Origin of the sequence: Pseudonocardia xishanensis, assembly GCF_039541715.1 — a bacterium.
In the GTDB taxonomy this organism is placed as follows: Bacteria; Actinomycetota; Actinomycetes; order Mycobacteriales; family Pseudonocardiaceae; genus Pseudonocardia; species Pseudonocardia xishanensis.
Genome location: NZ_BAABGT010000012.1, coordinates 1 through 56,152, shown reverse-complemented (window position 1 = coordinate 56,152; position 56,152 = coordinate 1). Strand labels below are relative to the sequence as shown.

Sequence of the window (56,152 nt, the reverse complement as noted above, 5' to 3'; positions counted from 1 at the left end):
GGTGCCCCACGGACTCGTAGGCGATCACGCGGTGTCCACCCCCACGGCCTCCCACAGCGCGGCGACACCCACGCCGCCACCCGCGGACAACGCGGTGAGGCCGAGCCCGCCCCGGCGCTCGCGCACGAGCCGGGTGAACAACCGCACCACCAGCACCGCGCCGGACGCACCCCAGGGGTGGCCGAGGGCGATCGCCCCGCCGTCCGGGCTCGCGGTCCGTTCGTCGAGGCCCGCGGCGTCCAGGCAGGCGAGGGTCTGGCCCGCGAAGGCCTCGGTGAACTCGGTGACGGCGGGCACGCCGTACTTCAGCACCTCCCGCATCGCCGGGACCGCACCGAGGCCCAGCCGCGACGGGTCCACCCCGGAGGTCGCGCTCGCGACGAGCCGGAGCCCCGGCACCCCGAGCCGCCGCCGGGTCTCCTCGTCGACGACCATCACCGCCGCGGCCCCGTCGCTCACCGCGCAGGAGTTGGCCGCCGTCGCGGTGCCGTCGGGGGTGAAGGCGGGCGGGAACCGGGCCAGCCGAGCGGAGGTGAAGCCCGCGCGGGGCCGCTGGTCGCGGGTCACGGCGTCGCCCCGGTCTGTGGCGGCACGGTCTGTGGCGGCACGGTCTGTGGCGGCACGGTCCGAGCTCGGGGTGGTGGCGAGCGGGACGATCTCGTCCGCGAAGCGGCCCGCGCGCTGGGCCGCCACGGCGCGCTCGTGGCTGCGCAGGGCGAAGCGGTCCTGCCGATCGCGGGAGATCCCGGCCTCGGCGGCCACGAGGTCGGCCGCCGGGCCCATGTCCGGGTCACCGAGGTCCGCCGGGGCGAAGGGGGCACGGCTGTACGGGGTGGGCGGGTCGGTGCGCCAGGCGCGGTGCGGGGCGGTCGACGCGCTCTCGGTCCCGCCGGCCAGGTACGCCGAGCCCGCGCCGGCACGGACCAGGCTGCAGGCCACCACGATCGCCGCGAGCCCGGAGGCGCACTGCCGGTCCACCGTGAGCCCGGGCACGCCGAACCCGAGCCCGGCCCGCAGCGCGGCGACCCGGGCGGTGTTGCCCCCGGGCCCGAACACGTTCCCGAGGATCACGTCCGCCACCTCGAGCCCGGGTCCGGGCTCTCCCGCCGGTCCCCTTCGCTCCGCCCGCGCCGGCGTGGGCGCGCTCGGCGGTGCAGGACGACCCGCGGCACCCGCGTCGGCGAGCAGGGCTCGCAGCACCGGTGCCGCCAGCTCGTCCGCGGTGAGGGCGCGCAGCACCCCGCCCGCGTTCCCGATCGGGGTCCGCCGGGCGGCGATCACCACCGCCTCGCTCATCGCAGCGGCTCCGCGTCCAGGCCGCCTGCGGCGAGCCCCGCGGTCAGCGCCGCGCGGGCGGGTTTGCCTGCCGGCGTGCGCGGGATCTCGTCGGCCCGCAACCAGATCCGCGGCCGCTTCCGCGGCTCCAGGCCGTCCGCTGCCGCGGCGCGGAGCGCGGCGAGGCTGGGCTCGCCCTCCACCACGGCGGTGACCACGGCGCCGAGGCGCGGGTGCGGGGTGCCCGCCACGACGACGTCGAGCACGCCGGGCACCTGCCGCAGCACCGCCTCGACCTCCTCGGCGGCCACCAGCAGGCCGCCGGTGAGCACCGTGGCCGATCCGCGGCCGTGCACGGTGAGCGCACCGTCCACGATGTCCACGCGGTCCCCCACGCTCGTCCACTCCGGAGCCGGGTCCAGCACGCCGGCGCGGAGCCTGCCGTCGACCGCGAGCGGCGAGCGTACCCACAGCTCCCCCGCCCGCACCTCGAGGTCCACCCCCGGCACGGGACGCAGGGCACCGTCCCGGCGGACCGCGATCAGCGAGTGCTCGGCGGAGCCGTAGTACTCGACCAGTCCGGGGCGCCGCAGCGCCTGCGGCACATGGGCTCCGCCGCAGACGATCGTGTCCACGTCGGACCCGAGCAGGTCGGGCAGCATCGCGGGCACCACGTGGACCGTCGCGATCCCCCGCAGCGCGTCGGGGGTCAACCGGGGCGCGAGCCGCAGCTCGGCACCGCACCAGAGCGCGTGCAGGGCCCCGAACAGGAACAGCGACGAGCTGAGCGGGCCCGCGACCAGCACGGGACCGGGCACCCGCCCGAGGGCCTCGAAGCTGCGCAGCCAGGAGCGCCGGGAGCGCTGCAGCACCTTGGGCGCCCCGGAGCTGCCCGAGGTCGTGGCGAGATAGAACGGCGCCTCCGCGTCGGCGCCCGCCGCGCCGTCCGCGCCGGAGCTCACCACCGTGCCCACAACGGAACCCGCGTCGGAGCCCGCGACCGCACCCACCACAGGGCCGACGACCGGTCCCGAGACCGTGGCCAGGGGTCGGGCGTCGCCCAGCACCGCCGCCCGCTCCCGCGCGCTCCAGCGCGGCTCCACCACCAGCGCCGCGGCGCCGCGCAGGTCGGCGCCGAGGAACCAGGCGAGCACGTCCCCGCCGTCGATCGCGACCCGGTCACCCGGGCCGATCCCGCGGCGCTCCAGCTCGGCGGCCGCTCCCCGGACCCGCGCGGCGAGCTCCGCGGGCAGGGTGGCACCGCCGAGGACGGGGGTCACGTCCGCCCCACGAACCGTCCGGGCAGGGCGCGGTGCACCAGCGCGGCGACGAGCGCCGCGATCACCACCTTCGCCAGGTCCCCGGGCACGAACACCAGCGAGCCGGTGAAGGCGGTCGACCAGGAGCCGGTCTGCACCGCCAGCCACGGGATCCCGACGAGGTAGTCCGCGACGAGCCCCGCGAACGCGGCGAGCACCAGCAGCGGCAGGCGGGGCTTCGCGGCCCGCTGCACGATCAGCCCGCTGACCAGCGCGGACAGGATCCAGCCGAACAGGAAGCCACCGCTGGGCCCCACGAACGGCGCCAGCCCACCCCGCCCGCCGGACAGCAGCGGCAGCCCGATCGCGACGAGCGCGAGGAACAGGACGACCGCGAACACCGCCCGCCGCGCGCCCACCAGCACACCGGCGAGGAACGGCCCCATGTTCTGCACGACGATCGGCACCCCGCTCGCCCCGACGTAGACCCCGGGGAACAGGCCGAGGACCGCGATGAACGCGGCGAGCACGACCGTCGTCGCGAGATCGGCGGCGGGAGCTGCGCTGCGAGTTGCCACCGGAGGAGGTTAGCCGGCGGTGCGGCCTTCCGGGCTGTCGCGCCCGCCACTTCCCCCGCCACTCCGGCGCCAGACGACATGATCCACGTCCGGGGTGCCGAGCGGTCGGATTCCGACCGCTCCCCTCCCGAACCGCGGACCACCGCCCGGGGAGGGTCAGGGCATCCGGCGCAGGGCCAGGATCAGCCGGCCCGCCGCGCCCGCCGCCCGGTCCTGGCGGCGGTGCATGCGCTCGTACGCCGCGGCGAAGGAGGCCTTGCCGTGGTGCCGCCAGACCCAGCGGGCCACCAGCCAGGCCAGCCAGCGGGTCCAGCGGACCAGCACGTTCGACAACCAGTTGCCGAGGCGGTCCGGCGGGCTGCCGTCCTCGTCGACCTCGGCCAGGAACGCGTTGAAGTCGTTCCGCAGGCCGTTCATCTCGTCGGCGAAGATGTCGTTGACCCGGTTGTAGTCGCGGTGCCGGGCCCGGTTCGGCGGGAACCGCTTCCACGTCTCCAGCAGCGCGTACGTCAGGTCGAAGTTGACGTGGGCGTTCACCCCCGCAGCCGCGAAGTTGACGTGGTGGATCCGGTCCCGCCTGCGCCGGAACAGCACGTCCCAGGCGCGCGGGGCGCCGCTCCCGTCCGCGTCGGCCTTGATCGCCGCGAGGTAGCGGCGGGCGAACTCGAGGTCGAGCAGGGTGAGGAACTCGGGATCCTCGAACTCCCGGGCGGGCTTGCGCCCCTCCACGGTGTCCAGCACGTTCTGCGTGATGATCGTGTACAGCCGCGAGAACGCCGAGATGCCGTCCACCGCGGGCCGTTCGACGTCCTCGGCCGAGGCGTCCCTGATCGCGGTCAGCGCGGCGACGACGTCCTTGATCGTCTCCACCTCGCCGCAGAACTCCCCCAGGTCCCGCCTGCCCGTCGCCCCGAGTGTCATCCCGGCTCCCCTCCGTCACCTACCCGAGCACGGAGGGGGTCGCCGGAATACCCGTCAGTGATACGCGGCACGCTCCACCGTCGCCTGCAGCGCCGCGATCAGCTCCTTCGCGGTGTCGAGCGACAGCTCCACCGCCAGCCGCGCGCCCGGGCCGCGGTCCGGGGCGAGGAAGTCGATGTTCACGGTGTGCTCGTCCGGGGCGTGGACGGGGTGGTCGTAGTAGACGGTCGCGGTGCGCAGCGGGAACCAGCCCGTGGAGACGGAGCCCGCGGCGTCGACCATCGGCCCCGGCCCCTTCCCGCTGCTGCGCGTGACCTCGATCTTCTCCGTCGAGTAGGTGCACATGGCTACAGGTGCTCCCCGAAGAACGCCTCGACGCGCCCCCAGCCGTCCTTGGCCGCCTCCGGCCGGTACGAGGGCCGGTCGACGGAGAAGAACGCGTGCCCCGCGCCGTCGTAGCGGTGGAACTCGTAGACCTTCCCGTTCTCCTGCAACAACTTCTCCAGCTCGTCGACCTGCGCGGGCGACGGGTAGGAGTCGTCGTTGCCGAACAGGCCGAGGACGGGCGCGGCCACCTCGGGCACCCGGTCGGTCAGCGGGCTCACCTGCAGCGGGAAGCCCTCCGGCGGCGTCCCGACGACGAAGGCGCCGTAGCAGTCCACCGCGGCCTGCACGTCCACCTCGACGCTGCTCAGGAAGGCCTGCCGCCCACCCGAGCAGTAGCCGATCGTGCCCACCCGGCCGTTCGACGTCGGCAGGGCGCGCAGCCAGTCCGCCGCGCCGCGGGCGTCCCCGACGAACCGCTCGTCCGGCACGCCGCCGAGGGCGCGGGCGGTGGCCGCGGCGTCGTCCGGGGCGGCCCCGGGCGCCTCGCGGCTGTAGAGGTTGACGCAGATCGCGTTGTAGCCCAGGACGCCGAACCGGCGCACGACCTCCTTGGACTCCCGGTCGTACCCGGGCATGTGGTGGATCACGATCACCCCGCCCCGCGGCCCGGGGGCCATCGGGCGGGCGGTGTAGGCCTCGATCAGGTCGCCGCCGTGACCGTGGATGTTCACGGTCTCGGCGAGCACGGCGTCGTACGCCATGGTTCCTCCTCGCGTTCGGTGCAGGCCCCTGCTTACTCTTCCCGACCATGACGACCGGCACCGAGACCCTCTGGCACCCGTTCGCGGCGATGGAGGCGGTCAAGCACTCCCAGACCGTGGTCACCCGCGCCGAGGACGTCTGGATCTGGGACTCGACGGGCACGCGCTACCTCGACGCCACCGCGAGCCTCTGGTACGCCAACGCGGGCCACGGCCGTCGGGAGATCGTGGACGCGGTCACCGCTCAGCTGCGGAAGCTGGACGCCTACCACCTGTTCACCGACTTCGCGAACGAGCCCGCGCTCGCCCTGGCGGACGCGCTGGCCGCCCGCGCCCCGATGGCCGCCGCCAAGGTCTTCCTCACCAGCGGCGGCGGCGACTCGATCGACACCGCGGCCAAGATCGCCCGCGCGCACTTCGCCCTCACCGGGCAGCCGGACCGCACGGTGCTGCTGCACCGCGAGCACAGCTACCACGGCACGCACGGCCTGGGGACGTCGCTGGCGGGCATCCCGGGCAACCGGGTGGCGGCGCCGTTCGTGCCGGACGTGGTGCAGACGGCGTGGAACGACGCCGAGCTACTGGAGGAGACGATCCGCGAGGTCGGCCCGGAGCGGGTCGCAGGCTTCTTCTGCGAGCCCGTCATCGGCGCCGGGGGTGTGCTCCCGCCGCCGCCCGGGTACATCGAGGCGGCCGCCGAGGTGTGCGCCCGGCACGGCGTGCTCTTCGTCGTCGACGCCGTGATCTGCGGGTTCGGCAGGCTGGGCGACTGGTTCGGCACGGAGCGCTTCGGGATCACGCCCGACCTGATCACGTTCGCGAAGGGCGTCACGTCCGGCGTGCAGCCCCTCGGCGGGGTCGTGGCGAGCGGGGCGGTCGCGGCGCCCTTCTGGGACACCCCGGGCATGGTGTTCCGACACGGCCAGACCTACTCGGGCCACCCGGCGGCGTGTGCGGCCGGGCTCGCGACCCTCGAGCTGTACGAGCGGGACGGCCTCTTCGCCCGCGCCGACGCCCTCGAAGGCCCCCTGCTGGAGCGGCTCCGGGGGCTGGCCGACCACCCGTTGGTCGTCGAGGCGCGCGGGGGCACCGGGTTCCTCGGCGCGCTGGAGCTGGTGCCGGACCGCCCCGGCCTCACCGGCCAGGTCGCGAACGCCGTCCGCGAGCACGGCGTGATCATCCGCCCGATGGTCTCCGCCCTCGGCTTCTCCCCACCCCTCACCGCGACCGAGGACCACCTCGACCAGCTCGCCGAGGCCGTCCGCAAGGGCCTGGACGACCTGTCGAGATGACCCTCGGTGCGGATCGGACCATGATCGAACAGCACTGAGGGTCATCTCGGCGTTCCGTTTCGTCGGTGCCGGATGCGAACATATGTTCGTGTCCCGGATCTCGTCGCGAGCCGAGGCGAGCATCCTGCATGCCGACCTCGACTCCTTCTACGCGTCGGTCGAGCAGCGGGACGCGCCCCGGCTGCGCGGCAGGCCGGTCATCGTCGGCGGCGGCGTGGTGCTCGCGGCCAGCTACGAGGCGAAGGCCTACGGCGTGCGCACGGCGATGGGCGGGCGGCAGGCGAGAGCCCTGTGCCCGCGCGCGATCGTGGTCCCGCCGCGGTTCGCGGCGTACAGCCAGGCCAGCAAGGACGTGTTCGCGGTCTTCCGGGACACCACGCCGGTCGTCGAAGGACTCTCGATCGACGAGGCGTTCCTGGACGTCGGTGGGCTGTGGCGGATCGCGGGCTCGCCCACCGCGGTGGCGCAGCGGCTGCGCGAGCGGGTCGCGGCGGACGTGGGGCTGCCCATCACCGTGGGCGTGGCCTGCACGAAGTTCCTGGCCAAGGTGGCGTCGGCCGTCGCCAAGCCGGACGGGTTGCTCGAGGTCCCGCCCGGCGGCGAGCTCGCGTTCCTGCACCCGCTGCCCGTCGAGCGGCTGTGGGGGGTCGGGAAGGTCACCGCGGCGAAGCTGCACGCGCTGGGGATCCGCACGGTCGGCGAGGTCGCGGACCTGGGCGAGCCCACCCTCGTCTCGCTGCTGGGCCGGGCGAGCGGCAGGCACCTGCACGCGTTGGCGCACAACCACGACCCCCGGGTGGTCGACACCGGGCGCCGACGACGCTCGATCGGCTCCCAGCGCGCGCTGGGGCGGCGCAGGCGCAGCCCGGAGGAGATGGACGCGATCCTCGCCGGGATCGTCGACCGTCTGGGCAAGCGGCTGCGCGGCGCGGACCGGGCGTGCCGGACCGTGGTGCTGCGGCTGCGGTTCGGCGACTACACCCGCGCCACCCGCTCGCACACGCTCGCGCGTGCCACCGACCACACGCCGACGCTGCTCGCGGCCGCGCGCAGGCTGCTGGCGGCGGACCTGTCGATGGTGCTGGACCGGGGCCTGACGCTGCTCGGGATCTCGCTCACGAACCTGGACGAGGGGGACGCGATGCAGCTCGCGCTCCCGTTCGACCGCACGGACGGGCCCGAGCTGGACCGCACGCTGGACGCGCTGCGCACCCGCTTCGGCTCGGAGTCGGTGACCCGCGCGGCCCGGCTCGGCCGTGACCAGGGGCTGGAGGTGCCGATCCTGCCGGACGGCTGAGCGGACCCGGACAAGGATCTGCCGGTATCGGCGAGGGGGCTCCCCAGTCCCCGCCGATACCGGCACCCGGTTCAACGAGCGGGACGGCGAGGGGTCACCCGTCGAGTTCGTGACGGCGGGGTGAACTCCTCAGGTCGCGTTCGTCCGACCGGACCACGTCGGCTCGACCTCGGCCCAGCCCCGGGCCCAGGCCTCGGCGTTCCGGCCGGCGGCGACCCGGCGCACGACCCGCCACACCACGAGCAACAGGGCCGCGCCGAGCAGGGCGATCCCGATCCCCACCACCGCGCCGACCAGCGGAGCCGAGCGCGGTGACACCGGGGCCCGCACGGCCGCTCCGGCGCGGTCGACCCACAGCGGGACCACGGACCCGGGCGCCGCCGAGACCGGCGTGGTCACCTCGCCCGTGCGGGGCGTGCCGTCCGGAGCGGTCCAGTCCGCCAGCACACGCCTGCCCCCGGGCCCGGACGGGGCGGCGGGCACCGTCGGCCCGACGACCCGGGTGATGGTGGCGGTCACCCGCACGCGGTCCACCGACTGTGCGCTCGCCCGCGCGGTCACCGACCCGTGCGCCATGACGCCGAGGAGTGCCGCCACGACCAGCACGACGACGCCGAGCGCGCAGAGCAGGACGGCCACCGCGTCCTCGACGCGGTCCGTGCGACGACGCGGGAACGGGGATGCGGCGGCCACGACCGAGGACTCGCCCGGGACCGGCTCGGGGTTACCCCCTTCTTTGAGGCGCCTGCATCACCTAGCGTGGGGCCTCAGCCGAGCACGCGGAGGTGCACAGTGGCGTGGGACTTCTCCACCGAACCCGAGTTCGAGAAGAAGCTGGCCTGGATGCGGGAGTTCGTCCGTGACGAGATCCTCCCGCTCGAGACCCTGGACCTGAGCCGCGAGCAGTACGCGCGGATCACCGCTCCGCTCAAGGAGAAGGTCAAGGAACAGGGCCTGTGGGCCGCGCACCTGCCGCCGGAGCTCGGCGGCGGCGGGTTCGGCCAGGTCAAGCTGGGCCTGATGCACGAGATCCTGGGCCAGTGCCGGTTCGCCCCGGGCATCTTCGGCAACCAGGCGCCGGACTCCGGCAACGCCGAGCTGCTGGCCATCGGCGGCTCGCCGGAGCAGAAGGAGCAGTGGATGTTCCCGCTGCTGCGCGGGGAGCTGAAGTCCTGCTTCTCCATGACCGAGCCCGGCGCGGGCGCGGACCCGACGCTGCTCACCACGAGCGCGGTGCTCGACGGGGACGAGTACGTGATCAACGGGCACAAGTGGTTCTCGTCGAACGCGTCGGCCGCGGACTTCCTGATCGTCATGGCGGTCACCGACCCGGACGTCTCGCCGTACCAGGGCTCGTCGATGATCATCGTGCCGGTGGACACCCCCGGGGTGAACGTCCTGCGGGACATCCCGGTCATGGACCACTCCACGGTGACCCCGCAGCTCGAGGGCGGGCACGCCGAGGTCCTGTACGAGAACGTCCGCGTCCCGAAGGCGAACCTGGTCGGCAACCCCGGGGACGGCTTCGCGCTGGCCCAGCAGCGACTGGGCCCGGGTCGCATCCACCACGCGATGCGCTGGCTGGGGCAGTCGAAGCGGGCCTTCGACATGCTCTGCGAGCGCGCGGTGTCCCGGCACACGCACGGGTCGGTGCTCGCGGACAAGCAGATGATCCAGGACTGGGTCGCGCTCTCCGCCGCGGAGATGCAGGCCGCCCGGCTGCTCACCCTGCAGGCCGCATGGACGATGGACCAGGTCGGCGCATCCAACGCCCGGCTGGAGATCGGGATGATCAAGTACTGGGGCGCGAAGGTGCTCCACGACGTGATCGACCGGGCCATCCAGATCCACGGCTCGCTGGGCTTCTCCGGCGACCTGCCGCTGGAGCAGATGTACCGCTCCGCCCGCGCCGCCCGGATCTACGACGGCCCGGACGAGGTCCACAAGGCGACTGTCGCCAAGCGCATCCTGCGGGGCTACGAGCCGCGCGAGGTGCCGACCGAGCACGTCCCGACCCGTGAGGCCGCGGCCCGGCGGAAGTTCGCGCAGTACCTGGAGCTCGCCACCGCCAACGACTGACGGTGTGCGGTGAGTGGTGCCGTCGCACCGCTCACCGCACACGAGGTCGGAGGAGCGCCAGGACCTCCTCCGTGGTGCCCGTCTCGCCGAGGCGCGGGAAGATCCGCTCCACGGCGTGGCGGTGCATCTCGTCGTCGCGATCGGCCATCGCGTCGGTCACCGTCGTGACGTGGTAGCCGTGCTCGTGCGCGGCGCGGGCGGTGGACTCCACCCCCGCGCTCGTCGCGATGCCGGTCAGCACGATCTGGGTGACGCCCCGCCTGCGCAGCTGGACGTCCAGGTCGGTGCCGTGGAAGGCACCCCAGTTCCGCTTGGTCACCACGATGTCCCCGGGGTCACCGGCGAGCTGGGGGACGATGTCGTCCCACCCTGCGGGCGGGGTGCCCGTGCGGCTCGGCCGCTCGGTGCGGCCGGGGGCGGCGTCGGTCCCGTCCGGGCGCAGGCTGACCCGCACCAGCACGACGGGCCGGAACGCGGCACGGAAGGCCTCGGCCAGCCGGACGGTGCGGGCCACGACCTCCGACGGGGCGTGCGGACGGGTGGGAATGCCGACGATGCCGTTCTGCAGGTCGATCGCGACGAGCGCGGCGGTCCGGTCGAGGGCGGTCAGTGCCATGGTCAGTCCTTTCCGGCGACCGACCGCAGCGAGCGGTCGGCGAGGGTGACGGCGAGGAAGACCACCGCCACGACGAGCAGGAACAGGGCGAGGTGGTGCAGCCCCGGGGTGTCCGCGCGGTCGGCGAGGAACACGCCGTTGCCCACGGACGCGACGATGGCCCCGAGGTAGCCGAAGGTCCGCAGCAGACCCGCCGACGCGCCGATCCGCCCGGGGTCGGCCTGGTGGTAGAGCGCGTTCTGGTTGGCCAGGCTGACGACCCCCTGCGGGATCCCGATCACGATCGCCAGCCCCACGACCATCCAGAGCGGGGTCCCGGCACCGAACGCGAGCAGCGCGGCACAGGCCACGACCTGCGCCAGCGCCCCGACGACCAGCTTCCCCCGCACCGCGGCCCGGCGACCGGTGAGCGCCGACACCGCGACCGCCGTCACCGACATCGGCAGCAGCATCAGCCCCGCCACCGACGCCGACAGCCCCCGTCCCTCCTCCAGCCATTGCGTGTAGCCGTAGAGGAACGCGTAGGAGACGACGTAGGTGAGCAGCGTGCGGCCGTAGGTCGCCGGCAGCGGCCGGTTCCCGCCGAACACCCGCAGGTCGAGGAACGGATCGGCGGCGGTCAGCTCGCGGCGCGCGAAACCGGCCCCCGCCGCGACGGCCACCGGCAGCAGCCACCACCTGGCGGGCTCCATCAGGAACAGCAGCAGCGCCACCAGCGTCACCGCGAACAGCGCGATGCCCGCGTGGTCCAAGCTCGGCACCGGCCCCGTCCGCGGAGTGCGCGGCAGCCGCCGGGCCCCGAGACCGAAGGCGACGGCGGCGAGCGGCACGTTCACCGCGAACACCCCCCGCCAGCCGCCCAGGCCGATCAGCAGCCCGCCGAGGGTGGGACCGACGACCGAGATGGTCTGGGTCGCGACCGACAGCAGGGTGAGGATGCCTGCCGGGCTGTTCGCCCCCGTCCGGGTCGCCTCGGCGCGGATCAGGTACATCGCCGCCGGGTAGCCCGCGCACGTCCCGAACCCCAGCAGCACGCGGGCGAGCACCAGCACCCAGAGCTGCGGGGACAGCGCGCCGAGCACCCCCGCGGCCCCGACGAGCGCGGTGCCGGTCAGGAACAGCCGCCGCGGCCCGAAGGTGTCCACCAGCCGCCCGACGACGGGCTGCCCGATCGCCGTGGCCAGGTACAGCCCGGACACCAGCCAGGCCGTCTCCGCGGGCGGCGCGCCGAAGGCGATCCCGATGGGCACCAGTGCCACCGCGACCATCGACGAGTTGATCGGGTTGAGCACCGCGCCGAGGATCATCGGCGGGACGAGCCTGCGGTCGAAGGCGGTGTCCGGGGAGGCCGCCGTCACCGTTCCACCAGGCGTTCCAGTAGTGCGGCGGCCTCGATCAGGGTCTGCCGCTCGGCCTCGGTGAAGTCCTCGTGCAGCTGCCGGGCCATCCACTCGCGCCGCGCCTCCCGGTCCCCCGCCGCGCGTTCGCGACCCGCCGCGGACAGCGTGATCAGCTGTCGGCGGCCGTCCTCCGGGTCGGGGCGGCGCTCGATCAGTCCCTGCGCCTCCAGTGCGGCGAGGATCGTGGCCATCGACTGGGGCCGGATGCCCTCCGCCGCCGCGAGGACGCTCGCCGACGAGTCGCCGTCCTTCGCGAGGCGGGTGAACACCGCGGTCTGCGACGGGCTGAGCCCGCCCCCGGTGTCCACCTTCCGCAGCCGCCGCCGCAGCCTGCCGACCACGGTCCGGATCTCCTGCGACGCGCGCAGGGCCGAGGGGGCGATGTCGTCCATGCCCCGATTATAGCCAGTCTCAACTGAACAGTATCGACTGATGAGTCACGTGCAGTGGGGCGGGCGGGCCACGACGGGTGCCGGGTCACACCCAGGCGTCGACCTCCGCGCGCCAGCGGGCCCGGTCCGCCTCGGGCACGAAGCAGGCGTCGAAGGAGTTGCGGGCGAGCAGGGCCAGCCGGTCCCGGTCGAGCCCGAGCGCGGTGTAGTTGGCGTCGACGTACCCGCCGAAGTACGCCGGGTCGTCGCTGTTCACGGTCACGACCAGGCCCTCGTCGAGCATCAGCGGCAACGGATGGTCGGCGATGGCGTCCACCGCCCGCAGGAACACGTTCGACAGCGGGCAGACGGTGAGCGGGATCCGCTCCTCCCGCAGCCGGGCGACGAGCGCGGGGTCCTCCAGCGCGCGGATCCCGTGGTCCACGCGCTCGACGTGCAGCAGATCGAGGGCCTCGACCACGTAGTCCGGCCCGCCCTCCTCCCCCGCGTGCGCGACCCGGTGCAGCCCCTCGGCGGCCGCCATCGCGTAGACCTCGGTGAACAGCGACGGCGGGTAGCCCACCTCCGTCGAGTCCAGGCCGACGCCGATGAAGTGCTCGCGGAACGGCAGCGCGGCGCGCAGGAGCTCCTCCGCCGCCTCCGGGCCCAGGTCGCGCAGGAAGCACAGGATCATCGCCGCGGACACCCCGTGGGTCTCCTCAGCGGCCTCGAAGGCACTGCTCAGGCCCCGGATGACGGCCTCGATCGGCACACCGTGGTTCACGTGGGTCTGCGGGTCGAAGAACACCTCGGCCCGCCGGATGCCCGTCCGGCGCGCGTGGTCGAGGTAGCCGGTCGCCAGCTCATGGAAGTCCTCCTCGGTGCGCAGCACGGCGAGGTTGGCGTAGTGCACGTCGAGGAAGGACTGCAGGTCGGTGAAGTGCTCGTACCGCTCGCGCAGCACCGCGGGGTCCCGCGAGGGCAGCGGCAGGCCGTGCCGGTCGGCGAGCCGGACGAGGAGCTCGGCCTCGATCGTGCCCTCGATGTGCAGGTGCAGCTCGGCGGTGGGCGGGGTGGGAGCGGTCATGGGGCGAGCCTGCCGTCAGAAGCGTCGGTTGGCGAGGACCGGGATCGCGGCGCGAGCCTTGTCCACCGACTCGAGGTCGAGGTCGTGGACGAGCAGGTCGGGCTTCTCGTCCAGCTGGGCCTCCACCACGCCGAAGGGGCTCGCGACGAGGCTGGCGCCGATCCCCGTCGGCGCCGTGCTCCGCTTACCCACCCCGTCGGCTCCGCCTCCTGCCGTCCCCCAGCGCTTACTCACCCCGTCGGCTCCGCCTCCTGCCGTCCCCCAGCGCTTACCCACCCCGTCGGCTCCGCCTCCTGCCGTCCCCCAGCGCTTACCCACCCCGTCGGCTCCGCCTCCTGCCGTCCCCCAGCGCTTACCCACCCCGTCGGCTCCGCCTCCCGCCGTCCCCCGGGCGCGCCCGACGGTCTCCGGGTCACCCTGGTCGCACGCCGCCACGATGCAGGTCGAGTCCAGGGCCCGCGCACGCACCAGCAGGTCCCACTGCTCGCGCTTGCCCGGCCCCGCGCCCCAGGACGCGGGCATGAGCACGACCCGCGCCTCGGCGTCCCCGAGCTTCTGGAACAGGCCGGGGAAACGGACGTCGTAGCAGGTGGCGAGCCCGACGACGACGTCGTCCACGGTGATCGTCACGGGGACGGTGCCCGGGGCGACGGTCGCGGACTCGGCGAACCCGAACGCGTCGAACAGGTGCACCTTGTCGTAGTGGGCCTCGACCCCGCCGCCGGTGGCGAGCAGGGTGTTGCGAACCCGCCCGTCCGGGTCGGGGGTGAACATGCCGGCGACCACGGTGACGCCTGCCTCCGCGGCGATCTCCCGCACCCGATTCGCCCACGGCCCGTCGAGCGGCTCGGCGGGGAGCCGCACCCCGAAGCAGCACATCGTGGCCTCGGGGAACACCACGACGCGTGCTCCTGCGGCGGCCGCGCGCGCCGTCTCGGCGGCGACGGTCTCCAGGTTCTCCGCGGGCGACGGTGTCGAGACGATCTGGGCCAGGGCGATCCGCACCGGGCTCCTCCTCACGAGTGGGGGTACGAGTGTTGTATATCTGTCGTATGCCGCTTTCGGGCCGGGACAAGGCCCTGCACCACCTGCGCGAGACCGTGCTCGCCGATCCGGAGATCGGCGGCACCTTCCTCAACGAGGTCGAGCTCGCCTCGCAGATCGGGGTCTCCCGCACCCCGGTCCGCGAGGCGCTGCTGCTCCTCGTGGCGGACGGGCTGATCGAGATGATCCCCGGCCGCGGCGCCTACGTGCCACCGCTGACCGGGCGCCAGATCCGCGAGCTGATGGAGCTGCGCGGGGTGCTCGAGCGGCACTGTGCCTCCCGCGCGCTGGCCGAGGGCACGCTCCCCTTCTCCACCCTGCGCAGGCTGCTCGCCGAGCAGGACGAGCTGGCCGAGGAGGGCGCCGACGCCACCGCGTTCATCGACCGGGACATGGTCTTCCACCAGGCCCTGGTCGACGCGGGCGGCAACGCGATGCTCTCCCGCACCTACGCAGGCCTCCGGGTCCGCCAGCGCAGGCTCGGCGTGGCCGCCGTGACCGGCAGCGCGCGCAGGCAGCGGGCCGTCTGCGCCGAGCACGAGCGGATCGTGACCGCACTGGCCGAGGGGGACGAGGCCGCGGCACTGGCCGCGATCGACGACCACCTCGCCCTCACGCTGCGGGTACTGCTCGAGGCTTGAGGTACGCCTCGTCCTCGGCGTGGTCGGGGTTGCGCCCGATCGCCAGGCCGACCAGTGTGAGCGCGCACGCGACCAGTACGTACACCGCGACCGCGACCCAGCCGAAGCCGCCGTTGAGCGCGGTGAAGGCCAGCGGCGCCACGGCCCCGCCGAACACGCCTGCGATCGTGTAGGCCAGCGAGCTGCCGGTGTAGCGCAGCCGGGGCGAGAACTGCTCGGTGACGAACGCCGCCTGCGGCCCGTACATGAACGAGTGGCACAGCAGCCCCACCACCACGCCGAACACCAGCAGGGCGAGCGACCCGCCGCCGATCATCGCGAAGAACACGAACGGCCAGATCCCGGCCGCGACCGCCGCGACCGCGTACACGAGCCGCCGGTTGACCCGGTCGGTCAGCGCTCCGGCCAGCGGGATGCAGAACAGCTGCAGGGCCGCCCCGACGAGCGTCGCGGTGAGCACCTGGCCGCGGCTGTAGCCGTGGGTGGTGCCGTAGGAGAGGACGAAGACGGTGAACAGCGCGTACAGCACGTCCGGCCCGATCCGGCTCAGCACGGCCGACAGGAGCCCGCGCCACTCGTCCCGGAAGACCTCGGTCACCGGCGCGGAAGGCCGGTCGCCGGACTCCTGGATGGCCTTGAAGACGGGGGTGTCCTCCAGCTTGAGCCGGATCCACAGCCCGAACCCGACGAGCACCGCGGACAGCAGGAACGCCACCCGCCAGCCCCAGGACAGGAAGGCCTCCTCCGTCAGCGCCGCGGTGAGCACGGCCAGCACGCCGTTGGACATCAGGTTGCCCGCGGGCGGGCCCACCTGGGCCGCCGAGGACCAGAACCCGCGCTTGCGGGGGTTGCCGAACTCGCTGGACAGCAGCACCGCGCCGCCCCACTCGCCGCCGACGCCGACGCCCTGGGCGAACCGCAGCAGCACCAGGATGATCGGGGCGGCCACGCCGATGGACGCGTAGCTGGGCAGCACGCCGATCAGGAACGTGGCCACCCCGATCAGCAGCAGCGTGATGACCAGGACCTCCTTGCGGCCGATCCGGTCGCCGAGCCTGCCGAACACGATCCCGCCCAGCGGCCGCGAGACGTACCCGACGGCGTAGGTCGAGAAGGCCAGCAGGGTCCCGGTCAGCGGGTCCGAGCCGGGGAAGAACAGCTGCGGGAAGACGAGGGCGGCGGCCGCCGAGTAGACGGCGAAGTCGTACCACTCCAGCGAGGTGCCGGACAGGCTGGCGGCGAACGCCTTGACCAGCGACTTCCGGTCGACGGGGGGTGAGGTCGTCATGAGAGGGACTCCTGGGCAGGGCGGTTAGTGCTCTCTGGACGAACTACATACTTGCTGTATACACTCGGCATGCGCAACCCCGGCTCGACGAGTTCATCAGGAGGAAACGTGCTCACGTTCGCTCTGCCCGACGGCGAGACCCGCACCGTCGCCGTCCACCGCGTGTTCAACGCGGGGTACGCCGGCCGCGCGCAGGAGGAGGTGGCCGCGCACGTGGCGGAGCTGGCCGAGCTCGGCGTTCCCGCGCCGGAGGTCACCCCCGCCCTGTACCCGGTTTCGCCCTATCTGGCACAACAGGCCGACACGGTGCCCGCGCAGCACGGCCACACCTCGGGCGAGGCGGAGTGGGCGCTGGTGATCGGCGAGGACGTGACCGATCCCCTGCTGACCGTCGCCTGCGACCACACCGACCGGGACCTCGAGGTACACGGTGTGGCCTGGAGCAAGAACGCGAGCCCGGACGTGCTGGGCACCCGCGCCTGGCGGTTGCGCGAGATCGCCGACCTGGACGCGATCGCGCTGCGCGCCTGGGTCCGCCACGGCGACACCGAGCAGCTCGTCCAGGACGCGAAGCTCGGCGCCCTGCTCGCCCCCGACTACTGGCTGGACGTGCTGCGCGAACGCGGCTGGCTGACCCCCGGCACGGTGCTGCTCTCCGGCACCGTCGCCATGCTGCCGGGCGTGGACCAGTTCGCGGACGGCTGGCGCGTGGAGCTCACCGACCCCGCCACCGGGGGCACCCTGGAGCTGGCCTACGCGGTCGACCGGCTCCCCGACCCCATCGGCTGATGCGCTCCGAGCACGAGTTCTTCGCGGTCGCCGACCTCGCCTGGACGCCGGCGGGCGAGGGCGTCGAGGAACGGGTGCTGAGCCGGGGCGAGGGCGCGGTCCTCACCCGGGTCACCCGCTGGCGCCCCGGCCTCGACACCAGCCTCGCCGGGGTGATCCGGCACGACTTCCACGAGGAGGTCTACCTGCTGGAGGGCTCCCTCATCGACCTCACCCTGGGCCGCACCTTCGGCCCGGGCCACTACGCCTCCCGCAGGCCGGGCATGCCCCATGGGCCCTACCGCACGGACGAGGGCTGCACGATGCTCGAGGTCCGCACCTGAGTCGCACCCGTCCTCACCGGCCGGGGGCGGCGCCGAGCATGCGGGCGGCGAGGTCCGCGTAGAGGTCCGCGAGGGCCTCGGGGGTCCAGCGGCCGCCCGGGGTGTACCAGCGCGCCACGTCGATGCCCAGGGAGAGGACCGCGGCGGCCGCACCCCGCACGTCGGGCACGGTGAGGGCGCCCGCCGCGACGCCGCGCTCCACCAGGTCCCGGACCACCCGCTCGGTCTCCCGACGCAGCGCGCCCACCTCGGCGCGGTGCTCGGGTGTCAGGGCGCCCTGCTCGTACTGCACCACCCGCGCGATCGTGCGGTGCTCGGCGTGCCAGATCGTGAAGGCTCTGACCAGCACGTCCAGCGACTCCGCGGCCGCCTCGCGGACGAGTGCGAGGGCCAGGGCGTGCCCGCGCCGGGACAGCGCGAACAGCACCTCCTCCTTGGACGCGAAGTGCACGTACAGCGCCGCGGTGCTCAGCCCGGAGCCCTGGGCGATGTGCTTGAGCGACGTCCCGTGGAAGCCGCGTTCGGCGAAGGACTCCAGCGCGGCGCCCACGATCGCGCGCGGCGTCGCCGCAGGCCACTCCGCCCAGAGGTCGAGCCCCGCGAGGATCGCCTTGACCCGGTCGTCCATGACCCGCATCATAGTTACTGATCGATCAGTAACCAAGGAGTCCTCGATGCCGCCCTCCGAGCGCGACCTGATCCTCTCCCGCCGGGACCTGGAGTTCCTGCTCCACGACTGGCTCCGCGTGGAGGAGCTGACCAGCCGGGAGCGGTTCGCCGAACACTCCCGCGAGACGTTCGACGCCGTGCTGGAGCTGGCCGCGGACATCGCGACCGAGCGGTTCGCCCCGCACAACAAGCGCAACGACGCCGAGGAACCGCGGTTCGTCAGCACCGGCGGGGTCGGCCGCGCGGTGCTGCACGACGAGGTCGCCCCCGCCCTGCGGGCCGCGGCGGACGCGGGTCTGCTGGCCGCGACGATGGACGAGTCGGTGGGCGGGCTGCAGCTGCCGCACGTCGTCGGGACAGCGGTGCAGGCCTGGTTCCACGCCGCGAACGTGGGCACCTGGGCCTACTCGATGCTGACCGTCGCGAACGCGAACCTGCTGCTCGCGCACGGCACACCGGAGCAGGTCGCGCGGTGGGTGCCGGACATGCTGGCCGGGCGCGTGCACGGGACGATGTGTCTGTCCGAGCCGCAGGCGGGCTCGTCGCTGGCGGACATCACCACCCGCGCGGAACCGCAGCCGGACGGCTCGTACCGGCTCACCGGGACGAAGATGTGGATCTCCGGCGGGGACCACGAGCTGGGCGAGAACATCGTCCATCTGGTGCTGGCGAAGGTGCCCGGCGGCCCGGCCGGGGTGAAGGGGATCTCGCTGTTCCTGGTGCCCAAGATCCTCGACGGCGAGCGCAACGGCGTGGTGCTCGCCGGGCTCAACCACAAGATGGGCTACCGCGGCACGGTGAACACGGTGCTGAGCTTCGAGGGCGCCCGCGGCGAGCTGGTCGGCGCCGAGGGCCGGGGCCTGGCCGCGATGTTCCACATGATGAACGAGGCGCGGGTCGGCGTCGGGGCGGGCGCCGCGGCCCTGGCCTACACCGGCTATCTCAAGGCGCTGGACTACGCCAGGACCCGCCCGCAGGGCCGTCCCGCCGGGGCGAAGGACCCGTCCACGCCGATGGTGCCGATCATCCGTCACGCGGACGTCCGACGGATGCTGCTGGCGCAGAAGGCGTACGCCGAGGGAGCGCTCGCCCTGGTGCTGTACTGCGGCAGGCTGGTCGACGAGGAGGAGCACGCGCTGCTGGACGTGCTCACCCCCATCGCGAAGAGCTGGCCCTCCCAGTGGGGTCTCGAGGCGAACGCGCTGGCGATCCAGGTCCACGGCGGGTACGGCTACACCCGCGAGTACGACGTCGAGCAGCACTACCGGGACAACCGGCTCAACCCGATCCACGAGGGCACGCACGGCATCCAGGGGCAGGACCTGTTGGGGCGCAAGGTGCGCACTCCCGGGTTCGCGGCCCTGCGGACCCGGATCGAGGAGACCGTGGCCCGGGCGGGCGAGCGCCCCGAGGCGAAGCAGCTCCAGCAGTCCCTCGACCGGCTGGTCGAGGTCACCGAGACCCTGCACGCGCACCCGGACGCCGAGGAGCGGCTGGCCAACGCGAGCGTGTACCTGGAGGCCGCGGGGCACATCGTGGTCGCGTGGCTGTGGCTCGACCAGGTGCTCGCCCTGGCGGGCCGGGAGGACGACCTGGCGCACGGCAAGCGCGCCGCCGCCCGCTACTTCTTCCGTGTCGAGCTGCCGAAGGTGGACCCCCAGCTCGACCTGCTCGCCTCGCTGGACACGACCTCCCTGGACACCGACCCGGCCTGGTTCTGACGGGCGGGTCAGCGGACGAAGGCCGAGTGGCCGGTGATCGCGCGGCCGACGACGAGGGTGTTGATCTCCCGAGTGCCCTCGAACGAGTAGAGGGCCTCGGCGTCGGCGAAGAACTTCGCGACGCCGTAGTCCAGCACCACCCCGTTCCCGCCGACGACCTGCCGCGCCAACGCCACGGTGTCCCGCATCGCGGTGGTCGTGTACTCCTTGGCCAGGGCGGCGTGCTCGTCCCGGGCCTCCCCCGCGTCCTGCAGCTGCGCGAGCCGCACGGCCATCCCGAGCGAGGCGGTGATGTTGCCGAGCATCCGCACCAGCAGGTCCTGGACCAGCTGGAACCCGGCGATCGGGCGGCCGAACTGCTCGCGCTCCTTGGCGTAGGCCAGCGCGTTCTCGTAGGCCGCCATCATCGTCCCGGTGGCGCCCCAGGCCACGCCGCCGCGGGTGCGCCGCAGCACCTCGTTGGTGTTCGTGAAGGATGTGGCGCGCTGCAGGCGGTCGTCCTCGGCGACGCGGCAGTCGGTCAGCACGATGTCCGCGTTCTGCACGGTCCGCAGCGCGATCTTGTTCTCGATCCTCGTGGTGGCCATGCCGGGGTTGTCCTGCTGCACGACGAAACCCTTGACAGCGTCGTCGGCCTCGTCCCGGGCCCAGATCACGACGAGATCGGCGAAGGTGCCGTTGCCGATCCAGCGCTTCTCGCCGTTCAGCACCCAGGTGTCGCCCTCGCGACGGGCGGTGGTCTCCAGCCCCTGCGCGACGTCCGACCCCCCGTGCGGCTCGGTGAGCCCGAACGCGCCGATCCTCTCCATCCGGGCCATCGCGGGCAGCCAGCGCTCGCGTTGCTCGTCCGAGCCGCAGAGGTCGATGCTGCCCATCGCGAGGCCGTTGTGGATGCCGAAGAAGCTGTTCAGCGAGGGATCGGTGTGCGCGAGCTCCAGGGAGACGAACCCGGTGAGCAGCCGTCGGGCGGCCGGGCCGTGCAGGTCGGCGTAGGGCAGCGCGGCGATGTCCAGCTCGGCGAACCGCGGGACGATCTCGTGCGGGAACTCGGCGCGGGTCCAGGCGTCCAGGGCGATCGGGGCGAGCTCGGCGCGGCAGAACTCGCGGACGCCCGCGAGGACCTTCTGCTCCTCGTCGGTGAGCAGGGAGCCGTAGCCGTAGAAGTCGCCCTCGAGAAGGTCCATGCGCCGACGATCGCACGGGATCGTGGGTTTCGCTTCCCGCTCCGGCACCGACGCCTACGATCGGCCGGGTGAGTGCTCCCCCCGCCACCGCCGCCCTGGACGTCCTGCACCGCGTGTTCGGGTACTCGGCCTTCCGCGGGCCGCAGGCGGAGGTCGTCGAGCACGTCGTCGCGGGCGGGGACGCGCTGGTCCTCATGCCGACCGGTGGCGGGAAGTCCCTGTGCTACCAGGTGCCCGCCCTGGTGCGGCCCGGCACGGGTGTGGTGATCTCCCCGCTCATCGCGCTCATGCAGGACCAGGTGGACGCGCTGCACGCCCTGGGCGTCCGGGCGGGCTTCCTCAACTCCACCCAGAACCCGGACGAGCGCCGCGACACCGAGCGGGCCCTGCTCGCAGGCGAGCTGGACCTGCTCTACCTCGCGCCGGAACGCCTGCGGCTGGGCTCCACGGTGAACCTGCTGGAACGGGCCGAGATCGCGCTGTTCGCGATCGACGAGGCGCACTGTGTGGCGCAGTGGGGCCACGACTTCCGGCCGGACTACCTGATGCTCTCGGAGCTGCACCAGCGCTGGCCCGCGGTGCCCCGGATCGCGCTGACCGCCACCGCGACCGAGCACACCCGCACCGAGATCGCCGAGCGGCTGGACCTCACCGGGGCCAAACACGTCGTCGCGAGCTTCGACCGGCCCAACATCCAGTACCGGATCGTGCCGAAGGCCGAGCCGCGCAGGCAACTGCTGGAGCTGCTGCGCGCCGAGCACGCGGGCGAGTCGGGGATCGTCTACTGCCTGTCCCGCAAGTCCGTGGAGCAGACCGCGGAGTTCCTCGCGGCACAGGGCATCCCGGCGCTGCCCTACCACGCGGGCCTGGACGCGGCGGTGCGTCGGAACCACCAGTCCCGGTTCCTCCGCGAGGAGGGGCTGGTCATGTGCGCGACCATCGCGTTCGGGATGGGGATCGACAAGCCGGACGTCCGGTTCGTCGCACACCTGGACCTGCCCAAGTCGGTCGAGGGGTACTACCAGGAGACCGGCCGCGCGGGCCGCGACGGGCTGCCGTCGACGGCGTGGCTGACCTACGGGCTCGCGGACGTCGTGCAGCAGCGCAAGATGATCGACGACTCCGAGGGCGACCAGGCGCACAAGCGGCGCCTCGGGCAGCACCTGGACGCGATGCTGGCGCTGTGCGAGACCGTCGAGTGCCGTCGGGTGCAGCTGCTCGCCTACTTCGGGCAGTCCGGTGAGCCGTGCGGCAACTGCGACACCTGCCTCACGCCCGCCGAGACCTGGGACGGCACGGTCCCCGCGCAGAAGATGCTCTCGACGGTCTGGCGGCTCAAGAAGGAGCGCAACCAGGAGTTCGGCGCCCAGCAGTCCGTCGACATCCTGACGGGCAAGCGCACGCCGAAGGTCGAGCAGAACCGGCACGACCAGCTGTCCACCTTCGGGATCGGCGCCGACCTGTCCGACGTGGAGTGGCGCGGCGTGGTCCGCCAGCTGCTGGCCCGCGGGATCCTGCAGGTGGGCGGCGCGTACAACACGCTGCAGCTCACCGACTGCAGCGGCGAGGTGCTGCGCGGCGACCGGAAGATCATGCTGCGCAAGGACCCCGAGCGGACCCGCGCGCGCAGGTCCTCCCGCTCCGCGGCTCCCCCGGTCGACCTCCCCGCGGACGCCGCGCCGATCTTCGAGCGCCTGCGCGCGTGGCGCGGCGCCACCGCGAAGGAGCAGGGCGTCCCCGCCTACGTGATCTTCCACGACGCCACGCTCCGCGCCATCGCCACCCTCGCCCCCACCTCCCTGCCCGCGCTGGGCACTGTGAACGGGGTGGGCGAGAACAAGCTGGCCAAGTACGGCCCGGGCGTCCTGGCCGCGGTCGCAGGCTCGGATCCCGCCCCGTCCGACCCCGGCGCCTCCCGAGGCTCGGACACCCGGGACCGGGCGACGGGGGCAGGCGGGGTCGCGGGCGGCGGCGCCGACCACGGAAGGGGCCCGGTGGACGACGAGTGGCCCCTCGAGGAACCCCCGGAGCCGGACTACCCGGACGAGGATCCCTGGGGCTGACTCGCCCCGAGTCCGCTATCCGCCGATCCACCCCTCGGGAGCAGAACGGTCGCCCACCGACCGCACCGCGGCCGAGGCGTGGATCATGAGCGCTCGACCGACCTCGGCCAGCGCCTCGGCGAACGCCGGTTCGGCGCCGGCCGCCACGCCGCCCGCCACCACCACTCCGGCGATCCCCGGGACCCCCAGCAGCTCACGACCGTGCCGGATCGCCACGTCGACCCCGGCGGCGAGCGGGTCGGACGAGGCCAGGATCGTCTCGGTGTAGCCCTCGGGGAGCACCGCGGCCGCGAAGGACCGCAGCAGCGCCGCACCCTCGTGATCGACGATCATGGGGACGCCCGGCAGCACCGGTATCGGGCAGTCCGCGGCGAACGCGGCCACCTGAGCCGCCCCGCCGCAGTACTGCAGCATCGCGAACGAGGCCCCGGCTTCCGCCTTCTCCCCCACCCGCTCCGCGCGCAGGTCGACCGGCGGGGCCGTGGGCGACTCCGCCACCGAGGCGAGCAGCCCGTACTCCGCCGCGAGTGCGACGAGCCGGGTCGAGTCGAGGTCGAACACCGGCAGCGCGTCGGGTCGACCGCCACTCAGCGGGTGGTCACCGGTCACGCAGTGCACCGCCGCGACCCCCGCGTGTGCCAGCGCCGCGAGCTCGGCCTCCAGCGCGACCCGGTTGCGGTCCCGGCAGTTCACCCCGGCCCAGACCCGCAGCCCCTCGTCCTGGATCAGCCGGGCCCGGTAGGCGGGCGGGAACTGGAGGCGCGAGGTCGCCGCGTCCCCGGCGAGCACCGCGTCGACGTGGCCGCGCAGCGGCGCAGCGCACTCCGCGATCGACCGGGCGTCGAGCGGCGCGGCGGGCAGCATCGAGACGACCAGCGGCCGCTCCGCCACCACGTCGAGCAGTTCCGCCGCGGCCGTGCCCGCACGCGGGCGGGCAGGGCAGAGGTCCCCGCAGGCTCCACCCGGAACCGCGCTCCGGCGTGGGGCGGCAGCCGCGGGATGACTCCCACCGGCCCCGGTCGCCCCTGGCCCCCCACTCGTCCACCGCGGCAGCGGGAGGCCCAGGAACGTGCAGCGGAAGTCGCCGACCTCGCACGATCCGTCCGCCCCGACCCCGCCGCAGGGCCCGAACTCCATCGACTTCGGGCAGGTCACGTGTGGAATCGGTGCGCCTCGTCGATCACGCGGACGAGCCGGCCGACCGCGGCGTCGAACATCGCCTCGCCGTGCTCGGCGGTGGCGCCGGTGGGGTCGCCGACGTGGCCGTCCGGGCCGAAGTCCTCGGACAGCCAGCCGAAGGACACCGGCTTGCCGAAGCCGATCAGCGAGAACTCCCGCAGCCCCTCCGGTACCCGGCGGACCGCGAGGTCCATGTGCACCAGGTCCGGGCGCAGGTGCAGCATCAGCGAGGTCTCGCCGTGTCCGCCGTGGATCCCCATGCCGTGCTCGGACTCCAGCGACCCGCTCCCGCCCTGGTCGACGGGCACGGACAGGTGCGCGAAGAACGTCCGCAGCCCGAACTCGCGACGCAGCTGGCGGTTGGCGACCTGCCCCAACGCCGAGTTCCCGCCGTGCCCGTTGACGAACAGCAGCCGCGTCAGGCCCGACGCCGCCAGGGACCGTCCGATGTCCACCAGCGTGTGCATCAGCGTGTCCCACGACAGCCAGAGTGAGCCGGGAAAGGCGTGGTGCTCGTCCGACTTGGTGTAGGCCAGCGCGGGGAGGAGCACACAGGGCGCATCCGACGACGACACCGCGGCCTCCGCCGCCGACGACGCCGTGACCAGGTCCGTCGACACCGGCAGGTGCGGCCCGTGCTGCTCGATCGCCCCCAGCGGCAGGACGGCGACGGTGTCCGCGGGCAGCGCCGCCACCTGCGGCCCGGTCAGGTCCGTGAACCTCACCGCACGACCCCGATGTTGACCCGCGTGTCCACCGGCGGCACGTCGACGAGCTTGCCCGGGTTGAGCAGCCCCTTCGGATCCGTGCGGCGGGCGGTCTCCCGGGCCAGCGCCACGTTCCGGTCCACGTACCACTGGTGCGGCGAGTGCACGCCCACCCCGATCGCCTCCAGCCGCTCCATCCCGGAGAGCAGGTCCTCCTCGCCGGTGTACTCCGCGACGATCATCGCCCCGGGCCCGTGCTGGAACAGCTCCAGGTGCAGGTGCACCGGGCCGGGATAGCAGTCGCGAACCGCCTCCGGCGAGTCCCACAGGGGGGTCCCGCTGCTCTCGACGTGGAACAGCCGGGTCGCGTCCGCGGGCAGCGACTGCTGCAGGAAGTAGACGGGATGGTTGTAGGACATGCCGCTCAGCACGTCCGTCTCCGCATAGTCCGCCGCCACCCGCACGACGAGACCGCCACCGCCCCGGATCCGGTCCACGACCCGGTCCACCGTGGACGCCTCGGCGATCACGCGCAGGCTCCAGCGGGACGGGTCCAGGTCCACCGGGAGCGTCGGGACGAGCGCGGGCTCGTCCCCCGACGCCAACCGTGGCAGCACGGACAGGTCGGTCAACGTCCGGTGTACGCCGACCAGCGACGCGTAGGACCCGAACGAGCCGTAGACGGCCACCCAGTCCCGGGCCGGGTCGGTGCGCACCTCGACCTCGACCAGCACGCCCGTGACGCCGTAGGTGTGCACGTACGGCTTCAGGTCCTCCCCCGACACCGTGAACAGCGAGCCGCTGCCGTCCATCGGCGCGACCGTCGCCGACACCACGAACCCGTCCGACGTCGTGCGGTGCTCGATCGTGCCCGTCCCCGCGGACCCCCCGCCGACGAACCCGCCGACGGTGGATCCCTTGGTGGACGGGAAGATCCAGATGTCGCGGCCCGCCGCCCTGGCCACCTCGTCCACCGTGGTGAGCTTCGCGCCCGCCCCGGCCCGCACCGTCTCGCCGGTGACCTCGATCGCGTCGAGCCCGCGCAGGTCCAGCACGATGCCGCCCGCGAACGGCGTGGCCTGGCCGTAGTTCCCGGTGCCCGCGCCGCGCGGGGTGACCGGGACGTCGTGTCGGTGGGCGACCGCCAGCACGTCGGCCACCTGCTGCGCCGAGGTCGGCCGGACGACCAGGTCCGCCAGGTACCGACCGGGCGGCAGCTTGTCCTGCAGCACCGGCGACATCCGCGACCAGTCCGACGACACCTTCAGCCGCAGGTCCCGGTCGTCGGAGACCTCCGCCCCCGTGGCGCCGAGCTCGGCGAGCAGGCTCACGGCGTGCCCATCTTGATGGCCGGGTCGATGAACTCGTTGGTGTACAACGAGCTCGCCGTCGGCGCCGGGCCGGGCAGCGAGCCCTGCTGCTGCAGGATCGGCACGAAGGTGTCCACGATGGACTGCATGCGGGCCGGGTCGAACTGCCCGAACACGCCCGACGCCGGGTCGTTCGTCACGAAGCCCTGCTCCACCTGGGCCTTCGCCGAGAAGTTCGCCACGCCCTCCGAGTAGCTCCACCCGGTCTGGTAGGAGTTCACCAGCTCGACGATCAGGGCGTTGGTGGTGGCCGGGTTCTTCAGGTAGTCGATCTGCGCCTGCTGCATGATCGGGACGAGCCTGGTCAGGCAGCCGCGCAGCGCGTCGAGCCGGTCGGCGCGCACCGCGAGCGGCTCCGGGTAGATCGAGTAGCCGTAGTCCGCCACCTTCTGGAAGGCGATCGGCTTGTTCCACTGGCTGATCTCGTTCTCGTAGATGTACGGCTCGGCGGTGGCGAAGCCCTGCTGGAGGATCTTCGGGTCCGCGACGAACCGGGCGGGCGTGCCCTCGTACGAGGTGTCCGACTGGGTCGCGGCCATGGCGCCCTTGGCGGTGAGCAGCGCGGGCAGCACGTCGCCCGAGGTCACCACGGGCGAGCCGTCCGCGGCGGCCTGCTGGATCGTGGTGGCGCCCGGGTGGCTGGCCGGGTCCCACATGATGATCTGCGGCGAGACCGTCATCTGCGAGGTCACGGCGACGACGGCCTGGTTGCCGGTCGCGGTGAGCGCGGCGTCGGTGTTGACCGCGCCGAGGGTGATCGAGTCGTCCAGCGCCATCAGGGCGGGGACGGGCTGGAAGCCGTTGTTCGGTCCGCCCGGGCGGACCTCGACGTCCACCCCGGTGTCGACGCCCTGGGCGACCAGCGAGCCCTTCACCGACTTGGCGGCGGCGTCGATCGTGTAGTCGGGCCCGACGACCGAGTACATCGCGCCGTGCTCGGCCTCGGGCTGCCAGTCCTGCTGGAACACCACGGTCGCGGGGCAGCCCGCGCCCGCGAGGTCCAGCGGTCCCCCGGCGGGCGCGGCCGGGGCCGCGGGCGCGGCGGGGCCCGCCGCCTCGGTGCCGCCGCCACAGGCGGCGAGCACGAGGACGGCCGCGGCCCCCGTCGCGAGGAGTCCGGTCCTACGGAACATGCGTCCTCCACAGATCATCGGGTGTGCCCGCCGTACCACCGGCCGACGACGGCCTTGTCCAGTGCGGCGAAGATCGAGAAGACGATCACCCCGAACAGCGCGGTGAGGGCGACCGCCGTCAGCAGCGCCTCCATCTGGAGGCGCAGCGTGTAGGTCCGCAGGAGGCCGCCGATGCCGGGGGCGCCCTGCTGGAAGTAGAAGTCCGCCACGATCACGCCGATCACCGACAGGCCGGACGCGTTGCGCAGGCCGGTGAAGATCGACGGGACGGCGGCCGGGAACTGCAGCTTGGCCAGCCGCTGCCACCGCGAGGCCCTGTTCAGGCTGAACAGGTCGTGCGCCGCCGGGCTCGCGGACTGCAGCCCGAACAGCGTGTTGGAGATCATCGGGAACAGCGCGATGATCACGCACACGACGACCCGGGCCGTGAACGCGTACCCGAGCCAGATGCCGATCAGCGGCACCAGGGCGAGGATCGGGATGGTCTGCAGAATCACCGCGTACGGGTAGAGGATCCGCTCCGCCCACCCGGACTGGGACATCACCGTGGCGTAGCCGATGCCGAGCACGACGGCGATCGCCAGCCCCACCATCGCCACCCCGGCGCTGCGCGCCAGCGCCTCCAGCATCGGCCCCATCAGCGCCGGGTTGGCCAGCGCGCTGCCGAAGGCCTCGTGCGGCGGCGGCAGCAGGAACCGCTGGTCGGCGGGCAGGACCAGGTACGACACGGCGTACCAGACGACCGCGATGCCGGCGAGCGCCGCGACGATCGGGACCGCCCGGGCGAGCGCGGTGCGCCACCAGGGCCGTCGGGTCGGCGGGGCGGGGGTGCCGGGGAGCCCGGTCACCGGTGCCTCGAGGATGGTCACGAGTGCTCCCCCAACGCGTGCGAGACCTGGCCGGTCAGCTCGGCGAACTCCGGCTCGTAGCGCAGCTCGGGTGGCCGCGGGTAGGGGAACGGCACGGCGATCTCGGCGACGATCCGCCCCGGCCGCCCGCTCATCACCAGCACCCGGGTGGACAGGTACACCGCCTCGGACACCGAGTGCGTGATGAACAGCCCCGCGAACCGCTTGAGCTGGAACAGCTTCTGCAGCTCGGTCTGCATCTGCAGCCGGGTGATCTCGTCCAGCGCGCCGAAGGGCTCGTCGAACAGGGCGAGGTCCGGGTCGGCGACGAGCGCGCGGGCCAGCGACACCCGCATCCGCATGCCGCCGGAGAGCTGCCGCGGGTGCTGCGTCTCGAACCCGGTGAGCCCCACCAGGTCCAGGGCCTCCTGGGCGCGCCTGCGCCGCTCGTCCTTCGGGATCCGGCGCAGCTCCCCGACGAGCTCGACGTTCCTCAGGGCGCTGCGCCACTCCAGCAGCGTCGCGTCCTGGAAGACGTAGCTCGTCGCGGCGGCCCGGACGTCGATGCTGCCGCCGGTCACGGACTCCAGGCCCGACGCCAGCCGCAGCAGCGTCGACTTCCCGCAGCCGGACGGCCCGACGACGGTCACGAAGTCCCCGGGCTCCAACGCCAGGCTGACCTCCCGGACCGCGACCGTGCCGGTGGGGAAGCGCTTGGTGACGCCCTCGAGGGCGAGCGTGCTGGTCACCTGATCACCTCATGGATGGGGAGGTCGAGGGTCTGCGCGACGCGCGTGTCCGCGACGATCCGGCCGCCGGAGAGCACGATCCGGGCGTCCACGGCGCTCGCGAGCAGGTCGCCGTGCTCGACGTCCGGCACCAGCACCAGGTCCGCCCGCTCCCCCGGCGCCACCCCGGCGGGCTCGAGCCCGAGCACCGTCCGGGCGCCCGTGGTCACGGCCGCGAGGGCCTCCGCGGCACGCAGGTGGCCTGCGGTCATGAGCAGCGACGTCGTCTCGAAGGGATCGGCGCGGCCCACCGGGTTGAACGGGTCCCGCAGGTTGTCCGCGCCCGCGGCGAGCGGGATGCCGGCGTCGAGGATCGCGCACAGCGGCGCCAGCCCGCGCGGGACGCCCGCGAGCCCCCGCCCCTGCAGGTAGAGGTTGGTGATCGGCAGCGTGACGATCCCGATCCCCGCCTCCGCGGTCAGCTCCAGGATGGGGGCGAGCCGGGCCGGGGCGAGCATGCCGAGGCGCACGCAGTGGCTGGCGGTGACGCGCGGGCCGAGGCCGCGGGCGAGCACCTGCCGCGCCATCTCGACGAGGTCGAACGCGGAGTCCGGCAGGTCGACGTCCGTCTGCTCGTCCGCGTGCAGGTCCACCGGGAGGCCGTGCCGCTCGGCGACGTCCAGCATCCGGCTGATCTCGTGGCGCGGGTCCGGCGCCAGGTGCGGGCAGCCGCCGATCACGTCGACGCCGCGGGCGACGGCCTCGGCGACGATCCCGTCGTCCGCCTCGGAGCCGGCGAGCAGGCAGACCTGAAGGTCGACGGTGCCACGCAGGCGGTCCCGCAGCGCGACGAGCGCGTCCACCCCGCGGAAGCGGTCGCCGTCGAGCGGGACGTCCACGTGGCTGCGGATCGCCGTGATCCCGTGGGCGAGGTACCGGCCGACGGCGGCCAGCGCGCGGGTGCCGATGTCCGTGGCGTCGATCCCCGGCAGCATCGCGCGCCACTGGGTGATCGCGTCGACGAGGTCGTTGCCCGCGCCGGGGTCGATCCGCGGCGCGGTGAGCGCCTTGTCGAGGTGGGCGTGCGGCTCGACAGCGGCGGGCAGCACCCGCCAGCCCGCTGCGTCCAGGTCGAGACCTCGGGCTGTCCACTGTGTACCGTCACGGACGTGACCATCGGCCAGGAGGACGTCTCCCAGCCCGCCGGACGGCAGGCGGACGCCGCGCAGCGCGGACACCGCCGCCCCGGCCGGACGCGGAGCGTCGCCGGGTGCGCCCACCGCCTGGACCGCACTCACCTGACCATCTCCGACCTGCGAAATATTGATGCAGTCACCATCGCGCCGAACGCTAGGCTCTTCGTGTTTCCATCCGATGACCCCCGTTTCCGGACGTGTGAAAGATGACGAGACCTCTCCGCTCCGCCGAGCGTGCCGCCGACGCGCGCCTGGGCAGGGCCATCCGCGCCCGACGCCGCGAGCTGGGTCTGACGCTCGTGCAGGTGGCGGCCGCGTCGGGGCTGTCCCAGCCGTTCCTCTCCCAGCTGGAGCTCGGCCGCACCCGGCCGTCGATGCGGTCGCTGTACCGCATCGCCGAGGCGCTCCGGACCAGCCAGCAGTCCTTGTTGAGCGCGGCCGGGGACGGGGAGGCCGTCGAGGTCGGGGGCGGGGCCGGGCCGGGGGCCCGGCTGCTGCACCACGCGGAGGACGGCGCGGCGATCACGGAGTTCGTCGGGTTGCCGCGGGAGTTCGCGGAGTTCTTCAGCCACGGTCGCGAGGAGGTGCTGTACGTCGTGCGCGGAACGATCGAGGTGGAGCTGCAGGAGGCGGAGGGGAGCAGGCGGGTGCTGCTGGGCGAACGCGGGACCCTGGCCTACCCCGGCAGCACGCCCCACCGGTACCGGCAGGTCGGGTCCGAGACGGCGATCGTCCTGGTGGTGCACTCGGGTGCCTGAGAGGAGCCTGCGGAACGAGGCATCGAGCCCTGAGAGGAGCCTGCGGAACGAGGCATCGGGCCCTGAGAGTCCTGAGCAGCTGCCGCCCGGCGGGGCGATGGAGGTCCTCGCGACCTGGCTGGACGAGGCCGCGGACCAGCCGCTCGGGTCGACGATGACGCTGGCCACGGCCGGTCCCGCGGGCCCGCGGGCGCGCACGGTGGTGGTGACCGGGATCGACTCGGCCGCGGTGCGGTTCCACTCCTCGGCGCCGACCGGCAAGACCGTGGACCTGGCGGCGGACCCGCGGGCCTCGGCCGTGTTCCACTGGCCAGGGCTGGGCAGGCAGGCGGTGCTGACGGGGCTGCTCGCCGAGCTGCCGCGCGCGGTCTCGGCGGAGGCCTACCCGACCCGGCCGCGGCAGCTCCAGCTCGTGGCGTGGGTGTACGAGGACCTGCTGCCGCGGCTGTCCGGGCCCGACTACGCGATCGAGCCGGGCGCGGTCGAGGCGCACTTCGCCGCCCACACCGCGGGCGCGCAGGAGGTTCCGCCGAGCTGGACCACCCTCGCCCTCACGCCGACGCAGATCGACTTCTGGCGGGCGGGCACGGCCGACACTCCCCCGGCCCGCACGCGGTTCGTCGGCTCGGAGCGGGGGTGGCGCAGCTTCCCCGTGCTCCCCTGACCCGCGAGTCCCCCGGTTCCGACGCGCGAGTCGGACACGCGGCGGGCTGCTACGCGGTTCGCGGCGGGCGGGTTCGCAGCAGGGTGTGCAGGCCCCGCACGATGTCGGGCTCGGGGCGGGTCACCAGCTCGCCGTCCCGCACCACGACCCGCCCGCCCACGACGACGTGGCGGGGGCGGCGGCCCGGCGACGCCCAGAGCAGTCCCGCGAGGGGATCGGCGACCCCGGCGTCGGCGACCCCGGTGACGTCCCAGCAGACGAGGTCGGCGGCGTGGCCGGGGTCCAGCCGACCGAGCGCGGGGAGCCGCGGAGCCTGCGCGGCCCCGGCGGCCGGCGGCCCCAGCCGCCCGAGGCCGGCCGCGGAGCCTGCGGTCGCCCAGGTCAGGACCTCGCGCGCGCTCACCGGCCTGCCGACGAGCGGGGCGACCTGCAGGGCGAGCCGGGCGTCCGCGAGGAGGTGGCCGGCGTCGTTGCTGCCGCCCCCGGAGGTGCCGAGCCCGACCGCGACGCCGGCGTCGGACAGCGCGGCGGCCGGCGCGATCCCCCAGCCCATCGGGAGGTCGCAGCCGGGGGCGTGGGTCGCGCTGACACCGGCCTCGGCGACCCGGGCGAGCTCCGCGTCGGTGATCGCGCAGAGGTGGGCGAGGGTGACGTCCGGGGCGAGCCAGCCCCACTCGTCCAGCAGCTCCAGGGGGCGGCGGCCGTAGCGCTCGACGGCGATCTCGACGTCCACCTGCTCGTTCGCCTGGGTCCGCCGACGCAGCCCGTACCGCGCGGCCACCTCGCCGAGCAGCGCGAACGTCTCGGGGGCGTCGCTGTGCACGCCCGCCGGGCCGACCGCGACCTGCACCGCGCTCCCGGCGAGCGTGCTCGCGATCGCCTCCGCGGAGGCGGCGGCCCGCTCCGGGTCGTCCCGGGCGGAGCCGCGGACGAACACTAGCCGCGCGCCGGTCTCGGTGCTCGCCCGCGCGACGGCCCTGGCGATGGGGACGCCGTCCCCGGACGGCCAGTTCAGCTGGTGGTCGGCGACCGTCGTGACACCGCAGAGCAGCGCCTCGGCGAGCCCGACCGACGCGGCGGCGTGCGCGAGCTCCGCATCGATCCCGACGGCGGCGTAGGCGGCGGCCATGGTCGGCAGCCAGTCCCGCATCGGGACCCCGCGCGTGCCCGGCAGGGTGCGGAAGGCGCTCTGGAGCAGGTGATGGTGGGCGTTGACCAGGCCCGGGGTGACCACGCAGCCCGAGGCGTCGAGCACCTCGCCGCCGACCGGGCCCGCGGCGACCAGCCCGTCCGGGCCGCAGGCCACCGCACCGCCCGCGATCTCGGACGTCCCCGTCCAGACGAGATCCGCTCCGCGGACCGTCAGCACGGGCGACCGGCCGCACGAGCGCGGGCGGAGCCGGGTGCCCTGCCCGCAGGGCCGCGGACAGCGCGCAGGGGCGACCTCACGAGCGCCGCAGCCGCTTCAGGGGCTCCGGGAGGTCCGCGGCGTGGACCACCGTGAGCCGCTGGGTCGCGCGGGTCAGGGCGACGTAGAGGTCGTTGAGCCCCCGCGGGCTCTCCGCCAGCACCTCGGCGGGCTCGACCAGCACGACCGCGTCGAACTCCAGGCCCTTCGACGCCCCCACCGGCAGGATGACGACCGGGGCCTCCAGGTCCTCGGGGTCCTCCGGCGCCTCGGCACCCAGCACCCCGGCCCGGATCGCCTCGACCCGGGCGTTGGGCACCAGCACCGCGGTCCGGCCCTCCCCCACGGCCGCCCGGTCCTCGGCGACCAGCTCGGCGAGCACGCCGTCCGCACCCTCCAGCGAGCCGGGCGCGACCGCCACGGCCCGCGGCGGCACCCCCGTGCTGCGCACCGAGCCGGGCGGGGTCAGCGAGGGGTCGATCGCGGCGAGCACGTCGTCCGCGACGTCCGCGATCTCCGCGGGCGTGCGGTAGTTGACCGTGAGCTGCTCGAGCCGCCAGCGGCTCTGCACGAAGGGCGACAGGACCTGCGCCCACGAGTCGGCGCCCGCGATGTCCCCGGTCTGCGCGACGTCCCCGACGATGGTCATCGACCGCGAGGGCACCCGGCGCATGACCAGCCGCCACGCCATGGCGGACAGCTCCTGCGCCTCGTCCACGATGACGTGCCCGTAGGTCCACTCGCGGTCCGCGGCCGCACGGTCGGCGGTGGACTCGTAGGTGCGCACCTGCATCCGCTCGGCGAGCCGGTCCGCGTCCACGACGTCCGTGGCGCGCAGCAGCTCCGGGTCCAGGTCCTCCTCGAGGTCGAGGACGTCCAGCACACCGGAGGCGTACTCGATCTCCTCGCGGATCGCGGCCTGCTCGGCGGCGCGGGCGGCCGAGCCGTCGTCCCCGAGGAGCTCGGCGGCCTCGTCCAGCAGCGGGACGTCCGCGGGAGTCCAGCGCAGCTCCTCCGGGCCCTCGGCCTGCGCCCGCTCCAGCAGCGCCCGGTCCTCGGCGGGGATCCGGCGGGCGATCGAGTTGAGCCGCCGCCGGTCCCCGAACAGGTCCGCGAGCAGCCGCTGCGGGGTCAGCGTGGGCCACAGCGCGTCCAGCTCGCGGTTGACGGCCGCGTCCTCGGCCAGCTCCTCGCGGATGTCCTCGACGTCCAGCCGCCCGAGCAGGTTCCGCCCGCCGAGGGTGCGGGCGACCTGCTGCGCCAGCAGCTGCAGGGCCTCCCTGCGGAAGATCCGCTTCGCCTCGTTGTGCGGCTTGCGGGAGCGCCGGGCGCGCGAGCGGGCCTGGTTGACCAGGTCCCGGTCGATCCGCGCCGTCTGCTGCTCCACGACGAGCTCGATGGTCCGCCGCGGCAGCTGCTGCCGGTCCCGGACGGCCGCGGCGATCACCGCGGCCATGTCCGCCCGGCCCTTGACCTCGGAAGTGCGCGCGTCCTCGGGACGGCGGGCGTGCAGGCCGGGGAACAGCTCGGCGGGCGTGGCCAGCACGACGGAGGTCTCGCCCAGGGACGGCAGGACCTGGCCGATGTAGCGCAGGAAGGTGGGGTTGGGCCCGATCACCAGCACGCCGCTGCGGGCCAGCCGGTCCCGGTGCGTGTAGAGCAGGTACGCCGCGCGGTGCAGCGCGACCGCCGTCTTGCCGGTGCCCGGCCCGCCCTGCACCACCAGCACACCCGACGGCTTGGACCGGATGATCCGGTCCTGCTCGGCCTGGATCGTGGCGACGATGTCGCCCATCCGCCCGGTGCGGGCCTCGCTGACCGCGGCCATCAGCGCCGCCTCGCCCGCCAGCCCCGACGACGACGAGTGCGCCTCGGGATCGGAGATGTCCAGCACCTCGTCGTCCACCGCGACGACGGTCCGGCCCCGGGTGCGCAGGTGCCTGCGCCGCCGCATGCCCTCCGGGTTCGCGGCGGTGGCGGTGTAGAACGGCTGCGCCGCGGGGGCGCGCCAGTCCATCAGCAGCGGCTCGTACTCGTTCGCCTCGTCCAGCAGACCCAGCCTGCCGACGTAGCGAACCTCACCGCCGTCCGCGTCCAACCGGCCGAAAGCCAGCCCGTGCTCGGCGGCGCGCAACGCGGCCAGTCGGTCGGTGTACATGGCCGCCGCGGCGTCCCGCTCGGTGAGCGCCTGCGGGGTGCCGACGGTCTCGCCGTGCAGGACCTCCTGCAGCCGCCGGGAGGTCTCGCGGCGGCGCTCGTCCAGGCGCTCGTAGAGCATGGCGACGTACGCGCGCTCGTGCTCGAGCGGCGTCTCGGGGTCCGTGGTCGGCACGTGCGGGAGTCCTCCGGGACGGGTGACGGTTCGACCTGATCGCGCCGAGGTCGTGGTGCGGGCGCGGCTGACCAACCTACCAGCGCGGGCGTCGGGTTTCCGGGCCGGCGCCCCCGGGTAGATCCCTCCGTGCCGCTGCGACAGTTCCACGCTCCCCGTGACTGACCACGAGTCCGCCCGGTCCACCGATCGGGGCTCGGACGAGTACGCCCACCTCGCCCCGCTGTTCGACAAGCTCCTCGCGCTGCCCGACGGCCACCCCGACCGGGACGCGCTGCGGCAGGAGCTGGTCACCGGGCACCTGCCCGTCGTCCAGCACATCGCGCGGCGCTTCGCCAACCGCGGCGAACCCGTGGACGACCTGGAGCAGGCGGGCACCGTCGGGCTGATCAACGCCGTGGACCGCTTCCAGCCGGACCGCGGTGTCGACTTCCTCTCCTACGCCGTCCCGACGATCACCGGCGAGGTCCGCAGGCACTTCCGGGACCGCACCTGGGCCATGCGGGTGCCGCGCCGGCTCAAGGAGATGCAGTCGGCGATCCAGGGCGCGATCGGGCCGCTGAGCCAGGAGCTGGGGCGGTCCCCGCGGCCGTCGGAGATCGCCGCCCGGCTGGACATGACCACCGAGGCGGTCGTCGAGGGCCTCGACGCCCAGCAGGCCTACCGCGGCCCCTCGCTGGACGAGCTGGTCGCCGGCGCCGACACCCCGCTGTCGGACACCCTCGGCGAGGCGGACGCCGAGCTGGACAAGGTCGAGTACCGTCAGACCCTGGCCCCGCTGCTGGACGAGCTGCCCGAGCGCGAGCGCACGATCCTGGTGCTGCGGTTCTTCGGCAACAGGACCCAGACCCAGATCGCCGACCGGATCGGCATCTCCCAGATGCACGTGAGCAGGCTGCTCACCCGCACCCTGGCCCAGCTCCGGCAGCGCATGTCCGAGGACTGAGCCCCACCCCCGGATCAGCCGGACCACCGTGCGCTCGACGGCGGCGCGCCCGGCTCACTCCGTGCCCCCGTCCGCGTCTCCGCGGGAGGGTCAGGCGCTGTGCTGCCGGTTGCGGGGGGCGCGGCCGTAGGGCTGCTCCACCGGGTCCACGGTGGGCGGGCTGGGCAGCGGGCGGACCTCGGGGTCCTCCGCCAGCGCGACCGGCTCACCGTGGTGCCGCAGCCGCATCGGCGGCCCGCTGACCAGCCTGTACTCGACCTCGTCCTGGGTCACCGTGACCCGGATGTGCCTGCCCTGCCAGCGCAGCCCGAAGGACAGCCGCGACAGCGCGGAGGGCAGCACGGGGGCGAAGGCCAGCCCGGTCGCGTCGCACGTCATGCCGCCCAGGCCCGTGGTGATCGTGACCCACGTGCCCGCCATCGAGGCGATGTGCATGCCGTGGTCGGTGTTCCCGGCCAGGTCGTTGAGGTCGATCAGGGCGGCCTCGGCCAGGTAGTCGTAGGCCAGGTCGAGGTGCCCGGTGCGCGCCGCGACCATCGACTGCGTGCACGCCGAGAGCGACGAGTCCCGCACGGTGATCGCCTCGTAGTAGGCGAAGTTGCGGCGCATCTGGTCGGGGGTGAACGCGTCCGGCCGCAGCTGCATGGCCAGCACCAGGTCGGCCTGCTTGATCACCTGCTTGCGGTACAGGTCGAAGTAGGGGTAGTGCAGCAGCAGCGGGTAGGTGTCCGCCGGGGTGTTCTCGAAGTCCCAGATCTTGTGCGAGGTGAAGCCCTCGGACTGGGGATGGACCTTGAGCCGGTCGTCGTAGGGGATCCGCATCGACGACGCGGCGTCCCGCCAGCTCGCCATCTCCTCGGAGTTCACCCCGAGCTTGGCCGCGCTGCGCGGGTGCTTGGCGGCGACCTCGGCGGCGTAGCGCAGGTTCAGCTGCGCCATGAGGTTCGTGTAGACGTTGTTGTCCACGATGGCCGAGTACTCGTCCGGGCCGGTCACGCCGTCGATCCGGAACTCGCCCTCGGAGTCGTGGTGGCCCAGCGACCGCCACAGCCGCGCGGTGGCGACCAGGATCTCCAGGCCCACCTCCAGCTCGAACTGGGTGTCCCCGGTGGCCGCGACGTGCCTGCGGATCGCGTCCGCGATGTCCGCGTTGATGTGGAACGCCGCGGTGCCCGCGGGCCAGTAGCCCGAGCACTCCTCGCCGCGGATCGTCCGCCACGGGAACGCCGCGCCCGCCAGACCGAGCTGCTCGGCCCGCTCGAAGGCCGACGGCAGGATCGACTGCCGCCAGCGCAGCGCGTCCGCCGCGGCGTCCGGGGCCAGGAAGGAGAGCACCTGCAGGCAGAAGGTCTCGGTGTCCCAGAAGGTGTGGCCGTCGTACCCGTCCGCCGTCAGGCCCTTCGCCGAGATGCACCGGCGCTCGGCGCGGGCGCCCGCCTGGAGCACGTGGAAGGTCGCGAGCCGGACGGCCTGCTGGAGCTCGGCGTCCCCGTCGATCTCGACGTCCGCGGTCTCCCAGAAGTCGTCGAGGTACTCCTCCTGCTCCTTGAGCAGCCCGTCCCAGCCGGTGTAGCGCGCCGCGGCGGAGGCGGCCCGGACCTGGTCGTAGACCGCGGGCAGGCTGCGCTGCGACGACCAGCCGTAGGACAGGTACTTGATGACCTTGAGGGTCTCGCCCGGCTGCACCCGCCCGATGATCGTGGTCGAGCCCGCGTCCTCGGTGGCGTCCGAGGTGATCTTGATCCCGGCCGGGCCGTGCACCTCGTGGTCCATGGACGCGGCGACCCGCAGCTCGGACTTGCGGGTGCTGTGCACCAGGGTGGCCCCGGCCTCGTCCGCCCGGAACAGCTCGGACTGCAGCGCGTTGGTCAGCGCCGCCTCCAGCCGCGGGTCGTCCCCGCCGCGGGTGGGGAGCTGCTCGTTGGCGACGAGCTCGGACTGCACGACGAGCAGCGCCGGCTCGTCCAGCACCTCGACCTCGTAGCAGATGGCCGCGATGGCCCGCTGGGTCAGCGAGACGAGCCGCTTCGACCGCACCCGGACGACGCGCCCGGCAGGCGACTCCCACTCGACCTCGCGGGACAGTGTCCCGGCGCGCAGGTCCAGCACCCGCTCGTGGCGGCGCAGCTTGCCGTAGCGCAGGTCGAAGGGCTCGTCGTCCACCAGCAGCCGGATCAGCTTGCCGTTGGTGACGTTGATGATCGTCTGCCCGGACTCCGGGTAGCCGTAGCCGCCCTCGGCGTACGGCAGCGGCCGGACCTCGTAGAACGAGTTCAGGTAGGTGCCGGGCAGGTGGTGCGGGTCGCCCTCGTCCAGGTTCCCGCGCAGCCCGATGTGGCCGTTCGACAGCGCGAAGACGGACTCCGTCTGGCCCATGGCGGCGATGTCGAGGGTCGGCTCCCGCACGACCCAGGGCTCGACCGCGAACGTGCGGCCCGCGTCCGGCTTCACTTGTCCTCCAGCAGCTCTTGCAGGTCCTTCACCACGACGTCCGCCCCGTGCTCGCGCAGCGCCTCCGCGTGGTCCAGCCGGTCCACCCCGATCACGAGGCCGAAGTGCCCGGCGTGCCCGGCCGCGACTCCGGAGAGCGCGTCCTCGTAGACGACCGCCTCCGACTCGTCGACGCCGAGGTCGGCGGCCGCGGCGAGGAAGGTGTCCGGCTTCGGCTTGCCCGCCAGGCCGCGCTCCCGGGCGGTGACCCCGTCCACCCGGTGGTCGATCAGGTCGCTCAGCCCCGCCACGGCGAGCACCTGCTCGGCGTTCGCGCTCGACGAGACCACCGCGGTCTTCATGCCCGCCTCGCGCACGGCCTCCAGATAGGGCCGCGACGCCGCGTACACCTCGACGCCCTGCTCCCGGATCACGACCTGGACGAGGTCGTTCTTCCGGGTCGAGAGCCCCCAGAGCGTCTCGGTGTCCGCCGAGTCGTCCGGGCTCCCCTCGGGCAGGTCGATCCCCCGCGAGTGCAGGAAGCTGCGGGTGCCCTCGAGCCGGGGTTTGCCGTCCACGTAGGGGCCGTAGTCCTTCGCGACGTCGAACGGCCGGTACCCGGGTCCGTCGTGCTTCTCGAGGTACTCGTCGAACATCGTCTTCCACGCGGTGGCGTGGACGCTCGCGGTGTCGGTGAGGACGCCGTCGAGGTCGAACAGGCAGGCGCGTGTACCCGCGGGGAGGCCGAGCATGGGCGAAACCGTAGCGTTCCGGAGATCGCGCACGGAATCGGCGCCCGAGAGCCTCCCCCGGTCTTCACACGTCGTTCACACGGGAGTGGACGCCCGCGCGGACAGCGCGAGCCGCACGGTGCCGTGGCCCTCGTCGACGACCTCGACGAGCGCGCCGCCCGCCCCGTCCGGCCGCACGGTGACCCGCAGCGTTCCACCGCGCTCGCGCGTCTCGATGCCCAGCTGGACGGCGTCTCGCACCGCGACCAGGATCTGCAGCGGCGCCACGACGACCTCGCCCAGCCCGTCGGCCACCTCGAGCGAGTGCTCCAGCCTGTGCCCGAACCGTGCCTTCTCGATCCCGAGGTACCCCGCGACGGCGGCCAGCTCGTCCGCGAGCGGGATCGCGGGTGTGCCCACCCGGTCCGCCGTCCGCGAGAGGTCGGCCAGGCCCAGGAGCAGGTTCCGGGCGCGCGGGGCGTCGGTGCGCATCACCGAGGCGATCGTGTTGAAGGCGTTGTAGACGAAGTGCTGTTCCAGGCTGCGGTTCAGCGAGCTCGGCCGGACCTCGGGGGCGGGCGGGGGCGGCTCGGCCCCCGGGCCCGGCTCCACACCCGCCTCCGCCCATGTGTCGACACCGGGCTCGGCCTCCGGCTCCGCGGGCGAGACCGGCCCCCAGACCTCGGGCTCCTCGTCGACGGCCGCGGCGTCCTCCGGGCGGTGCCAGGGCGTGCCGTCCCAGGGCGCGGGCCCGATCTCGCCCGGCACGATCCCGCCCCAGACCGGCAGCCGCAGGTGGGCGCCGCGGGTCCAGCCCTGGTACTCGGCCTCGCCGACGATCGTGGGCACCAGCCAGCGCGCGTCCGCCGCGACGGCCGCGGGAACCGCGCCGGGCCCGTCGCGCACGAACGGCGGGACCTGGGCGTGGAGCGTGCGGATCAGGCCGCCGATCTCGCGGCGGGCCTCGTTCGAGCCGACCCCGACGCGCCCGACGTAGCGCAGGGGCCCGTCCGGGCGCTCCGGGATGCCCAGCAGCAGCGCGCCGATCCGGGTGCGGCCGCGGTCGGACCGGTCCGCGGGCATCCAGCCGCCCACGACGACCGGGCGGGTGCGGCGCAGCGGCACCCGCAGCCAGTCCCGGGTCCGCCTGCCGGACTTGTAGGCGGCGTCGACGCGCTTGAGGTGCAGCCCGTCCAGCCCGTAGCGCTCCGCGGCCTCCATCACGAACGCCGCCTCCGACGCCGGGTGCGACGGCGGCACCAGCACCGGTGGGCCCTCGATGCCGAGATCGGCGAGCAGCGCGCGGCGCTCGTGGTAGGGCCTGCGCAGCAAGGGTCTCCCGTCCAGCCAGAGGAGATCGGTCACGACGAACCCGACGGGCACGCGGGCCCGCAGCGCGTCCGACGGGGTCACGGTGGAGGTGCGTCGCATCAGCGGGCGCCGAGACGGTCGCCCGGCGTCGTCCAGGGCGACGACGACGCCGTCGAGCACCATGCCCGCGCCCTCGACCCGCTCCCCCAGCACGGCCAGCTCGGGGAAGCTGTTGGTGACGCTGCGTGCGGTCGAGGACAGCAACCGGACGTGCCCGGGCTCCACGTACGCCACACAGCGGAAACCCGCCCAGGCGAACTCGACGGCCCACTCGCCCCGGTCGCCGTCTCGCAGGTCCCCCTGGGCGGGGAGCATCGGCGGGACGACCTCGGGCATGCCGCCGCCCGCTGCCCGCCCTCTCACGCCACCCACGGTAGCCGCAGGAACCGACGCGGACGGGCGCGTCATCACCCTTTCGGCCGTACGGTGGCGTCCACGCGCCCAGGGAGCCGTGATCTGCGACGGGTGGTGCCGCGCCGATAGGAGAGAATGGGCCGCATCATGACCTCCTCCCTGCTCACGGACCGCCTCCCGCCCGCCGACGACGCCGAGGCCCTCGTCGAGACCTTCGCCGAGTGGGCCTTCGAGGAGCGGGGGCTGTCGCTCTACCCGGCGCAGGAGGAGGCGCTGCTGGAGATCGCGACCGGCGGCAACGTCATCCTGTCCACACCGACCGGTTCCGGGAAGTCGCTGGTCGCCATCGCCGCGCACGCCGCCGCGCTGGCCCGCGGCGCGCGCACCTTCTACACCGCCCCGATCAAGGCGCTGGTCAGTGAGAAGTTCTTCGCCCTGATCGACGTGTTCGGGCCGGAGAAGGTCGGCATGCTCACCGGGGACGCCGCCGTCAACGAGGGCGCGGAGATCATCTGCTGCACCGCGGAGATCCTGGCGAACATCGCGCTGCGCCAGGGGGCGAAGGCGGACGTCGGGTCCGTGGTGATGGACGAGTTCCACTTCTACGCGGACCCCTCGCGCGGCTGGGCGTGGCAGGTGCCGCTGATCGAGCTGCCGCAGGCGCAGTTCCTGCTGATGAGCGCCACGCTGGGCGACACGTCCTTCTTCCGGGACGACCTCACCCGCCGCACCGGCAGGCAGACCGTCGAGATCACCAGTGTGGAACGGCCCGTCCCGCTGTTCTACGAGTACGTCACCACGCCGCTGCACGAGACGATCGACGACCTGCTCAAGGGGCAGCAGGCGCCGATCTACATCGTCCACTTCACCCAGCAGTCCGCCGTCGAACGTGCGCAGTCGCTGATGAGCGTGAACGTGACCAGCAAGGAGGAGAAGGCGGCGATCGCGGAGCTGATCGGCTCCTTCCGGTTCACCGCGGGCTTCGGCCGGACGCTGTCCCGGCTGGTCCGGCACGGGATCGGCGTGCATCACGCGGGCATGCTGCCGCGCTACCGGCGGCTGGTGGAGACCCTCGCCCAGGCCGGGCTGCTCAAGGTCATCTGCGGCACGGACACCCTCGGCGTCGGCATCAACGTGCCGATCCGGACCGTGCTGTTCACCGCGCTGGCCAAGTACGACGGCGTGCGCACCCGACCGCTGAAGGCACGCGAGTTCCACCAGATCGCGGGCCGGGCCGGGCGGGCCGGGTACGACACCGTCGGGACGGTGGTGGCGGAGGCGCCGGAGCACGAGATCGAGAACGCGCGGCGGCTCGCCAAGGCGGGCGACGACGTCAAGAAGCGGCGGCGGGTCGTGCGGGTGCAGGCGCCGGACGGGTTCGTCGGCTGGTCCGCGACCTCGTTCGAGAAGCTGCAGGCCGCCCAGCCCGAGGCGCTGACCAGCCATTTCCAGGTCACGTTCGCGATGCTGCTCAACGTGATCTCCCGGCCGGGGGACGCGTTCGCGGCGATGCGGCACCTGCTGGAGGACAACCACGAGCCGCGGCCGCGCCAGCGCAGGCACATCCTGCGGGCGATCCAGATCTACCGCGCGCTGCTGGTGGCGGGGATCGTGGAGAAGCTGGACTCCCCCGACCCGGAGGGTCGCACGGTCCGGGTCGTCGGCGACCTGCAGCTGGACTTCGCGCTGAACCAGCCGCTCTCGCCGTTCGCGCTGGCGGCGTTCGAGCTGCTGGACCGGGAGTCGCCGTCCTACGCGCTGGACGTGGTGTCGGTGGTCGAGGCGACGCTGGACGACCCGCGCCAGGTGCTGCACGCGCAGCAGAACAAGGCCAAGGGCGAGGCCGTCGCCGCGATGAAGGCGGACGGGATCGAGTACGAGGAGCGCATGGCGCTGCTCGAGGACGTCACGTACCCGAAGCCGCTCGACGAGCTGCTGAACGCCGCGCTGGAGACCTACAAGCAGGGCGCGCCGTGGGTCGAGGACGCGCGGCTGTCGCCGAAGTCCGTGGTCCGGGACATGTCCGAGCGGGCCATGACCTTCCACGAGTACGTCTCGCTCTACCAGCTCGCCCGGTCCGAGGGCCTGGTGCTGCGCTACCTCGCGGACTGCTACCGGGCGCTGCGCCAGACCGTGCCCTCGCACGCGCACACCGAGGAGCTCACCGACCTCATCGAGTGGCTGGGCGAGCTCGTCCGGCAGGTGGACTCCTCGCTGCTCGACGAGTGGGCCGAGCTCGCCGCGGGCGGGGGCGTGGAGGACGAGACGGCTCCGCCCTCGGTGGACTCGACCCCGTCGGGCGTCACGAAGAACGCCAGGGCCTTCCGCGTCCTGGTGCGCAACGCGCTGTTCCGCCGCGTGGAGCTCGCGTCGCTCAACCGCTGGGACCTGCTGGGCGAGCTGGACTCGGCGGCGGGCTGGACGGCCGACCGCTGGCGTACCGCGTTCGAGCCCTTCTTCGCCCTGCACGGCTACGGCGGCATCGGCATCGGCCCGGACGCCCGCGGCCCCAAGCTGATCGACATCGTCGAGGAGCCGGAGCGGTGGCTCGTCCGCCAGGTCATCGACGACCCCGAGGAGGACCACGACTGGGCCATCACCGCCGAGGTGGACCTCGCGGCGTCCGACGAGGCGGGCGAGGCCGTCGTGTGGGTCACGGGCTTCGGCGACTAGCGAGCGGGTCAGCCTGCCCGGTGTCGGGCGTGGAAGAGCGTGTAGACCGCGAAGACCACCAGGCCTGCGGCCAGCACGACGAGTACGGCCGGGCCGAGGGTGTGCTCGCTCAGCTCCCGGAGCGCGGCGTCCAGGCCGATCGGCTGGGCGGGGTCGTGTTGCGCCGCGGCGACCACCAGCAGGGCGCCGGAGAGCACGTAGGCGGCGCCCAGTGCCGTCCAGCCGACCCGGCCGAGCCGCATGACCAGCTGAGACCGGCGCAGCCCCGCGCCCCGCAGGTCCAGGTCGCGGTGGAAGGCGCCGCTGAGCCCGCGGTAGGCGGCGTAGCCCGCCACCCCCACGATTCCCAGCCCCGCCGCCGCGAGCAGGAACCGGCCGCCGGGCAGGCCGAGCAGCAACGTCGGCAGGGGCGGGGTCGAGGGGTCGGCCCCGCCGTCCGCGGCGACGTCCGCGGCCGTCTTGGCCAGCACCGCGTAGACGACTGCCTCGGCGAGGTCCACGCCCGTCCGCCGCAGCCGCGCGGCCCACGGGACCCCGCGGTGCCCCACGGCCGCGTGCACGAGCCGGTCGACGATCAGCGCGACCAGCCCGCCGACCACGAGCCAGAGCACCACCCGGCCCGCGCCCGTCGCCGCGACGGTCTGCAACGCGCCCGTCTTGTCGGCCTTGCCCGTCCCGCCGAAGGCGATCCGGATCGCGAGCACGGCGATCAGCAGGTGCACCAGGCCGTAGGCGACGAGCCCGACCCTCGCCAGCCCGTCCACGACCGGATGGTCGGTGACCTGTTCTGGGGTGCTGTCCGGCACGGCCCACCTCCTCGTCGGCCGTCGGATGATGTCAGGTGTCAGCCCAACGGGCTGCGTGGGAGCAACCGGTCGGCGATGATCTTCTGCTGGATCTCGCTGGTGCCTTCGAAGATCGTGGTCAGCCGGGCGTCCCGCCAGTAGCGCTCGACGCGGTGCTCGGTGGTGTAGCCGTTGCCGCCGTGGAGCTGGATGCCGTCCCCGGTGACGTCGGCGGCCATCTCGGTGGCCAGCAGCTTCACCATCGCGGCCTCCCGCTCGCAGGGTTCGCCCGCATCCAGCCGGTGCGCGACGTGCTGGTAGAACGACCGCGCCTGCTCGACCCGCGCCGCCATCGTGGCCAGCCGGAAGCGGACGGCCTGGAAGTCGCCGATGGGGTGCTCGAACTGCTCGCGCTCCTGCAGGTAGAGCACGCAGTCCTCGACCGCGGCCCTGGCCAGCCCCACCGCGCGCGCCGCCGTGTGCACCCGGGCGATGTTGAGCCACTGCTGGGTGTCGGTGAAACCCTGCGTTCCCCGACCGGCGCCGAGCCGGTTCGCGGCGGGCACCCGCAGCCCGTCGAAGTGCAGGTCCCAGGTGACGAAGCCGTGGTAGCCGATCTTGTCGATCGGGGTGCCGGTGACGCCCTCCGGGAAGGTGTCCCGCTCCTTCTCGACGAGCAGCGTCGCCAGCCCCGCCGAGCGCTTCTCCCCCGGCGCCGGGTCGTCCGTGCGGACCAGGACCTGGATGAAGTCCGCGGCCTTCGCGTTGCCCGTCCAGCGCTTGTGGCCGGTGACCACGTACGAGTCGCCGTCGCGCACGGCCCGGGTGGCGACGGCGGCGAGGTCGGACCCGGCGTCCGGCTCGGACAGGGCGATGGCCCCGATCCAGGAGCCTGCGGCACTGCGCCGCAGCAGCTCCGCGCGCCGCTCCTCGTCGGCGACCTCGGTCCCGGCGCCCTGGGCGCGGGCGATGATGCTGCCGACGCTCATCCAGCCCCGCGCCAGCTCCTCGGCGATCATGCAGTACTCGAAGGCGCCGAGCCCGAGCCCGCCGTGCTCGGTGGGCACGGTGATGCCGAAGTAGCCGAGCTCACCCATCTCCGCGAGCAGGGACCGCGGGATCTCGCCCTTGACCTTGTCCAGCTCGTCCGCCACGGGCAGCACCCGCTCGAGCGCGAAGGCCCGGGCCTGCTCCTGCAGCTTCTCGCGCTCGGGGGTGTGGAAGGGCGCGGGGACGACCGGGACGGGCGCGGTCAACAACTCGCTCATGGACGAGTTGTGCCACAGTCGCCGCCGCCCCGCAGGTCGAGACCCGGCCCTGGAGTCGGCCCTGGAGTCGGCTCTGGAGTCGGCTCTGGAGTCGGCCCTAGAGTCGGCGCAGCCCCGCCAGCACCCGCTCCATCAGCGCCACGTCCGGACCCTCGGCGGCCACCGTGCTGTGCACCTCGAGTGCGCCGGTGACCGCCAGGTCACCGACGACGACCCGCGCCACCCCGAGCGGCATGCCGAGCAGCGCCCCGATCTCGGCGACGGACCGGGGCTCGCGGCAGAGGTCGAGCAGGTGCCGGTGCTCGGCGAGCTCCGGGCGGGTCAGCGCGGCGGCCTGGGTGGACACCAGGGTCTCGATCGCCAGCTCGTAGCGGGAGCGGGTGCGGCCCCTGGTGTAGAAGTACGGCCGCACCGCCAACGACCGGCCCGCCTCGTCGCGGGGCTCGTAGGGCTCCTCCTGGGCGGCGGGCAGCGGCGGGAGCAGGACGGGCTCGGGCACCACCCGGATCGGCTCCGGGTTGGCCTCCTTGTCCCGGCGCCTGCGCGACGAACCGCCGAAGCGCGCCCCGGTGTAGCCGACCTCCGGCACCTCGTGGAACCCGGCGGGCTCGGCCGGGACCTCGGGCGCCGGGGCGGGGGCGACCGCGGCCTGCGCGGGCCGCACCACGGCGATGGCGGCGGTGTCCTCCTCGTCCGCGGTGCGGGGCGTGACCTCGACGGCCTCGGCCCTCCGCTTGCGCCGCTTGCGGGGCGCGCCGCCGAAGCGGGCGCCCGTGAAGCCGATGTCGTAGTCCTCGGCCGGGGTCATTGCACTCCCTCTGCGCGGCTCCGGGAACCGTGGGGGCGGCTCGCGCCGACACGCGGGGGAGCCGCGGGGCTGCGGGTCGGTCGCCTCATGGATCGCACGCTCCCCAGTGCTCGTTACGGACCTGTGTCATGGATGTTCCACCGACATGACGATCGCGGAGGGTGGTCGGCTTCCGACGTTCGAGTGATCCACCCGGCGCGGACGGTGATCTCCGCGGTGCGGGGAACCCGTCGAAAGGGGACGCACCGGACCGTCACCTGATCGCGACGTCGTCGTTGCGCCCCCCGGGCGGGGAGGGGCACTAGGTTCTCGACGTGCTCCGGTACCTCCCGCTCGCCCGGCCCTGGTTCGGGACGGTCGCCGCCGTCGCGTTGCTCGGTGTCGTGGTGCAGCTGATCGCCACGACGATCGACTCCCAGCCCTACTCGGTGTTCACCTCGACCGGTTCCCGCGTGGCCAACGTGCTGGCCTTCTTCACGATCCTGTCGAACCTGATCGTCGGCGTGGTGCACGTGATGCTGGCCGCGGACCCGGAGCGGGACTCGCCGCTGTTCCGGGTCCTGGTGCTCGACGCCGTGCTCGCCATCGCGGTCACCGGCGTCGTCTACAACCTCGTGCTGGCGCAGACCGCGAACCCGCACGGCCTGCACCAGCTCGCGAACGTGCTGTGCCACATGGTGACCCCGCTGCTCGCCGTCGTCGGATGGCTGGTGTTCGGGCCGCGGGGGCTGGTGACCCGGGACGTCGTGGTGTACTCGGCGGGCTACCCGCTGGCGTGGCTGGTGTTCACCCTGGTCCGCGGCGCGGTGATCGACTGGTACCCGTACCCCTTCGTGAACGTGGTGGCGCACGGGTACCTGCGGGTCGCCGTCAACTGCCTGGTGGTGGCGGTGCTGTTCCTCGGGCTCGGCTTCGGCGCGCTGGCCCTGGACCGGCGCCTGCCAGGGCTGCGCGCCCAGCCGGTGACGTAGTCCGATGGGAGGCATCGCTCCTCTCGCGTTCGGCCGCCGCACGTTCGTGCTCGGTGCCGCCGCCGCCTCGCTGGTCGCCTCCGCGCCGCGGGCGCTCGCCGCACCCGTCCGGGACCCGTTCACCCTCGGCGTCGCCTCCGGGGACCCGACTCCGGACGGGATGGTCCTGTGGACCCGCCTCGCCCCGGACCCGCTCGCCGCCGACGGCCTGGGCGGCATGCCCGGCCGCACCGTGCCGGTCGGGTGGGAGATCGCCGAGGACGAGGCGTTCGCCCGGGTGGTGCAGCGCGGGGTCGCCGACGCCGTGCCGGACTCCGCGCACACCGTGCACGTCGAGGCCACCGGGCTCGCGCCGGGCCGGGAGTACTTCTACCGCTTCCGCGCCGCCGGGGCCCTCTCCCCCGCGGGCCGCACCCGGACCGCCCCCGCGCCGGGCACGCTCGGGGCCCTCACGACCTGCGTCGCGTCGTGCGCCGACTACCCGGTCGGGTGGTTCACCGCGTACCGGAGGCTGGCCGAGGACGAGCCCGGCCTCGTCCTGCACCTGGGTGACTACCAGTACGAGTACGCGACACCGGAGGGGTCCGTCCGGCCCGTCGCGGGGCCGGAGACGACGGCGCTGTCCGGGTACCGGCAGCGGCACGCGCAGTACAAGACGGACCCGGACCTGCAGGCCGCGCACGCCGTCGCGCCGTGGCTGGTCGTCTGGGACGACCACGAGGTCGTGGACAACTGGGCGGGCCGGGCCACCGAGCCGGGTTTCCCGGAGCGTCGGATCGCCGCCTTCCGGGCCTACTACGAGCACATGCCGCTGCGCCGCACCTCGGTGCCGCGCGGGATCGACATGCAGCTCTACCGGCGGATCGGGTGGGGCGCACTGGCGACCTTCCACCTGATGGACACCCGCCAGTACCGCTCCGACCAGGCCTGCGGGGACGGGATGCGGGTGGGCTGCACCGCGCGCCTCGACCCGTCCCGCTCCCTGCCCGGTGTCGCCCAGGAGGCCTGGCTGCGAGCCGGCCTGCGTTCCTCCGGCGCCCGTTGGGACGTGCTGGGCCAGCAGGTCTTCTTCGCCGAACGCGCCCGGGCCTCGGACGGGGCCTACGCGATGGACGGCTGGGACGGCTACGCGCCGTCGCGGGACCGGGTGCTCGCCGGGTTCGCCGACGTCCGGAACGCGGTCGTGCTGACCGGGGACGTCCACACCCACTGGGCCAACGAGCTGGTGCGCGGCGACCGGGTCGTGGGCACCGAGCTCGTGTCCAGCTCGATCACCTCCGGGGCGGACGGGGACGCCGCGGGCGACCACCCCGACCTGCGGCGCAACCCGCACCTGCGCTTCCGGAGCAACCGCCGCGGGTACGTGCGGGCCCGCTACGCCGCGGACGGGGTCACGGCGGACTTCCGGGTGGTCGACGCCGTCACCACACCGGGGGCCCCGGTCCGCACGGCGGCGTCCTTCGTGATCCCCGACCGGGACCCGGGACTCCACCCGGCCTGATCCGCCATGATGGCGCCATGGCCATCACCCGCGGTTTCACCGGTCGTCGCAGGGGCCGTGACCCCCGCCTGCCCCCGGGGCAGTACGACGCCGGGAGGGACTGGCCCGTGCTCAACGCCGAGGCCACCCCGCGGCTCGGCACCGACCGCTGGACCTTCACCATCGAGGGACTCGTCGAGAAGCCGGTGAGCTGGACCTGGGCGGAGATCCAGGCGCTGCCGCGCTCGCGCTACGAGGGCGCGATCCACTGCGTCACGACGTGGTCGAAGTTCGACATGACGTTCGACGGCGTCTCCGTGGACACCCTCCTCGATGCGGTGGACCTCGCGGAGTCGGCCGCCTACGTCATGGCCACCTCGCACACCGGCTACACCACCAACCTCCCGCTGGAGGACGTGACCGGCGGCAAGGCGTGGGTCGTCTGGGACGTGGACGGGGCCCCGCTGACCGCCGAGCACGGCGGCCCCGCCCGGCTCCTGGTGCCGCACCTGTACTTCTGGAAGTCGGCGAAGTGGGTGTCCGGGCTGCGGATCATGGCGTCCGACGAGCAGGGCTTCTGGGAGCGCAACGGCTACCACGACCGCGGCGACCCCTGGCTCGAGCAGCGCTACCAGGGGGACTGAGCGTGCCCACCTGGCAGAAGGCGACCGTCGTCGAGGTCCGCCGCGAGACCCCGAACGCGAAGACCTTCCGGCTGAAGCTGCCCGCGGTGTCCACGCACGTCGCGGGGCAGTACTACGTGCTGCGGCTGACCGCGGACGACGGCTACACCGCCCAGCGGGACTACTCGGTCGCCTCGGTGCCCGGGTCCGACCTGGTGGACCTCACCGTCGAGCTGCTGCCCGGCGGCGAGGTGTCGGAGTTCCTGCACGAGGTCGTCGAGGTCGGGGACGAGCTGGAGGTCCGCGGGCCGATCGGCGGCTGGTTCGCCTGGCGCGGGGACACCCCGGCGCTCGGGGTGGCCGGTGGGTCGGGGGTGGTGCCGCTGATGTCCATGCTGCGGTTGTCGCGGCAGCGGGATCCGGGGCTGTTCCGGCTGCTGATCTCGGCGCGCCGCCCCGCGGACCTGTACTACGCGGACGAGGTCGTGGGCCCGCGCACCACGGTGGCGTACACCCGCCAGACCCCGCCGGACTGGCCCCGCCCCGCGGGCAGGCTCACCGCGGAGGACGTCGCGGCGGTCCTGGAACCGGACCAGACCGTCTTCGTCTGCGGCACTCCGCCGTTCTGCGACCACGCCACCGACCTGCTGATCGGGCAGGGCGTGGCGACCGAGCGCATCCGCGTGGAGCGCTTCGGCCCCAGCTGAGCGGTCCGGCTCGGCCGTCGGACAGGAGGTCAGCTGCGGCGGTACATCTCGGCGGCGGCCTCGGAGAAGCCCGTCGGGACGCCCGCCGCCGCCAGGGTCGCGGCGGCCTCCTCCATCTCCGCGACCCAGCGCCAGCCCTTCTCCTTCGCGACCCGGGTGATCGCGTCGAGGCTCCCGGGGTAGTCGACGCCGGTGCGGGCCAGCTCGGCGCGCAGCGGCTCGTCGACGTCCAGGGTGCGGGCGGCCTCGTCGAGCGCCAGCCAGATCGCGGGCAGGGCCTTGCTCTGCAGGGCGAAGCAGGCCTTGAGTGCGCTGGCCCGGCCGAGCTCGGGACCGAGGTGCCGGGCGTCGAAGGGGGTGCCCGCGAACAGCGCCTCCACCAGCGTGGCGTGCGGGCCTGCGAGCCACAGCACCGTGGTGCCCCGCTCCCAGGCGGGCGGGCCGATGACGGCGGCGTCGACCAGGCCGTCGTCCGGGAAGAGGTCCGCCATGCCGGTGACCGTCCCCGGGGAGACGGCGTTGGCCTCGACGAACAGCGGCCTGCGCGGCTGCCCCTCGACGGCGGCGGCGACCTGCTCGGCCACCTCGCGCGCGGCGCCGGGCGGGCAGATCGAGATCACGACGTGGGCGCGCCGGGCCAGGTCCTCGACCGTCGGCACCGCGACCAGGTCGGCCAGCTCGGCCCGCTTCGCCGTGGCGTGCGACCGGCCCGCGTCCGCCCAGATCACCGCGCCCGCCCGCCGTTTCAGCGCCGATCCCAGCGCGGCGCCCATCGCGCCCGGGTGCAGGATCCCGATCACGGGCCGGTCCGGCAGCTCCCACTCGCTCACGACCCCATCATGCTCCGCGCCGCGGCCCGCCGGTGATCCGTGCTCCGGGAGTGGGGCGGTCGACATCCGACCGTCTCCCTCCCGAACCGAGGATCACCACCGACCGACCGCTCCCGCGGGCCGATCAGGTCGTCGGGCGAGGGCGCTCAGGCGGTCGCGGAGGTCGACGAGGGCGTCCAGGGCGCCCGGGACCACGTACACCGCCAGGGCGAGGGTGGCCGCGGTGAGCAGCGGCGCCACGACCAGCGCCTCCACCCGCCCACCGGCCCGGAACCGCAGCGGGCGCGGCGTGCCGACCGGGTACCAGTGCCTGCCGCGGATCGGCACCGGCCACAGCAGCGGCGCGCCGGACTCGGTCACGGCGTCCCCGAGGGAGTGCACCAGCATCCCCAGGCCGACCGCGAGGCCCAGCCAGCCCGCCGTGCCCGCGGTCCCGCCGGGCAGCAGCGTCTCGCACGCCCAGGTCAGCCCCGCGGCGATGACCAGCGAGGGCGGGCCGGGGACCAGCCCGTCGAGCCCCTTGATCGCCAGGGCCAGGCAGACGAACAGCACCCCCGCCGTGACCGGGGTGCCCCAGCGCGCACTCGCGACGGCGACTCCCCCGCCCAGCAGCAGCGCCCCGGCGAGGGTGTGGGTCAGGCCGCGGTGGGTGCCGCGGCCGCTGTCCCGGGGACCGCGGGTGAGCCGGAAGACCAGCGCCGACAGCGGCCGCACGCCGTGCGCGGCCAGCCAGGACGCCCAGGAGAACCGGCGGGTGGCCGTCGAGCTCGGGTGGTCGAGGTCCGGCAGCAGCGCGGCGCCCGCGGCGACCCCGGCGAAGGCGAGGATCTCCCCCGCCGTGGCCGACATCCCGACGGCCTGCGGCGCGAGCCCGGCGACCGCGAGCCCGAGGGCCGCTCCCGACGTGGCGTGACTGACCCCGAGCACCGCGTGACCCTACGGCGGCGCGACCCCCGTCCGGCGGAGCCACGCCGCAGCCCCAGCGGACGCCGGAGGGCGCCGCGGCGGATACTGCGGCCATGCGGATCGACGACGGCGTCGTGGCAGGCTGGTGTGCCCTCGGCGGGCCGAGCACCGTGGAGATCGTGGCCCGCTCGGGTGTGGACCTCGTCTGCCTCGACACCCAGCACGGCCTGCTGGACGACCACGACCTGCTCCCGGCGATCCAGGCCTGCGGCCCGGTCCCGGCGCTGGTCCGGGTCTCCCACAACGGCCCCGAGCCGATCGCGAGCGCCCTGGACCGCGGCGCGGCCGGCGTGATCGTGCCGCTCGTGAACTCCGCCGCCGAGGCCGCGGCGGCGACGGCGGCCTGTGCCTACCCGCCCGCGGGCACCCGGAGCTTCGGCCCGACGCGGGTGGGCTGGACCGGCGGCGACGTCCTCGCCCCCGGCGGGTGCGTGATCATGATCGAGACCATGGCCGCGGTGGCCGATCTCGCGGCGATCGTGGCGGTGCCGGGCGTCGACGCGCTGTTCGTCGGGCCGTCGGACCTGTCGTTGGGTTCCGGACGCGCCGCGGTCCCGCCGCTCGACGACGCCGGCTACCGCGACCTGCTCCGCTCCGTCACCGCCGCGACGGCGCTGCCGGTCGGGGTGTTCTGCGGCGATCCCGCGTGGGCGCCGGTCTACCGCGACCTCGGCTTCACCTGGCTGACCCTGCCCGCGGAGGCGACGCTGCTGCAGCAGGGTCTGGCCGCGGCTCTGGGGCGGGTGCGTCCGGGCGGTCGGTGACGCGGGTGAGGTCGTCTCGGAGGCCGTCGAGCCAGACCCGCAGGTCGGCCAGGTGGTACAGGTCCGCGCCGAGGTCGGTGGGCCAGACGAGGTCCGGGGCGGGCAGGGTCGGGGCGGTCAAGGCGGTGCGGTCCAGCCGGGCCAGGCCGAGGGCCACGTGCTCGAACCGCGACGCGACGTCCGCGGCCGCGAGGTCCAGCGGGCCGACGCACTCCAGCAACCGCCCCGTCGGGCAGTCCCGGACCAGCGCCTCGGCCCCGCGGACGGCGTGGTGCCCGGCGAGCAGCGTGGCCTGCCAGTCGACGATGCCCTCCTTCGGGTGCCGCTCGGCCTGGTGTTGGGCGTAGGTCGTCTCGGCGAGGATGCCGGTGTGGCGGGCCCGGGGCAGCGCGTCGCCGACCCGGGCGCCCTCGGCGACCACCCGGACGGTCTCGCGCACCACGCCCGCCGAGTCCGCCAGGAACTCCGCGGCGGCCCGGTGCAGCTCGCCGGTCCCGCCCCGCGGCCACGCCAGCAGCCCGACGACGACCCCGATCCCGGCCCCGACCGCCACGTCGACCACCCGCGCCTCGGCGAGCTGCCAGCCCGCGGGCGCCATCTGCGCGAACACCATCGACACGACCAGTGTGAACAGCCCCTGCGCCGCGGCGGGACCGAGCAACGGGCCCGCCGAGAACCCCACCAGCATCACGATCGGCAGCACCACCGCGTAGACGACCGGCGGCATCCCGGCGACGAGGATCGCGGCCGCGACGAGCGCCCCGACCGTGGTGCCCACCAGGGCGGGCCGCAGGACGGCGCGGGTCTCGGCCGCCGTCGTCCGGAGCACGACGAGGACGGTGAGCAGCACCCAGAACCCGTGGTCCAGGTCGAACACCCCGGCCAGGTAGCGGGCGACGCCGAGGGCGAACGCCAGCCGCAGCGCGCCCTGGAAGAACACCGACCGCGGCGTGAGGTGCCCGCGCAGCCGCCGCCAGAACAGCTCGACCTCGTTGCGGCGGGCGAACCAGAAGGGCCCGGGCCGGGCCTCCGGCGGAGTGGGGTCCGGCCCGATCGGTGCCCCGCCCGCCACCCGCAGTGCCGTGACCAGCGTCTTCGACCACTCCCCCAGGACGAGCGCGTGCGCGCCGATCCGGAGGTGCTCGACCGGCACGCCGTCCGGCGAGGTGGCGGCCCGCAGCGCCCGGAACTCGCGCAGCGCGGCGGTCATCCGGTCGGTGTCGGGCACCGGCCCGTTCCCCCGCAGCCACTCGGCCGCGGCCCGCACGCACCCGGCCACCTCCCGCAGCAGGGCCGCCACGGCGGGGAGGTCCGGGGCCCGCGTCGCGTCGGTGTGGGCCAGGTCCGCGGCGCGCCCGACCAGCATCCGGACCGTCGCGGACGCCACCGTGAGCGCGCGGTCCCGCCTGCTCGCCGAGGCCGGGGCCTGCCCGGCGGGCAGCAGCGAGGGGCGCAGGCCCTCCGCGGCCTCGAGCGCGGTCGCGACGAGGTTGCGGCGGAGCCCCGGCCCCCCGGACACCGCGTCGGCGAGGGCGTCCAGGCAGTCCGCCAGTGCCTCCACGGCGACCCGCAGCCGGTCCCGGTACGGCCGCGGCGTCGCGTCGGGCCAGAGCACGAGCTCGGCGACCACCAGCAGCACGATCGCCAGCGCGTACCCGGCCAGCCGCCAGCCGAGCGTCTCCGGGGCGTAGGGCGGGAACGACGGGAGGATGTAGAGCAGCTGCGTCCCGGCCGCCAGCCCGACGAGCCGCGGCCCGCCCACCCCGACGAAGCTCACCGCGAACCCCAGCACCACCATGCCGAGGGTCGCGGTCCACAGGGTCACCGACAGCAGGGTCCCCAGGCAGATGAGCGCCGCGCCGACCGGCAGCATGAGCAGCAGCGTGCGGGCCCGCCGGGCCGGGCCGCCGGGGATCTGCGAGAGCACCCCGAGCGCGACGGCACCGAACAGGGCGTAGGGCGCCATGTCGGCGTTGTCCAGGGCGTAGCGGCTGAGGTAGAAGCCCAGGCAGGCCACGATCGTGACGCGCGCCGCGCGGCGCACGGTGGTCAGTCCCGGATCGTGCCTGCGCAGCCAGTCCACCCGGCGATCCTGACCGGGCCGCGGCGATCAGTCCAGGTGCGGTTGGGGGACGGTACCGCGTCGGTCCGAGAGTCGCTTGGGGAAGTAGTGCTGGATGGCGGCGTTGAAGTGCGCGCCCAGCACGATCGCCATCCCGATGAAGAAGGTGGCCAGCAGGAACGCGATCGGCGCGGCGAGGGCGCCGTAGGTGTAGCCGGTGCCGGTCAGCCAGTTGATGTAGACCCGCAGCCCGGTGGCCCCGCACAGGAACACGACGGCGGCGAGCACCGCGCCCGGCAGCCCCCGGTGCCACGGCGGCTTGGCGGGCAGCGCGAGCTTGTAGAGCGTGGTCAGCGCGAGGATCAGCCCGACGCCCAGCACCGGGTAGTACAGCCAGCCGATCAGCGTGATCGCGGTGTCCTGCCAGGAGGTGGGCAGCAGCTTGGGCAGCCGGTCCGGGCCCAGTGCGAGCAGCGGCAGCGACACGATCCCGCCCACCAGCGCCACGACGTACATGAGCAGCGCGAGTATCCGCTGCCACACCGGGTTCCGGACGCCGTACTGGTCGTGGGCCCGGGTGATGGCGTCCACGAACGACGACATCGCCGACGACCCGGACCACAGCGAGATCACGAAGCCCAGCGACACCAGCTCGGAACGGCCGGTGCTCAGCAGCTGCGACACCGTCGGCCCGATGATCTCCGTGACCGCGTTCTCGCTGAACACCGTGGACGCCCCGGCCACGATCTGCCGCTCGACCAGGGCGATCGTGTCCGGCCCGAGGTAGTCCGCGATGTAGCCCATCGCTCCGAGCAGCCCGAGGAGCAGCGGCGGGAGCGAGAGGGTCTGCCAGAAGGCGGCGGAGGCGGACTCGCTGAAGATGTTGTCGTCCCACGCCCGGACGACCGTGCGCTTGAACAGCAGCCACGCCGCCCGTCCGCCGTGGGGGCGGGGGCTCCCGTCCGCGGACAGCCGGATGGTGGGCGCCTCGTCCGCGGGGCGCTCGGAGCCGGGCTCCGGTGCGACGGGCTCGGCGGGTCCGGCGGGCTCGGCGGGCGCGGCGGGCGCGGCGGGC

General features: G+C 74.0%; 51 protein-coding genes and 1 pseudogene (1 of these 52 cut by a window edge). 17 read left to right on the top strand and 35 right to left on the bottom strand.

Annotation, left to right across the window (positions count from 1 at the left end; all coding sequences use genetic code 11):
* The 7 genes from ABD993_RS03005 to ABD993_RS02975 form a co-directional block, all read right to left on the bottom strand.
* Positions 1–28, bottom strand: partial view of an energy-coupling factor ABC transporter ATP-binding protein gene (locus tag ABD993_RS03005; protein WP_345412402.1) — the 5' portion only. Its footprint begins 647 nt before the window's first position; the window shows 28 of its 675 coding nt (coding positions 1–28); it begins with the start codon at positions 26–28; its stop codon lies off the left edge, out of view.
* Positions 25–1,296, bottom strand: a complete 1,272-nt coding sequence (locus tag ABD993_RS03000; RefSeq protein WP_345412400.1) for a thiolase family protein — start codon at positions 1,294–1,296, stop codon at positions 25–27. Before ABD993_RS03000 ends, ABD993_RS03005 begins: the two co-directional genes overlap by 4 nt.
* A complete protein-coding gene (locus tag ABD993_RS02995; protein ID WP_345412398.1) occupies positions 1,293–2,555 on the bottom strand; it encodes an AMP-binding protein in 1,263 nt (420 codons plus the stop codon). The genes ABD993_RS03000 and ABD993_RS02995 overlap by 4 nt, the downstream gene beginning before the upstream one ends.
* Positions 2,552–3,112, bottom strand: coding sequence for a biotin transporter BioY (locus tag ABD993_RS02990; protein ID WP_345412396.1), 561 nt, complete (start codon positions 3,110–3,112; stop codon positions 2,552–2,554). Before ABD993_RS02990 ends, ABD993_RS02995 begins: the two co-directional genes overlap by 4 nt.
* A gap of 156 nt (positions 3,113–3,268) precedes the next feature.
* A complete protein-coding gene (locus tag ABD993_RS02985) occupies positions 3,269–4,033 on the bottom strand; it encodes a DUF5995 family protein (RefSeq protein WP_345412393.1) in 765 nt (254 codons plus the stop codon).
* Between the two features lie 54 nt (positions 4,034–4,087).
* Positions 4,088–4,378 (bottom strand): DUF6295 family protein, encoded by a 291-nt coding sequence (locus ABD993_RS02980; RefSeq protein WP_345412391.1) that lies wholly within the window; start codon positions 4,376–4,378, stop codon positions 4,088–4,090.
* Positions 4,379–4,380: 2 nt separating this feature from the next.
* The gene (locus ABD993_RS02975) at positions 4,381–5,121 is read right to left on the bottom strand and encodes a dienelactone hydrolase family protein (RefSeq protein WP_345412389.1); all 741 of its coding nucleotides are present in this window, start codon (positions 5,119–5,121) and stop codon (positions 4,381–4,383) included.
* Positions 5,122–5,168: 47 nt separating this feature from the next.
* Here ABD993_RS02975 and ABD993_RS02970 point away from each other — a divergent pair, with 47 nt between their 5' ends.
* Together ABD993_RS02970 and dinB are read left to right on the top strand one after the other, a co-directional pair.
* Positions 5,169–6,413 (top strand): aminotransferase family protein, encoded by a 1,245-nt coding sequence (locus ABD993_RS02970; protein WP_345412387.1) that lies wholly within the window; start codon positions 5,169–5,171, stop codon positions 6,411–6,413.
* An 82-nt stretch (positions 6,414–6,495) separates the two neighbouring features.
* Positions 6,496–7,710: a DNA polymerase IV gene (gene dinB / locus ABD993_RS02965; RefSeq protein WP_345412385.1), complete on the top strand. Its 1,215-nt coding sequence runs from the start codon at positions 6,496–6,498 to the stop codon at positions 7,708–7,710.
* A 129-nt stretch (positions 7,711–7,839) separates the two neighbouring features.
* Here dinB and ABD993_RS02960 read toward each other — a convergent pair whose 3' ends face one another.
* Complete coding sequence (locus ABD993_RS02960; protein ID WP_345412383.1) at positions 7,840–8,403, bottom strand: Rv1733c family protein; 564 nt, start codon at positions 8,401–8,403, stop codon at positions 7,840–7,842.
* A gap of 99 nt (positions 8,404–8,502) precedes the next feature.
* Here ABD993_RS02960 and ABD993_RS02955 point away from each other — a divergent pair, with 99 nt between their 5' ends.
* Complete coding sequence (locus ABD993_RS02955; protein WP_345412381.1) at positions 8,503–9,789, top strand: acyl-CoA dehydrogenase family protein; 1,287 nt, start codon at positions 8,503–8,505, stop codon at positions 9,787–9,789.
* A gap of 31 nt (positions 9,790–9,820) precedes the next feature.
* On the opposite strand, the gene ABD993_RS02950 is transcribed toward ABD993_RS02955, so the two are convergent.
* From ABD993_RS02950 to ABD993_RS02930, 5 genes and pseudogenes are all read right to left on the bottom strand, one after another.
* Positions 9,821–10,405 carry an isochorismatase family protein gene (locus ABD993_RS02950; RefSeq protein WP_345412379.1) on the bottom strand — a complete coding sequence of 195 codons (585 nt, stop codon included), beginning with the start codon at positions 10,403–10,405 and terminating at the stop codon, positions 9,821–9,823.
* A gap of 2 nt (positions 10,406–10,407) precedes the next feature.
* Entirely contained in the window at positions 10,408–11,712 is a 1,305-nt protein-coding gene (locus ABD993_RS02945; RefSeq protein WP_345412808.1) for an MFS transporter, read from the bottom strand.
* Positions 11,713–11,759: 47 nt separating this feature from the next.
* Positions 11,760–12,197: a MarR family winged helix-turn-helix transcriptional regulator gene (locus ABD993_RS02940; RefSeq protein WP_345412377.1), complete on the bottom strand. Its 438-nt coding sequence runs from the start codon at positions 12,195–12,197 to the stop codon at positions 11,760–11,762.
* An 85-nt stretch (positions 12,198–12,282) separates the two neighbouring features.
* Positions 12,283–13,263 carry an adenosine deaminase gene (locus ABD993_RS02935; RefSeq protein ID WP_345412375.1) on the bottom strand — a complete coding sequence of 327 codons (981 nt, stop codon included), beginning with the start codon at positions 13,261–13,263 and terminating at the stop codon, positions 12,283–12,285.
* Between the two features lie 369 nt (positions 13,264–13,632).
* Positions 13,633–14,268, bottom strand: a pseudogene (locus ABD993_RS02930) (nitrilase-related carbon-nitrogen hydrolase); the annotation flags it as partial.
* Positions 14,269–14,315: 47 nt separating this feature from the next.
* On the opposite strand from ABD993_RS02930, the gene ABD993_RS02925 reads away from it, so the two are divergent.
* Positions 14,316–14,948, top strand: a complete 633-nt coding sequence (locus ABD993_RS02925) for a GntR family transcriptional regulator (RefSeq protein ID WP_345412373.1) — start codon at positions 14,316–14,318, stop codon at positions 14,946–14,948.
* On the opposite strand, the gene ABD993_RS02920 is transcribed toward ABD993_RS02925, so the two are convergent.
* Positions 14,920–16,236 carry an MFS transporter gene (locus tag ABD993_RS02920; protein WP_345412371.1) on the bottom strand — a complete coding sequence of 439 codons (1,317 nt, stop codon included), beginning with the start codon at positions 16,234–16,236 and terminating at the stop codon, positions 14,920–14,922. The two genes, ABD993_RS02925 and ABD993_RS02920, sit on opposite strands and share 29 nt — an antisense overlap.
* A 108-nt stretch (positions 16,237–16,344) precedes the next feature.
* On the opposite strand from ABD993_RS02920, the gene ABD993_RS02915 reads away from it, so the two are divergent.
* Together ABD993_RS02915 and ABD993_RS02910 are read left to right on the top strand one after the other, a co-directional pair.
* On the top strand, positions 16,345–17,025 hold the full coding sequence (locus ABD993_RS02915; RefSeq protein WP_345412369.1) for a DUF2848 domain-containing protein: 681 nt from the start codon (positions 16,345–16,347) through the stop codon (positions 17,023–17,025).
* Positions 17,025–17,348, top strand: coding sequence for a cupin domain-containing protein (locus ABD993_RS02910; protein ID WP_345412368.1), 324 nt, complete (start codon positions 17,025–17,027; stop codon positions 17,346–17,348). Before ABD993_RS02915 ends, ABD993_RS02910 begins: the two co-directional genes overlap by 1 nt.
* A gap of 13 nt (positions 17,349–17,361) precedes the next feature.
* Here ABD993_RS02910 and ABD993_RS02905 read toward each other — a convergent pair whose 3' ends face one another.
* Positions 17,362–17,976, bottom strand: coding sequence for a TetR/AcrR family transcriptional regulator (locus tag ABD993_RS02905; protein ID WP_345412366.1), 615 nt, complete (start codon positions 17,974–17,976; stop codon positions 17,362–17,364).
* 46 nt (positions 17,977–18,022) lie between these two features.
* Here ABD993_RS02905 and ABD993_RS02900 point away from each other — a divergent pair, with 46 nt between their 5' ends.
* Positions 18,023–19,738 carry an acyl-CoA dehydrogenase gene (locus ABD993_RS02900; protein WP_345412364.1) on the top strand — a complete coding sequence of 572 codons (1,716 nt, stop codon included), beginning with the start codon at positions 18,023–18,025 and terminating at the stop codon, positions 19,736–19,738.
* An 8-nt stretch (positions 19,739–19,746) separates the two neighbouring features.
* Here the strand turns inward: ABD993_RS02900 and ABD993_RS02895 are convergent, their stop codons facing one another.
* Positions 19,747–20,922: an acyl-CoA dehydrogenase family protein gene (locus ABD993_RS02895; RefSeq protein WP_345412363.1), complete on the bottom strand. Its 1,176-nt coding sequence runs from the start codon at positions 20,920–20,922 to the stop codon at positions 19,747–19,749.
* A gap of 59 nt (positions 20,923–20,981) precedes the next feature.
* On the opposite strand from ABD993_RS02895, the gene recQ reads away from it, so the two are divergent.
* Positions 20,982–22,985, top strand: coding sequence for a DNA helicase RecQ (gene recQ, locus ABD993_RS02890; RefSeq protein ID WP_425568887.1), 2,004 nt, complete (start codon positions 20,982–20,984; stop codon positions 22,983–22,985).
* A gap of 15 nt (positions 22,986–23,000) precedes the next feature.
* On the opposite strand, the gene ABD993_RS02885 is transcribed toward recQ, so the two are convergent.
* The 7 genes from ABD993_RS02885 to ABD993_RS02855 are packed head-to-tail and all read right to left on the bottom strand — an operon-like array spanning position 23,001 to position 30,248.
* A complete protein-coding gene (locus ABD993_RS02885) occupies positions 23,001–24,140 on the bottom strand; it encodes a hypothetical protein (RefSeq protein WP_345412360.1) in 1,140 nt (379 codons plus the stop codon).
* Positions 24,137–24,889 (bottom strand): creatininase family protein, encoded by a 753-nt coding sequence (locus ABD993_RS02880; RefSeq protein ID WP_345412358.1) that lies wholly within the window; start codon positions 24,887–24,889, stop codon positions 24,137–24,139. Before ABD993_RS02880 ends, ABD993_RS02885 begins: the two co-directional genes overlap by 4 nt.
* Positions 24,886–26,202, bottom strand: a complete 1,317-nt coding sequence (locus tag ABD993_RS02875; RefSeq protein WP_345412356.1) for an FAD-binding oxidoreductase — start codon at positions 26,200–26,202, stop codon at positions 24,886–24,888. The genes ABD993_RS02880 and ABD993_RS02875 overlap by 4 nt, the downstream gene beginning before the upstream one ends.
* On the bottom strand, positions 26,199–27,374 hold the full coding sequence (locus ABD993_RS02870) for an ABC transporter substrate-binding protein (RefSeq protein WP_345412354.1): 1,176 nt from the start codon (positions 27,372–27,374) through the stop codon (positions 26,199–26,201). The genes ABD993_RS02875 and ABD993_RS02870 overlap by 4 nt, the downstream gene beginning before the upstream one ends.
* A 14-nt stretch (positions 27,375–27,388) precedes the next feature.
* Positions 27,389–28,243, bottom strand: coding sequence for an ABC transporter permease (locus ABD993_RS02865; protein WP_345412353.1), 855 nt, complete (start codon positions 28,241–28,243; stop codon positions 27,389–27,391).
* Positions 28,240–28,971, bottom strand: a complete 732-nt coding sequence (locus tag ABD993_RS02860) for an ABC transporter ATP-binding protein (RefSeq protein WP_345412351.1) — start codon at positions 28,969–28,971, stop codon at positions 28,240–28,242. Before ABD993_RS02860 ends, ABD993_RS02865 begins: the two co-directional genes overlap by 4 nt.
* A complete protein-coding gene (locus ABD993_RS02855) occupies positions 28,968–30,248 on the bottom strand; it encodes an amidohydrolase family protein (protein WP_345412348.1) in 1,281 nt (426 codons plus the stop codon). The genes ABD993_RS02860 and ABD993_RS02855 overlap by 4 nt, the downstream gene beginning before the upstream one ends.
* 104 nt (positions 30,249–30,352) lie before the next feature.
* Here ABD993_RS02855 and ABD993_RS02850 point away from each other — a divergent pair, with 104 nt between their 5' ends.
* Together ABD993_RS02850 and ABD993_RS02845 are read left to right on the top strand one after the other, a co-directional pair.
* Entirely contained in the window at positions 30,353–30,904 is a 552-nt protein-coding gene (locus ABD993_RS02850; protein ID WP_345412346.1) for a helix-turn-helix domain-containing protein, read from the top strand.
* Positions 30,905–31,001: 97 nt separating this feature from the next.
* Positions 31,002–31,568 (top strand): pyridoxamine 5'-phosphate oxidase family protein, encoded by a 567-nt coding sequence (locus tag ABD993_RS02845; protein ID WP_345412344.1) that lies wholly within the window; start codon positions 31,002–31,004, stop codon positions 31,566–31,568.
* Positions 31,569–31,617: 49 nt separating this feature from the next.
* On the opposite strand, the gene ABD993_RS02840 is transcribed toward ABD993_RS02845, so the two are convergent.
* The gene (locus ABD993_RS02840; protein WP_345412342.1) at positions 31,618–32,937 is read right to left on the bottom strand and encodes an amidohydrolase family protein; all 1,320 of its coding nucleotides are present in this window, start codon (positions 32,935–32,937) and stop codon (positions 31,618–31,620) included.
* Between the two features lie 76 nt (positions 32,938–33,013).
* On the bottom strand, positions 33,014–35,254 hold the full coding sequence (locus ABD993_RS02835; RefSeq protein ID WP_345412806.1) for a HelD family protein: 2,241 nt from the start codon (positions 35,252–35,254) through the stop codon (positions 33,014–33,016).
* A gap of 211 nt (positions 35,255–35,465) precedes the next feature.
* On the opposite strand from ABD993_RS02835, the gene ABD993_RS02830 reads away from it, so the two are divergent.
* Positions 35,466–36,254 (top strand): SigB/SigF/SigG family RNA polymerase sigma factor, encoded by a 789-nt coding sequence (locus ABD993_RS02830; protein WP_345412341.1) that lies wholly within the window; start codon positions 35,466–35,468, stop codon positions 36,252–36,254.
* A gap of 90 nt (positions 36,255–36,344) precedes the next feature.
* Here ABD993_RS02830 and ABD993_RS02825 read toward each other — a convergent pair whose 3' ends face one another.
* The 3 genes from ABD993_RS02825 to ABD993_RS02815 all read right to left on the bottom strand — a co-directional run bounded on the left by ABD993_RS02825 (position 36,345) and on the right by ABD993_RS02815 (position 41,149).
* Positions 36,345–38,705: a glycoside hydrolase family 65 protein gene (locus ABD993_RS02825; RefSeq protein WP_345412339.1), complete on the bottom strand. Its 2,361-nt coding sequence runs from the start codon at positions 38,703–38,705 to the stop codon at positions 36,345–36,347.
* The gene (locus tag ABD993_RS02820; RefSeq protein WP_345412337.1) at positions 38,702–39,436 is read right to left on the bottom strand and encodes a beta-phosphoglucomutase family hydrolase; all 735 of its coding nucleotides are present in this window, start codon (positions 39,434–39,436) and stop codon (positions 38,702–38,704) included. The genes ABD993_RS02825 and ABD993_RS02820 overlap by 4 nt, the downstream gene beginning before the upstream one ends.
* A gap of 75 nt (positions 39,437–39,511) precedes the next feature.
* Complete coding sequence (locus ABD993_RS02815; protein ID WP_345412335.1) at positions 39,512–41,149, bottom strand: ATP-dependent DNA ligase; 1,638 nt, start codon at positions 41,147–41,149, stop codon at positions 39,512–39,514.
* A 138-nt stretch (positions 41,150–41,287) separates the two neighbouring features.
* Here ABD993_RS02815 and ABD993_RS02810 point away from each other — a divergent pair, with 138 nt between their 5' ends.
* Positions 41,288–43,813, top strand: coding sequence for a DEAD/DEAH box helicase (locus ABD993_RS02810; protein ID WP_345412332.1), 2,526 nt, complete (start codon positions 41,288–41,290; stop codon positions 43,811–43,813).
* A gap of 8 nt (positions 43,814–43,821) precedes the next feature.
* On the opposite strand, the gene ABD993_RS02805 is transcribed toward ABD993_RS02810, so the two are convergent.
* The 3 genes from ABD993_RS02805 to ABD993_RS02795 all read right to left on the bottom strand — a co-directional run bounded on the left by ABD993_RS02805 (position 43,822) and on the right by ABD993_RS02795 (position 46,674).
* Positions 43,822–44,619, bottom strand: coding sequence for a DUF1206 domain-containing protein (locus ABD993_RS02805; RefSeq protein WP_345412331.1), 798 nt, complete (start codon positions 44,617–44,619; stop codon positions 43,822–43,824).
* A 38-nt stretch (positions 44,620–44,657) separates the two neighbouring features.
* Complete coding sequence (locus tag ABD993_RS02800; protein ID WP_345412328.1) at positions 44,658–45,866, bottom strand: acyl-CoA dehydrogenase family protein; 1,209 nt, start codon at positions 45,864–45,866, stop codon at positions 44,658–44,660.
* A gap of 97 nt (positions 45,867–45,963) precedes the next feature.
* Positions 45,964–46,674, bottom strand: a complete 711-nt coding sequence (locus tag ABD993_RS02795; RefSeq protein WP_345412326.1) for a DUF742 domain-containing protein — start codon at positions 46,672–46,674, stop codon at positions 45,964–45,966.
* Between the two features lie 314 nt (positions 46,675–46,988).
* On the opposite strand from ABD993_RS02795, the gene ABD993_RS02790 reads away from it, so the two are divergent.
* The 4 genes from ABD993_RS02790 to ABD993_RS02775 are packed head-to-tail and all read left to right on the top strand — an operon-like array spanning position 46,989 to position 50,455.
* On the top strand, positions 46,989–47,645 hold the full coding sequence (locus ABD993_RS02790; protein ID WP_345412323.1) for a Pr6Pr family membrane protein: 657 nt from the start codon (positions 46,989–46,991) through the stop codon (positions 47,643–47,645).
* 4 nt (positions 47,646–47,649) lie between these two features.
* Entirely contained in the window at positions 47,650–49,146 is a 1,497-nt protein-coding gene (locus ABD993_RS02785) for an alkaline phosphatase D family protein (protein WP_345412321.1), read from the top strand.
* Positions 49,147–49,163: 17 nt separating this feature from the next.
* Entirely contained in the window at positions 49,164–49,769 is a 606-nt protein-coding gene (locus ABD993_RS02780; RefSeq protein ID WP_345412319.1) for a sulfite oxidase-like oxidoreductase, read from the top strand.
* A 2-nt stretch (positions 49,770–49,771) separates the two neighbouring features.
* Entirely contained in the window at positions 49,772–50,455 is a 684-nt protein-coding gene (locus ABD993_RS02775; protein ID WP_345412316.1) for an FAD-binding oxidoreductase, read from the top strand.
* 29 nt (positions 50,456–50,484) lie between these two features.
* On the opposite strand, the gene ABD993_RS02770 is transcribed toward ABD993_RS02775, so the two are convergent.
* Together ABD993_RS02770 and ABD993_RS02765 are read right to left on the bottom strand one after the other, a co-directional pair.
* On the bottom strand, positions 50,485–51,285 hold the full coding sequence (locus ABD993_RS02770; RefSeq protein ID WP_345412314.1) for a DUF1932 domain-containing protein: 801 nt from the start codon (positions 51,283–51,285) through the stop codon (positions 50,485–50,487).
* 93 nt (positions 51,286–51,378) lie between these two features.
* Positions 51,379–52,212: a metal-dependent hydrolase gene (locus ABD993_RS02765; protein WP_345412312.1), complete on the bottom strand. Its 834-nt coding sequence runs from the start codon at positions 52,210–52,212 to the stop codon at positions 51,379–51,381.
* A 92-nt stretch (positions 52,213–52,304) separates the two neighbouring features.
* Here ABD993_RS02765 and ABD993_RS02760 point away from each other — a divergent pair, with 92 nt between their 5' ends.
* Entirely contained in the window at positions 52,305–53,015 is a 711-nt protein-coding gene (locus ABD993_RS02760) for an HpcH/HpaI aldolase family protein (RefSeq protein ID WP_345412310.1), read from the top strand.
* Here ABD993_RS02760 and ABD993_RS02755 read toward each other — a convergent pair.
* Together ABD993_RS02755 and ABD993_RS02750 are read right to left on the bottom strand one after the other, a co-directional pair.
* A complete protein-coding gene (locus tag ABD993_RS02755) occupies positions 52,927–55,098 on the bottom strand; it encodes an FUSC family protein (RefSeq protein WP_345412308.1) in 2,172 nt (723 codons plus the stop codon). The genes ABD993_RS02760 and ABD993_RS02755 overlap by 89 nt on opposite strands.
* Before the next feature lie 27 nt (positions 55,099–55,125).
* Positions 55,126–56,049: a YihY/virulence factor BrkB family protein gene (locus ABD993_RS02750; protein ID WP_345412804.1), complete on the bottom strand. Its 924-nt coding sequence runs from the start codon at positions 56,047–56,049 to the stop codon at positions 55,126–55,128.
* Positions 56,050–56,152 lie beyond the last annotated feature (103 nt).

What these genes read in the sequence shown, in the direction of transcription:
- ABD993_RS03000 (WP_345412400.1), bottom strand. Translation starts at nt 1,296, where the DNA reads ATGAGCGAGGCGGTGGTGATCGCCGCCCGGCGGACCCCGATCGGGAAC.
- ABD993_RS02985 (WP_345412393.1), bottom strand. Translation starts at nt 4,033, where the DNA reads ATGACACTCGGGGCGACGGGCAGGCGGGACCTGGGGGAGTTCTGCGGC.
- ABD993_RS02980 (WP_345412391.1), bottom strand. Translation starts at nt 4,378, where the DNA reads ATGTGCACCTACTCGACGGAGAAGATCGAGGTCACGCGCAGCAGCGGG.
- ABD993_RS02975 (WP_345412389.1), bottom strand. Translation starts at nt 5,121, where the DNA reads ATGGCGTACGACGCCGTGCTCGCCGAGACCGTGAACATCCACGGTCAC.
- ABD993_RS02970 (WP_345412387.1), top strand. Translation starts at nt 5,169, where the DNA reads ATGACGACCGGCACCGAGACCCTCTGGCACCCGTTCGCGGCGATGGAG.
- dinB (WP_345412385.1), top strand. Translation starts at nt 6,496, where the DNA reads ATGTTCGTGTCCCGGATCTCGTCGCGAGCCGAGGCGAGCATCCTGCAT.
- ABD993_RS02950 (WP_345412379.1), bottom strand. Translation starts at nt 10,405, where the DNA reads ATGGCACTGACCGCCCTCGACCGGACCGCCGCGCTCGTCGCGATCGAC.
- ABD993_RS02945 (WP_345412808.1), bottom strand. Translation starts at nt 11,712, where the DNA reads ATGATCCTCGGCGCGGTGCTCAACCCGATCAACTCGTCGATGGTCGCG.
- ABD993_RS02940 (WP_345412377.1), bottom strand. Translation starts at nt 12,197, where the DNA reads ATGGACGACATCGCCCCCTCGGCCCTGCGCGCGTCGCAGGAGATCCGG.
- ABD993_RS02935 (WP_345412375.1), bottom strand. Translation starts at nt 13,263, where the DNA reads ATGACCGCTCCCACCCCGCCCACCGCCGAGCTGCACCTGCACATCGAG.
- ABD993_RS02925 (WP_345412373.1), top strand. Translation starts at nt 14,316, where the DNA reads ATGCCGCTTTCGGGCCGGGACAAGGCCCTGCACCACCTGCGCGAGACC.
- ABD993_RS02920 (WP_345412371.1), bottom strand. Translation starts at nt 16,236, where the DNA reads ATGACGACCTCACCCCCCGTCGACCGGAAGTCGCTGGTCAAGGCGTTC.
- ABD993_RS02910 (WP_345412368.1), top strand. Translation starts at nt 17,025, where the DNA reads ATGCGCTCCGAGCACGAGTTCTTCGCGGTCGCCGACCTCGCCTGGACG.
- ABD993_RS02905 (WP_345412366.1), bottom strand. Translation starts at nt 17,976, where the DNA reads ATGGACGACCGGGTCAAGGCGATCCTCGCGGGGCTCGACCTCTGGGCG.
- ABD993_RS02900 (WP_345412364.1), top strand. Translation starts at nt 18,023, where the DNA reads ATGCCGCCCTCCGAGCGCGACCTGATCCTCTCCCGCCGGGACCTGGAG.
- ABD993_RS02895 (WP_345412363.1), bottom strand. Translation starts at nt 20,922, where the DNA reads ATGGACCTTCTCGAGGGCGACTTCTACGGCTACGGCTCCCTGCTCACC.
- ABD993_RS02870 (WP_345412354.1), bottom strand. Translation starts at nt 27,374, where the DNA reads ATGTTCCGTAGGACCGGACTCCTCGCGACGGGGGCCGCGGCCGTCCTC.
- ABD993_RS02850 (WP_345412346.1), top strand. Translation starts at nt 30,353, where the DNA reads ATGACGAGACCTCTCCGCTCCGCCGAGCGTGCCGCCGACGCGCGCCTG.
- ABD993_RS02845 (WP_345412344.1), top strand. Translation starts at nt 31,002, where the DNA reads ATGGAGGTCCTCGCGACCTGGCTGGACGAGGCCGCGGACCAGCCGCTC.
- ABD993_RS02835 (WP_345412806.1), bottom strand. Translation starts at nt 35,254, where the DNA reads ATGCTCTACGAGCGCCTGGACGAGCGCCGCCGCGAGACCTCCCGGCGG.
- ABD993_RS02820 (WP_345412337.1), bottom strand. Translation starts at nt 39,436, where the DNA reads ATGCTCGGCCTCCCCGCGGGTACACGCGCCTGCCTGTTCGACCTCGAC.
- ABD993_RS02810 (WP_345412332.1), top strand. Translation starts at nt 41,288, where the DNA reads ATGACCTCCTCCCTGCTCACGGACCGCCTCCCGCCCGCCGACGACGCC.
- ABD993_RS02800 (WP_345412328.1), bottom strand. Translation starts at nt 45,866, where the DNA reads ATGAGCGAGTTGTTGACCGCGCCCGTCCCGGTCGTCCCCGCGCCCTTC.
- ABD993_RS02795 (WP_345412326.1), bottom strand. Translation starts at nt 46,674, where the DNA reads ATGACCCCGGCCGAGGACTACGACATCGGCTTCACGGGCGCCCGCTTC.
- ABD993_RS02785 (WP_345412321.1), top strand. Translation starts at nt 47,650, where the DNA reads ATGGGAGGCATCGCTCCTCTCGCGTTCGGCCGCCGCACGTTCGTGCTC.
- ABD993_RS02780 (WP_345412319.1), top strand. Translation starts at nt 49,164, where the DNA reads ATGGCCATCACCCGCGGTTTCACCGGTCGTCGCAGGGGCCGTGACCCC.
- ABD993_RS02760 (WP_345412310.1), top strand. Translation starts at nt 52,305, where the DNA reads ATGCGGATCGACGACGGCGTCGTGGCAGGCTGGTGTGCCCTCGGCGGG.